This window comes from Hylemonella sp. GW821-FHT10B10 (assembly GCF_059415585.1).
Genome location: NZ_JBWKNN010000001.1, coordinates 283,326 through 336,777 on the forward strand (window position 1 = coordinate 283,326; position 53,452 = coordinate 336,777).

Annotated in this window: 58 protein-coding genes (2 of these 58 only partly in view); 28 read left to right on the forward strand and 30 right to left on the reverse strand. The window is 65.6% G+C overall.

What is annotated here, in order from left to right; genetic code table 11:
* Positions 1 to 43: the beginning of a glutathione-regulated potassium-efflux system protein KefC gene (gene kefC, locus AC07NT_RS01340; RefSeq protein WP_498598228.1), read on the reverse strand. It extends 1,790 nt beyond the left edge of the window; the window shows 43 of its 1,833 coding nt (coding positions 1-43); it begins with the start codon at positions 41 to 43; its stop codon lies off the left edge, out of view.
* A gap of 80 nt (positions 44 to 123) precedes the next feature.
* Between kefC and AC07NT_RS01345 the strand changes: the two genes are divergently transcribed.
* Positions 124 to 984, forward strand: coding sequence for a dioxygenase family protein (locus AC07NT_RS01345; RefSeq protein ID WP_498598227.1), 861 nt, complete (start codon positions 124 to 126; stop codon positions 982 to 984).
* A 1-nt stretch (position 985) separates the two neighbouring features.
* Here AC07NT_RS01345 and AC07NT_RS01350 read toward each other — a convergent pair whose 3' ends face one another.
* Together AC07NT_RS01350 and AC07NT_RS01355 are read right to left on the reverse strand one after the other, a co-directional pair.
* Complete coding sequence (locus tag AC07NT_RS01350) at positions 986 to 1,855, reverse strand: fumarylacetoacetate hydrolase family protein (RefSeq protein WP_498598226.1); 870 nt, start codon at positions 1,853 to 1,855, stop codon at positions 986 to 988.
* A 48-nt stretch (positions 1,856 to 1,903) separates the two neighbouring features.
* Positions 1,904 to 2,881: a Bug family tripartite tricarboxylate transporter substrate binding protein gene (locus AC07NT_RS01355; protein ID WP_498598225.1), complete on the reverse strand. Its 978-nt coding sequence runs from the start codon at positions 2,879 to 2,881 to the stop codon at positions 1,904 to 1,906.
* A gap of 187 nt (positions 2,882 to 3,068) precedes the next feature.
* On the opposite strand from AC07NT_RS01355, the gene AC07NT_RS01360 reads away from it, so the two are divergent.
* Together AC07NT_RS01360 and AC07NT_RS01365 are read left to right on the forward strand one after the other, a co-directional pair.
* Entirely contained in the window at positions 3,069 to 3,683 is a 615-nt protein-coding gene (locus AC07NT_RS01360) for a nucleotide-binding protein (protein WP_498598224.1), read from the forward strand.
* A gap of 58 nt (positions 3,684 to 3,741) precedes the next feature.
* A complete protein-coding gene (locus tag AC07NT_RS01365) occupies positions 3,742 to 4,197 on the forward strand; it encodes a MaoC family dehydratase (protein ID WP_498598223.1) in 456 nt (151 codons plus the stop codon).
* A 75-nt stretch (positions 4,198 to 4,272) separates the two neighbouring features.
* On the opposite strand, the gene AC07NT_RS01370 is transcribed toward AC07NT_RS01365, so the two are convergent.
* Positions 4,273 to 4,737 (reverse strand): tRNA (cytidine(34)-2'-O)-methyltransferase, encoded by a 465-nt coding sequence (locus AC07NT_RS01370; RefSeq protein ID WP_498598222.1) that lies wholly within the window; start codon positions 4,735 to 4,737, stop codon positions 4,273 to 4,275.
* Between the two features lie 86 nt (positions 4,738 to 4,823).
* On the opposite strand from AC07NT_RS01370, the gene AC07NT_RS01375 reads away from it, so the two are divergent.
* A complete protein-coding gene (locus AC07NT_RS01375) occupies positions 4,824 to 5,216 on the forward strand; it encodes a hypothetical protein (protein WP_498598221.1) in 393 nt (130 codons plus the stop codon).
* 17 nt (positions 5,217 to 5,233) lie between these two features.
* Here the strand turns inward: AC07NT_RS01375 and AC07NT_RS01380 are convergent, their stop codons facing one another.
* Complete coding sequence (locus AC07NT_RS01380) at positions 5,234 to 5,929, reverse strand: ComF family protein (RefSeq protein WP_498598220.1); 696 nt, start codon at positions 5,927 to 5,929, stop codon at positions 5,234 to 5,236.
* Positions 5,930 to 5,954: 25 nt separating this feature from the next.
* Here AC07NT_RS01380 and AC07NT_RS01385 point away from each other — a divergent pair, with 25 nt between their 5' ends.
* The 7 genes from AC07NT_RS01385 (at position 5,955) to AC07NT_RS01415 (ending at position 11,753) form a co-directional block, all read left to right on the forward strand.
* Positions 5,955 to 6,851 (forward strand): class I SAM-dependent methyltransferase, encoded by an 897-nt coding sequence (locus AC07NT_RS01385; RefSeq protein WP_498598219.1) that lies wholly within the window; start codon positions 5,955 to 5,957, stop codon positions 6,849 to 6,851.
* Positions 6,852 to 7,042: 191 nt separating this feature from the next.
* Complete coding sequence (coxB, locus tag AC07NT_RS01390) at positions 7,043 to 8,212, forward strand: cytochrome c oxidase subunit II (RefSeq protein ID WP_498598515.1); 1,170 nt, start codon at positions 7,043 to 7,045, stop codon at positions 8,210 to 8,212.
* A 40-nt stretch (positions 8,213 to 8,252) separates the two neighbouring features.
* Positions 8,253 to 9,869, forward strand: a complete 1,617-nt coding sequence (ctaD, locus tag AC07NT_RS01395) for a cytochrome c oxidase subunit I (protein ID WP_498598218.1) — start codon at positions 8,253 to 8,255, stop codon at positions 9,867 to 9,869.
* A 22-nt stretch (positions 9,870 to 9,891) separates the two neighbouring features.
* Positions 9,892 to 10,002: a cytochrome oxidase small assembly protein gene (locus AC07NT_RS01400; RefSeq protein ID WP_498598217.1), complete on the forward strand. Its 111-nt coding sequence runs from the start codon at positions 9,892 to 9,894 to the stop codon at positions 10,000 to 10,002.
* A gap of 10 nt (positions 10,003 to 10,012) precedes the next feature.
* Entirely contained in the window at positions 10,013 to 10,609 is a 597-nt protein-coding gene (locus AC07NT_RS01405; protein WP_498598216.1) for a cytochrome c oxidase assembly protein, read from the forward strand.
* Positions 10,606 to 10,812 carry a DUF2970 domain-containing protein gene (locus AC07NT_RS01410; protein WP_498598215.1) on the forward strand — a complete coding sequence of 69 codons (207 nt, stop codon included), beginning with the start codon at positions 10,606 to 10,608 and terminating at the stop codon, positions 10,810 to 10,812. Before AC07NT_RS01405 ends, AC07NT_RS01410 begins: the two co-directional genes overlap by 4 nt.
* 59 nt (positions 10,813 to 10,871) lie before the next feature.
* Positions 10,872 to 11,753: a cytochrome c oxidase subunit 3 gene (locus AC07NT_RS01415; protein WP_498598214.1), complete on the forward strand. Its 882-nt coding sequence runs from the start codon at positions 10,872 to 10,874 to the stop codon at positions 11,751 to 11,753.
* Between the two features lie 89 nt (positions 11,754 to 11,842).
* On the opposite strand, the gene AC07NT_RS01420 is transcribed toward AC07NT_RS01415, so the two are convergent.
* Positions 11,843 to 12,064 (reverse strand): twin transmembrane helix small protein, encoded by a 222-nt coding sequence (locus tag AC07NT_RS01420; protein WP_498598213.1) that lies wholly within the window; start codon positions 12,062 to 12,064, stop codon positions 11,843 to 11,845.
* A 15-nt stretch (positions 12,065 to 12,079) separates the two neighbouring features.
* Between AC07NT_RS01420 and AC07NT_RS01425 the strand changes: the two genes are divergently transcribed.
* From AC07NT_RS01425 to AC07NT_RS01445, 5 genes are read left to right on the forward strand one after another with little or no spacing between them, the layout of a single operon-like run.
* Positions 12,080 to 12,796 (forward strand): SURF1 family protein, encoded by a 717-nt coding sequence (locus AC07NT_RS01425; RefSeq protein WP_498598212.1) that lies wholly within the window; start codon positions 12,080 to 12,082, stop codon positions 12,794 to 12,796.
* Positions 12,750 to 13,469 carry an SCO family protein gene (locus AC07NT_RS01430; RefSeq protein ID WP_498598211.1) on the forward strand — a complete coding sequence of 240 codons (720 nt, stop codon included), beginning with the start codon at positions 12,750 to 12,752 and terminating at the stop codon, positions 13,467 to 13,469. Before AC07NT_RS01425 ends, AC07NT_RS01430 begins: the two co-directional genes overlap by 47 nt.
* Positions 13,470 to 13,473: 4 nt before the next feature.
* Positions 13,474 to 14,637 (forward strand): COX15/CtaA family protein, encoded by a 1,164-nt coding sequence (locus tag AC07NT_RS01435; RefSeq protein ID WP_498598210.1) that lies wholly within the window; start codon positions 13,474 to 13,476, stop codon positions 14,635 to 14,637.
* Positions 14,634 to 15,530, forward strand: a complete 897-nt coding sequence (gene cyoE, locus AC07NT_RS01440; RefSeq protein ID WP_498598209.1) for a heme o synthase — start codon at positions 14,634 to 14,636, stop codon at positions 15,528 to 15,530. The genes AC07NT_RS01435 and cyoE overlap by 4 nt, the downstream gene beginning before the upstream one ends.
* 6 nt (positions 15,531 to 15,536) lie before the next feature.
* Complete coding sequence (locus AC07NT_RS01445; protein ID WP_498598208.1) at positions 15,537 to 16,133, forward strand: SCO family protein; 597 nt, start codon at positions 15,537 to 15,539, stop codon at positions 16,131 to 16,133.
* Positions 16,134 to 16,204: 71 nt separating this feature from the next.
* Here the strand turns inward: AC07NT_RS01445 and AC07NT_RS01450 are convergent, their stop codons facing one another.
* Together AC07NT_RS01450 and rpoH are read right to left on the reverse strand one after the other, a co-directional pair.
* On the reverse strand, positions 16,205 to 17,188 hold the full coding sequence (locus tag AC07NT_RS01450) for a Bug family tripartite tricarboxylate transporter substrate binding protein (protein WP_498598207.1): 984 nt from the start codon (positions 17,186 to 17,188) through the stop codon (positions 16,205 to 16,207).
* Positions 17,189 to 17,253: 65 nt separating this feature from the next.
* Positions 17,254 to 18,195: an RNA polymerase sigma factor RpoH gene (rpoH, locus tag AC07NT_RS01455; protein WP_498598206.1), complete on the reverse strand. Its 942-nt coding sequence runs from the start codon at positions 18,193 to 18,195 to the stop codon at positions 17,254 to 17,256.
* Positions 18,196 to 18,383: 188 nt separating this feature from the next.
* On the opposite strand from rpoH, the gene AC07NT_RS01460 reads away from it, so the two are divergent.
* Positions 18,384 to 18,611, forward strand: a complete 228-nt coding sequence (locus tag AC07NT_RS01460; protein WP_498598205.1) for a (2Fe-2S)-binding protein — start codon at positions 18,384 to 18,386, stop codon at positions 18,609 to 18,611.
* A gap of 62 nt (positions 18,612 to 18,673) precedes the next feature.
* Here AC07NT_RS01460 and AC07NT_RS01465 read toward each other — a convergent pair whose 3' ends face one another.
* From AC07NT_RS01465 to AC07NT_RS01490, 6 genes are all read right to left on the reverse strand, one after another.
* The gene (locus tag AC07NT_RS01465) at positions 18,674 to 19,648 is read right to left on the reverse strand and encodes a Bug family tripartite tricarboxylate transporter substrate binding protein (RefSeq protein WP_498598204.1); all 975 of its coding nucleotides are present in this window, start codon (positions 19,646 to 19,648) and stop codon (positions 18,674 to 18,676) included.
* A 56-nt stretch (positions 19,649 to 19,704) separates the two neighbouring features.
* Positions 19,705 to 20,709, reverse strand: coding sequence for a Bug family tripartite tricarboxylate transporter substrate binding protein (locus AC07NT_RS01470; protein WP_498598203.1), 1,005 nt, complete (start codon positions 20,707 to 20,709; stop codon positions 19,705 to 19,707).
* 76 nt (positions 20,710 to 20,785) lie between these two features.
* Positions 20,786 to 21,424 (reverse strand): 2-dehydro-3-deoxy-6-phosphogalactonate aldolase, encoded by a 639-nt coding sequence (locus tag AC07NT_RS01475; RefSeq protein ID WP_498598202.1) that lies wholly within the window; start codon positions 21,422 to 21,424, stop codon positions 20,786 to 20,788.
* The gene (locus AC07NT_RS01480) at positions 21,421 to 22,341 is read right to left on the reverse strand and encodes a 2-dehydro-3-deoxygalactonokinase (protein ID WP_498598201.1); all 921 of its coding nucleotides are present in this window, start codon (positions 22,339 to 22,341) and stop codon (positions 21,421 to 21,423) included. Before AC07NT_RS01480 ends, AC07NT_RS01475 begins: the two co-directional genes overlap by 4 nt.
* Positions 22,338 to 23,522 carry a mandelate racemase/muconate lactonizing enzyme family protein gene (locus tag AC07NT_RS01485; protein ID WP_498598200.1) on the reverse strand — a complete coding sequence of 395 codons (1,185 nt, stop codon included), beginning with the start codon at positions 23,520 to 23,522 and terminating at the stop codon, positions 22,338 to 22,340. The genes AC07NT_RS01480 and AC07NT_RS01485 overlap by 4 nt, the downstream gene beginning before the upstream one ends.
* Positions 23,519 to 24,451 carry a dihydrodipicolinate synthase family protein gene (locus AC07NT_RS01490; RefSeq protein WP_498598199.1) on the reverse strand — a complete coding sequence of 311 codons (933 nt, stop codon included), beginning with the start codon at positions 24,449 to 24,451 and terminating at the stop codon, positions 23,519 to 23,521. Before AC07NT_RS01490 ends, AC07NT_RS01485 begins: the two co-directional genes overlap by 4 nt.
* A gap of 124 nt (positions 24,452 to 24,575) precedes the next feature.
* On the opposite strand from AC07NT_RS01490, the gene AC07NT_RS01495 reads away from it, so the two are divergent.
* Positions 24,576 to 26,282: an SMP-30/gluconolactonase/LRE family protein gene (locus tag AC07NT_RS01495; protein ID WP_498598198.1), complete on the forward strand. Its 1,707-nt coding sequence runs from the start codon at positions 24,576 to 24,578 to the stop codon at positions 26,280 to 26,282.
* Between the two features lie 128 nt (positions 26,283 to 26,410).
* On the opposite strand, the gene bfr is transcribed toward AC07NT_RS01495, so the two are convergent.
* On the reverse strand, positions 26,411 to 26,887 hold the full coding sequence (gene bfr / locus AC07NT_RS01500) for a bacterioferritin (protein ID WP_498598197.1): 477 nt from the start codon (positions 26,885 to 26,887) through the stop codon (positions 26,411 to 26,413).
* Between the two features lie 226 nt (positions 26,888 to 27,113).
* Between bfr and cho the strand changes: the two genes are divergently transcribed.
* From cho to AC07NT_RS01515, 3 genes are read left to right on the forward strand one after another with little or no spacing between them, the layout of a single operon-like run.
* Positions 27,114 to 27,980 (forward strand): excinuclease Cho, encoded by an 867-nt coding sequence (cho, locus tag AC07NT_RS01505; RefSeq protein ID WP_498598196.1) that lies wholly within the window; start codon positions 27,114 to 27,116, stop codon positions 27,978 to 27,980.
* Positions 27,981 to 28,000: 20 nt separating this feature from the next.
* Positions 28,001 to 28,747: a translesion DNA synthesis-associated protein ImuA gene (imuA, locus tag AC07NT_RS01510; protein WP_498598195.1), complete on the forward strand. Its 747-nt coding sequence runs from the start codon at positions 28,001 to 28,003 to the stop codon at positions 28,745 to 28,747.
* Positions 28,689 to 30,053 carry a Y-family DNA polymerase gene (locus tag AC07NT_RS01515; protein ID WP_498598194.1) on the forward strand — a complete coding sequence of 455 codons (1,365 nt, stop codon included), beginning with the start codon at positions 28,689 to 28,691 and terminating at the stop codon, positions 30,051 to 30,053. The genes imuA and AC07NT_RS01515 overlap by 59 nt, the downstream gene beginning before the upstream one ends.
* Here the strand turns inward: AC07NT_RS01515 and AC07NT_RS01520 are convergent.
* Both AC07NT_RS01520 and AC07NT_RS01525 read right to left on the reverse strand, forming a co-directional pair.
* A complete protein-coding gene (locus AC07NT_RS01520) occupies positions 30,044 to 30,460 on the reverse strand; it encodes a hypothetical protein (protein ID WP_498598193.1) in 417 nt (138 codons plus the stop codon). The genes AC07NT_RS01515 and AC07NT_RS01520 overlap by 10 nt on opposite strands.
* A complete protein-coding gene (locus AC07NT_RS01525) occupies positions 30,457 to 31,893 on the reverse strand; it encodes a 1-acyl-sn-glycerol-3-phosphate acyltransferase (protein ID WP_498598192.1) in 1,437 nt (478 codons plus the stop codon). Before AC07NT_RS01525 ends, AC07NT_RS01520 begins: the two co-directional genes overlap by 4 nt.
* Before the next feature lie 87 nt (positions 31,894 to 31,980).
* Between AC07NT_RS01525 and AC07NT_RS01530 the strand changes: the two genes are divergently transcribed.
* Entirely contained in the window at positions 31,981 to 33,240 is a 1,260-nt protein-coding gene (locus AC07NT_RS01530) for an amidohydrolase family protein (protein WP_498598191.1), read from the forward strand.
* An 88-nt stretch (positions 33,241 to 33,328) separates the two neighbouring features.
* Here AC07NT_RS01530 and AC07NT_RS01535 read toward each other — a convergent pair whose 3' ends face one another.
* From AC07NT_RS01535 to AC07NT_RS01545, 3 genes are all read right to left on the reverse strand, one after another.
* Entirely contained in the window at positions 33,329 to 34,111 is a 783-nt protein-coding gene (locus AC07NT_RS01535) for a competence protein CoiA (RefSeq protein WP_498598190.1), read from the reverse strand.
* Between the two features lie 241 nt (positions 34,112 to 34,352).
* The gene (locus AC07NT_RS01540; protein WP_498598189.1) at positions 34,353 to 35,081 is read right to left on the reverse strand and encodes a hypothetical protein; all 729 of its coding nucleotides are present in this window, start codon (positions 35,079 to 35,081) and stop codon (positions 34,353 to 34,355) included.
* Between the two features lie 144 nt (positions 35,082 to 35,225).
* A complete protein-coding gene (locus AC07NT_RS01545; protein WP_498598188.1) occupies positions 35,226 to 35,630 on the reverse strand; it encodes a hypothetical protein in 405 nt (134 codons plus the stop codon).
* A 283-nt stretch (positions 35,631 to 35,913) separates the two neighbouring features.
* On the opposite strand from AC07NT_RS01545, the gene AC07NT_RS01550 reads away from it, so the two are divergent.
* Genes AC07NT_RS01550 through AC07NT_RS01565 form a run of 4 tightly spaced genes read left to right on the forward strand, consistent with a single transcriptional unit; the run spans position 35,914 to position 40,267 of the window.
* Complete coding sequence (locus AC07NT_RS01550; protein ID WP_498598187.1) at positions 35,914 to 39,093, forward strand: error-prone DNA polymerase; 3,180 nt, start codon at positions 35,914 to 35,916, stop codon at positions 39,091 to 39,093.
* 51 nt (positions 39,094 to 39,144) lie between these two features.
* Positions 39,145 to 39,630 carry a helix-turn-helix domain-containing protein gene (locus AC07NT_RS01555; protein WP_498598186.1) on the forward strand — a complete coding sequence of 162 codons (486 nt, stop codon included), beginning with the start codon at positions 39,145 to 39,147 and terminating at the stop codon, positions 39,628 to 39,630.
* Positions 39,631 to 39,632: 2 nt separating this feature from the next.
* A complete protein-coding gene (locus tag AC07NT_RS01560) occupies positions 39,633 to 40,061 on the forward strand; it encodes a VOC family protein (protein ID WP_498598185.1) in 429 nt (142 codons plus the stop codon).
* A complete protein-coding gene (locus tag AC07NT_RS01565; protein WP_498598184.1) occupies positions 40,058 to 40,267 on the forward strand; it encodes a hypothetical protein in 210 nt (69 codons plus the stop codon). Before AC07NT_RS01560 ends, AC07NT_RS01565 begins: the two co-directional genes overlap by 4 nt.
* A 5-nt stretch (positions 40,268 to 40,272) precedes the next feature.
* On the opposite strand, the gene prmC is transcribed toward AC07NT_RS01565, so the two are convergent.
* From prmC to hemA, 3 genes are all read right to left on the reverse strand, one after another.
* The gene (prmC, locus tag AC07NT_RS01570) at positions 40,273 to 41,094 is read right to left on the reverse strand and encodes a peptide chain release factor N(5)-glutamine methyltransferase (protein WP_498598183.1); all 822 of its coding nucleotides are present in this window, start codon (positions 41,092 to 41,094) and stop codon (positions 40,273 to 40,275) included.
* 103 nt (positions 41,095 to 41,197) lie between these two features.
* A complete protein-coding gene (gene prfA / locus AC07NT_RS01575) occupies positions 41,198 to 42,283 on the reverse strand; it encodes a peptide chain release factor 1 (RefSeq protein WP_498598182.1) in 1,086 nt (361 codons plus the stop codon).
* Positions 42,284 to 42,354: 71 nt separating this feature from the next.
* Positions 42,355 to 43,614 (reverse strand): glutamyl-tRNA reductase, encoded by a 1,260-nt coding sequence (gene hemA, locus AC07NT_RS01580; RefSeq protein WP_498598181.1) that lies wholly within the window; start codon positions 43,612 to 43,614, stop codon positions 42,355 to 42,357.
* 67 nt (positions 43,615 to 43,681) lie between these two features.
* Here hemA and AC07NT_RS01585 point away from each other — a divergent pair, with 67 nt between their 5' ends.
* Complete coding sequence (locus AC07NT_RS01585; RefSeq protein ID WP_498598180.1) at positions 43,682 to 43,960, forward strand: hypothetical protein; 279 nt, start codon at positions 43,682 to 43,684, stop codon at positions 43,958 to 43,960.
* 45 nt (positions 43,961 to 44,005) lie between these two features.
* On the opposite strand, the gene AC07NT_RS01590 is transcribed toward AC07NT_RS01585, so the two are convergent.
* From AC07NT_RS01590 to ugpB, 7 genes are all read right to left on the reverse strand, one after another.
* Positions 44,006 to 44,527: a porin family protein gene (locus tag AC07NT_RS01590; RefSeq protein ID WP_498598179.1), complete on the reverse strand. Its 522-nt coding sequence runs from the start codon at positions 44,525 to 44,527 to the stop codon at positions 44,006 to 44,008.
* Between the two features lie 166 nt (positions 44,528 to 44,693).
* Positions 44,694 to 45,245, reverse strand: a complete 552-nt coding sequence (locus tag AC07NT_RS01595) for an outer membrane beta-barrel protein (RefSeq protein WP_498598178.1) — start codon at positions 45,243 to 45,245, stop codon at positions 44,694 to 44,696.
* 126 nt (positions 45,246 to 45,371) lie between these two features.
* The gene (ugpQ, locus tag AC07NT_RS01600; RefSeq protein ID WP_498598177.1) at positions 45,372 to 46,121 is read right to left on the reverse strand and encodes a glycerophosphodiester phosphodiesterase; all 750 of its coding nucleotides are present in this window, start codon (positions 46,119 to 46,121) and stop codon (positions 45,372 to 45,374) included.
* The gene (locus AC07NT_RS01605; protein WP_498598176.1) at positions 46,118 to 47,137 is read right to left on the reverse strand and encodes a sn-glycerol-3-phosphate import ATP-binding protein UgpC; all 1,020 of its coding nucleotides are present in this window, start codon (positions 47,135 to 47,137) and stop codon (positions 46,118 to 46,120) included. The genes ugpQ and AC07NT_RS01605 overlap by 4 nt, the downstream gene beginning before the upstream one ends.
* A 12-nt stretch (positions 47,138 to 47,149) precedes the next feature.
* Positions 47,150 to 48,004, reverse strand: a complete 855-nt coding sequence (ugpE, locus tag AC07NT_RS01610; protein WP_498598175.1) for a sn-glycerol-3-phosphate ABC transporter permease UgpE — start codon at positions 48,002 to 48,004, stop codon at positions 47,150 to 47,152.
* Position 48,005: 1 nt separating this feature from the next.
* Positions 48,006 to 48,887 carry a sn-glycerol-3-phosphate ABC transporter permease UgpA gene (gene ugpA / locus AC07NT_RS01615; RefSeq protein ID WP_498598174.1) on the reverse strand — a complete coding sequence of 294 codons (882 nt, stop codon included), beginning with the start codon at positions 48,885 to 48,887 and terminating at the stop codon, positions 48,006 to 48,008.
* 97 nt (positions 48,888 to 48,984) lie between these two features.
* Positions 48,985 to 50,298 (reverse strand): sn-glycerol-3-phosphate ABC transporter substrate-binding protein UgpB, encoded by a 1,314-nt coding sequence (gene ugpB / locus AC07NT_RS01620; RefSeq protein WP_498598173.1) that lies wholly within the window; start codon positions 50,296 to 50,298, stop codon positions 48,985 to 48,987.
* A 201-nt stretch (positions 50,299 to 50,499) separates the two neighbouring features.
* On the opposite strand from ugpB, the gene AC07NT_RS01625 reads away from it, so the two are divergent.
* A protein-coding gene (locus tag AC07NT_RS01625) for a DUF3683 domain-containing protein (RefSeq protein WP_498598172.1) crosses the window boundary here: on the forward strand, positions 50,500 to 53,452 show its 5' portion. Its footprint extends 929 nt past the window's final position; 2,953 of the gene's 3,882 nt are visible here — the first part of the coding sequence; its start codon is at positions 50,500 to 50,502; its stop codon lies beyond the right edge, outside the window.

The window sequence follows — 53,452 nt, forward strand, 5'->3', positions numbered from 1 at the left end:
GGTAGACGAAGGTGTGGCTGAGCCAGCTGGAGGTGTGTTCCATGAGGTCGGTGTCTGGTGCTGAGCGGAAGGTGTGGACAGACTTTACGCTAGCATGAAAACATAACGAAGGAGACAGGACCCATGCGCAATATCAGCCGGCAGAACGTGACCGAGGCCGTCAGCCAGAGTTTCAGCAGGATCGAGGACCCGCGCCTGCGCTTTCTGGTGGCCAAGCTGGTCAGCCATCTGCACAGCTACGCGACCGAGACACAACTTACCCATGCCGAGTGGCAGGCCGGCCTGGCCTTCCTGCACCGGGCGGCCGAGATCAGCAGCGCCTCACGCAGCGAGTTCACGCTGATGTCCGATGTGCTGGGTCTGTCCTCACTGGTGGACCTGCTGGCCTCGACACCAGGCGCGACCGAAGGCAGCGTGCTCGGGCCTTTCCATACCCGGGGTTCGCCCTGGGTGGAGAGTGGCACCGACCTGAAGCGCGACAACACCGGCGAACCCGTCGTGCTGCGCGGCCGGGTGAGCGACATCAGGGGCCAGTCCATCACGGGCGCTACCGTCGACTTCTGGCAGAACGCCGACAACGGCCTGTACTGGCAGATGGACAACTCGCAGCCGCAGGACAATCTGCGCTGCCAGATGAAGGTCCTGCCCGATGGGCGCTTTGAACTGCTGACCATCCGGCCCCGACCCTATATGGTGCCCACGGACGGCCCGATCGGCGAGCTGCTGCGTGTGGCGCAGCGGGACGCATGGCGGCCGGCGCACTACCACCTCATCGTGGAGGCGCCCGGCTACCGCAGCCTGGTGACCGAACTGTTCGACGCCGAAGATCCCTATGTCGCGAATGACGCGGTGTTCGGCGTGCGTGAGTCCCTGGTGGCGGAGTTCAAGCAGGAAAACGACCCGGCTGTGAGGGCACGCTACCAGCTCCAGGGCAGCTATCTCGCGGTGGACTTTCCCGTGGTGCTGGCGCCCGCGAGCAGCTAGCCTACTCGTCGGCGATCGGATTCGACAGGATGCCGATGCCTTCGACCTCGATCTCGCAGATGTCGCCCGGCGCCATCCAGACCGGCGGCGTACGCGCATAACCCACGCCGGCGGGGGTGCCGGTGATGATCACGTCGCCCGGCTCCAGGGTCATGCACTCGGTGATGATGCACAGCGACTCGACCACGTCCCAGAGGAAGTCCCTGGTGTTGGCGTCCTGCATGACCTTGCCGTTCAGGCGCGACTGGATGCGCAGGCCCGCGGCGCCGGGAGGCAACTCATCGGGTGTCACCAGCCAGGGGCCGAAGGGGCCGCTGTGGTCGAAATTCTTGCCTATGGTCCACTGGTTGGTCTTGCGCTGGTAGTCGCGGATGCTGCCGTCGTTGAAGCAGGAATATCCGGCCACGCATTCCAGTGCGTTCGCCTTGGTCAGGTGACGTGCCTTCTTGCCGATGACGACAGCGAGTTCGGCCTCGTAGTCCAGCTTGGTGGAGGCCTTGGGCCGGATGATGGGCTGCTGGTGCCCGGTCATGGAGCTGGCGCCGCGCATGAAGAAGCTGGGATATTCGGGGCGGGCATGACCGCCTTCCTTGGCGTGGTCTGCGTAGTTGAGTCCCAGGCAAACGATCTTGCCGGGGCGCGGCACCAGGGGCAGGAAGCGCACACCCGCCAGCGGCTTGACGGCCGCTGCAGGTGCCTGGGCCGCAGCCTGTCGGGCCGCCTCCAGGCCGCCGGACCGGGCGATCAGTGCGCCCATATCGCCCGGCAGCTGGGGCGCAGCCAGTGACAGGTCGACGTATTCCTGGGCCTGGGCACTCTTGAGCACGCCGATGCGGGCCTGGCCCTGCACCTCGAAACTGAACAATCTCATGTCGGTCTTTCTCGGGAAACGAAACGGAATAACCTCGGGCGCCGATTTTTACTCGACCTTGGCACCCGTGCTCTTGACCACGGCCGCCCATTTGTCGACTTCGGTGCGCAGGAAGTTGCCGAACTCGGCCGAGCTGTTGCGGGTCGACTCCATGCCCAGGCTCACGAATTTCTCCTTCGAGTCCGGCAATTCCATGGCTCTGTTGACCTCTGCGTTGATGCGGTCCACCAGGGCCTGGGGCGTGCCGGCCGGCAGGAAGAAGCCGACCCAGGTGTAGTCGTCGAAATCGGTGTAGCCGAACTCGGTGACCGAGGGGACCTCGGGCAACAGGGCGGAGCGTTTGGCGCTGGTGACGGCGATGGCCCGCACCTTGCCGGCCTTGATCTGCGGTACGGCCGGTGGCATGGAGGTGGAGGACATGGGGGCGTGGCCGGCCACCACGGCGGCGATGGCCTGGGCCGGCTGGTAGGGTACGTGGGTGATGTCCACCTTGGCGGCGTTCTTCAGCCGCTCGATCGAGAGGTGGGTGGTGGTGCCGATGCCAGAGGAGGCGTAGCTCAGCTTTTCCTTGCGCGCCAGCTCGATCAGCTCTTTCAGGTCCTGGGCAGGTGTGGCTGGGTTGACGGTGATGATGTTGGGGGTGCGCGGGCCCAGCGCCAGCGGTGCGAAGTCCTTGAGGGCGTCGTAGCCGGCGTTGGGGTAGAGCGAAGGGTTGACGGCGTAGGCCACGCTGTGCACGAGGATGGTGTAGCCATCCGGCGCGGCGCGCTTGACCTGGCCCGTGGCGATGTTGCCGCCGGCGCCGGGCTTGTTTTCCACGGTGAAGCTGCCGCCGGTGCTCTCGCCGAGTTTCTGCGCCACCACGCGCGCAATGACATCGGTGAAGGCCCCGGGGCCGAAACCGACCACGATGGTGACGGGCCTGGCCTTGGGCCAGTCGGCCTGGGCCCAGGCCGTGCCGGTACCGAGCAGACCGAGGGCGGCCAGCATCAGACCCATGCCCTTGCGTGCGAACTTGCTTTCCATGGTGGTCTCCGGTGAGGCGGCAGGGTCCACGCCCGGCCTGTGTTTGCGGGTCATCTTATCGGCAGGAGCCTGCGTGCGGGTGGGGCCTAGGGTTAGTCCTGAGCCTTTGGCCACGGCCTGCCTGCAGGTGGCTGGCCGGCATTCATGGGCTAATATGGCGAAAGGTCGGGTCTCCAAGGAGCACGTGATGCCGGTTGTCGTGGTTGCCAATCCCAAGGGGGGCGTCGGAAAGTCCACCCTGTCCACCAATGTGGCGGGTTACTTTGCCAGTCAGGGGCACAAGGTCATGCTGGGCGATGCCGATCGCCAGCAGTCCTCACGCCTGTGGCTCGGCCTGCGGCCGGCCACGGCGCGACCCATCGTGAGCTGGGACGTGGGCGAGGACAAGCTGGCCAAGCTGCCCAAGGGCACCACCCACGTGGTGCTCGACACCCCGGCAGGGCTGGACGGCGCACGCATGAAGGACGTGCTGCGCCATGCCGACAAGGTCATCGTGCCGCTGCAGCCCAGCGTGTTCGACATCTTCGCCACCCGCGCTTTCCTGGACCAGATCAAGGCCAACTACCACCCCGGCATGCAGGTCGGCATCGTGGGTATGCGGGTGGACGGTCGCACCATCTCGGCCGACAAGCTGCGCGCCTTCGTGGACGCGCTGGGCGTGCCGGTGCTGGCCTATCTGCGTGACACGCAGAACTACATCCACCTTGCCGCCCACGGCCTGACGCTTTTTGACGTGGCGCCCAGCCGCGTGGAAAAGGATCTGGAGCAGTGGCAGGGGCTGTGCCGCTGGCTGGATCAATAAGGTTCTGCGTCGCGCGCATGACAGCTGGCGTACGGGCCTGGCCGCTACAGTGGGCGGCATGAAAACCTTCCAGTCCCTCAAGGAGTTTCCCGCGCTGGTGGGCCAGGAAGTCGCGGTCAGCGACTGGCTCACCATCACGCAGGAGCAGGTCAACCAGTTCGCCCAGGCCACGGGCGATCACCAGTGGATTCATGTCGACGTGGAAAAAGCCAAGGCGGGTCCTTTTGGCGGGCCCATCGCGCACGGCTTCCTCACGCTCTCGCTGTTGCCCCGGTTCTTCGAAAGCACCATGGAAATCGTCGAGTCGCGCATGGGGGTGAACTACGGCCTCAACCGCGTGCGCTTCATGGCCCCGGTGCCCGTGGGCAGTCGCCTGCGCGCGCGCATGAAGCTGCTGGCCTGCGAGCCCATCGACAACAGCGGCGTGCAGATGACCTGGGAAGTGACGATCGAGCGCGAGGGCGCGGCCAAGCCGGTCTGTGTGGCCGAGTCGATCGCGCGGCGTTATCCCTGACCGGCGCACGGTCGCCCGGAGTCGCGAGGGCCCCTTTGGGGGGCAGCGAGAACCCGCTCTTGTCGAGCGTGGGGGCTAGGTCCCGAACCCGTTCTGTCGCCAGGCTTCGAAGACCGTCACCGCGACGGCGTTGGAGAGGTTGAGACTGCGTTGTCCCGCGCGCATGGGCAGCTTGAGTAGCTGCGCCGGAGCAAATGCAGCGCGTACGGCTTCGCTCAAACCTCGCGTCTCGGCACCAAAGACCAGCCAGTCGCCCGGTTCGAAGGCCACGTCATGCACCTGGCGCGTACCGCGCGTGGTCAGCGCAAACATGCGCTCGGGCATGGGCCGGGCTTCGGCCAGGAAGGCGTCCCAGCTTGCATGACGGCGCAGTTCGGCGTACTCGTGGTAGTCCAGGCCCGCGCGCCGCATGTGCTTGTCGTCCATGGAAAACCCCAGCGGCTCGACCAGATGCAGGGTGCAGCCGGTGTTGGCGCTCAGGCGTATGACGTTGCCCGTGTTGGGCGGGATTTCGGGCTCGACCAGGACGATGTGGAACATAGGCGGCCTCCATTGTCGCCGTACGCCGGACTGGTAATTTGGCGACGCCTTCCTAGAATGAAATACCTACATACTGGGGGCAAACCATGAAATCCTTGGACAAGCTGCACACGGACTTTGGTGCTTTCTTCCCGACGGGGCATATGGTGGTGGCGTTTCGGCAAGCCGACGATGCGCACCAGGTTGTGCACGAGCTTGAAGAGCTGGTGCATCAGCCGCTGGACGCGCTGGAGCTGACACCGCAGCAGATGGCGGAGTTCGCCGAGAAGAACCTGCACCAGGCGGGCTTCATCGCCAACATGGGGACCAGCATGCGGACCGTGCAGGCTTTCCTGGACGCCGCCAGGGCCGGGGCGACCTTCCTGATCCTGCCCATCCCCGACAACAGTGCCGCCGAGCGGGTGTCGCAGGCCATCCACCACGTGCCCTTTGTCCTGGCCGAGCGTTATCACCGCATGGTCATCGAAACCGTGCACTAGCCGGTTCACTACGCCGGCTATTCGGTCCTGGCCAGCACAAGCCCCGTGATGTGCGCGGCCCCGGCCTCGCGCAGGGCCTGCGCTGCCGTGTAGAGCGAAGCCCCGCTGGTCATGACGTCGTCCACCAGCACCAGTCGCTGTCCCTGGATCTCCTGCTCCCGGCCCGGCGCCACCCCGAAGGCGCCGCGCACATTGCGCAGCCGTGCGGGCCGTGGCAGGCTGCTTTGCGCCGCTGTGTCGCGCAGCCGCAGCAACAGGGTGGCGTCCGCCTTGCCCGGTGCCAGCTGGCGTGCCAGCTCCAGGGCCTGGTTGAAACCCCGTTCACGCAGCCGCTCGCGTGACAGGGGCATGGGCAGCACCCGGTCGGCGGTTTCCAATGCCGGTTCGGCCCAGGGCGTGCTGCGCATCAGCAGGGCCAAGGCCGAGGACCAGCCCGGACTGGCGCCGAACTTGTAACGCGCGACCAGTCCGCTCCAGGGGTATTCATAAGCCACAGCAGCCAGACAGAGGTCCAGGGGTGGCGCTTCCTTGATGCATGCGCCGCAACGTTCGACGCCAGCAGGAACCGGCAGGGCACAGGTGTGGCAACGCGGGTGCGGCTGGGCAAAACGCGCCACACAGGCTTCACAGAGGGTCCGGGCCGGCCAGGCATGGCAGACCGCGCACTGGCTGGGCAGGGCGGTGCTCAGGCGGTCGAGCAGGGCGCGCAACATGGGGAATCAATATACTCGCCGGTCCATGTCCGATCACCGCCCCCCCACCATCGATCCCGTCGCGGCCGCGCGCTGGGCGCAACGCCCGCAGACGGCCTCCGCCTGGCTGCATGAAGAGGTGGCGCGGCGCATGGAGCAAAGGCTGGACTGGATCGTGCGCCAGCCCAAGACCGTGCTGCATTGGGAGCCCGTGCGCGGTGGCCTGCAGGCGCAGGCCCTGCTGGCGCAGCGTTATCCCAAGGCGCGAGCCACGGTCAGCGCGGCTCTGGTCGATGAGCAGCGGCGCGCGCTGCAGGCCGGGGCACGGCCCTGGTGGCATCCGGCGCGCTGGCGCGCGGCCCTGGGCGCGACGCCCGCGCCGGTGCCGGCCGAACTGCTCTGGGCCAATATGTCCCTGCACATGGCCGCCGATCCGCAGGCCCTGATCCAGCGCTGGCACGAGGCACTGGCGGTCGATGGCTTCCTGATGTTCTCCTGCTTCGGCCCCGACACCCTGCGTGAGCTGCGCACGCTGTACCAGGCCCTGGGCTGGCCGGCTCCGGCCCATGAATACACCGACATGCACGACTGGGGCGACATGCTGGTAGCCGCCGGTTTTGCCGAGCCCGTGATGGACATGGAGCGCATCGAACTGACTTTTGAAACACCGCAGCGCCTGTTGCAGGAACTGCGCGAGCTCGGACGCAACCTGCACCCGGCGCGCGGCGCCGGTTTGCGCGGACGCGACTGGTTGCAGCGCTTGCATACCGCGCTGCAAGGGCTGGCCGATCCGGCGCAGGACGGACGGCTCAAATTGAGTTTCGAGGTCATCTATGGCCATGCCTTCAAGCCGCAGCGCCGCCTGACCCTGGCCGCCGAAACCACCTTGAGCCTGGACGAGATGCGTGCGTCGCTGCGCCGACCGCAGGAGCCCCGCGTCTAGCGTGCAGGACCGTCCCATCAGCCGGGGTGGGGCCCAAAAGTGCTGGGCTACAATAAGCGGTTGCTGAATTTTGAAATTCAACGGCAGCTCGCTGCCTGCCCTCAAGTGGGGTGGGCGCATCGGTCACAAGCCGCGTGTCGGGCCAGCCTGGGCAGTCCTGGATTATTTAAGACCTTGAAGAAGTGAACATGATGAAGAGCATTTCTAATAAATTGGCTTCACTGCTGCTCATGGCTGGCGCTTGGGCCGGTACGGCGGCCTTCACCGCAGCCCAGGCTGTCAACGACCTGCCCGGTGGTCCGGCGGTCAACCAGCTCAATCTGGGGGGCGCGGCCACCAAGATCGCCGCCGAACAACAGTGGCTGCACTGGTTCATGCTGATCATCTGTACCGTCATCTTCGTGGCGGTGTTCGGCGTGATGTTCTATTCCATCCTCAAGCACCGCAAGTCGGTGGGCCACAAATCGGCCGACTTCCATGAGTCCGTGGCCGTGGAAATCGCGTGGACCGTGATCCCCTTCGTCATCGTGATCCTGATGGCCCTGCCGGCCACCAAGGCCGTCGTGGCCATGAAGGACACCAGCAACGCCGACCTGACCATCAAGGCCACCGGTTACCAGTGGAAGTGGGGTTACGACTACATCAAGGGCGAAGGCGAAGGCATCGGCTTCATCTCCACCCTGGACAACAACCACCGTGTGATGTCCGAGTCCGGCAAGCCGGCGCCCACCGATGACTACCTGCTCAAGGTCGACAATCCCCTGGTGGTGCCGGTGGACAAGAAGGTCCGCATCATCACCACCGCCAACGACGTGATCCATGCCTTCATGGTGCCGGCTTTCGGCATCAAGCAGGACGCCATCCCCGGTTTCGTGCGCGACACCTGGTTCCGTGCCGAGCGCACCGGCGACTTCTACGGCCAGTGTGCCGAGCTGTGCGGCAAGGAACACGCTTACATGCCCATCCACGTGAAGGTGCTGTCGGCTGAAGACTATTCCAAGTGGGTCGACGGCCAGAAGAAGGCCATGGCCGCCAAGGCCGACGACCCGAACAAGGTCTGGGTGCTGGACGATCTGGCCAAGCGCGGCGAGAAGGTCTATGCCGCCAACTGCGCGGCCTGCCACCAGGCCAACGGCAAGGGCGCCGGCCCGATCAAGGCGCTGGATGGCTCGGCCATTGTGCTGGATGCCGACAAGGGCAAGCAGATCGCCACGTTGCTCAACGGCAAGGGCGCCATGCCCTCCTGGAAGCAGCTGAGCGACACCGAGATTGCCGCCGTCATCACCTACACCAAGAACAACTGGTCGAACAAGACCGGCCAGCTGGTGCAGCCGGCCGACATCAAGACCGCCCGCAAATAAACAGTCGTCAGACGCCTAGAGTATTGAGAAGGAAATCAGGATGAGTGCCGTTCTAGACCATCACGATCACCACGCCCATGACGACCATCACGCCCCCACGGGCTGGCGGCGCTGGGTCTACGCGACCAACCACAAGGACATCGGTACCCTGTACCTGCTGTTCGCCTTCACCATGCTGATGATCGGCGGCGTTCTGGCCCTGCTGATCCGCGCCGAGCTGTTCCAGCCCGGCCTGCAGATCGTGAACCCCGAGCTGTTCAACCAGCTGACCACCATGCACGGCCTGATCATGGTGTTCGGCGCCATCATGCCGGCCTTCGTGGGCTTCGCCAACTGGATGGTGCCGCTGCAGATCGGCGCGGCCGACATGGCCTTCGCCCGCATGAACAACTTCAGCTTCTGGCTGATGATCCCGGCAGCCCTGATGCTGGTGGGTTCCTTCTTCATGCCCGGCGGCGCTCCCGCAGCCGGCTGGACGCTGTACGCCCCGCTGACCCTGCAGATGGGCCCCTCGATGGACGCCGGCATCTTCGCGATGCACATCCTGGGCGCTTCCTCCATCATGGGCTCGATCAACATCATCGTGACCATCCTGAACATGCGCGCTCCCGGCATGACGCTGATGAAGATGCCGCTGTTCTGCTGGACCTGGCTGATCACCGCCTACCTGCTGATCGCCGTGATGCCCGTGCTGGCCGGCGCCATCACCATGACGCTGACCGACCGCCACTTCGGCACCACCTTCTTCAATCCCGCTGGCGGCGGCGACCCGGTGATGTACCAGCACATCTTCTGGTTCTTCGGCCACCCCGAGGTGTACATCATGATCTTGCCGGCCTTCGGCATCGTCAGCGCCATCGTGCCGGCCTTCGCCCGCAAGCGCCTGTTCGGCTACGCCTCCATGGTGTACGCCACGGCCTCCATCGCCATCCTGTCCTTCATCGTGTGGGCGCACCACATGTACACCACCGGCATGCCGGTGACCGGTCAGCTGTTCTTCATGTACGCCACCATGCTGATCTCCGTGCCCACCGGCGTGAAGATCTTCAACTGGCTGGCCACCATGTGGAAGGGCTCGATGACCTTCGAGGCCCCGATGCTGTGGGCCGTGGGTTTCATCTTCGTGTTCACCATGGGCGGTTTCACCGGTCTGATCCTCTCCATGGCCCCGATCGACATCCAGCTGCAGGACACCTACTACGTCGTGGCCCACTTCCACTACGTGTTGGTGGCCGGCTCCCTGTTCGCCATGTTCGCCGGCATCTACTACTGGCTGCCCAAGTGGACCGGCCGCATGTACAAGGAAAGCCGCGGCAAGCTGCACTTCTGGTGGTCGATGATTGCCTTCAACATCACCTTCTTCCCCATGCACTTCCTGGGTCTGGCCGGCATGCCCCGTCGTTACGCCGACTACCCCATGCAGTTCGCTGACTTCAACGCCATCGCCACCGTCGGTGCCTTCGGCTTCGGTCTGGCCCAGGTCTACTTCTTCTTCGCCGTCGTGCTGCCCGCCATGCGCGGCCAGGGCGAAAAGGCCCCGCAGAAGCCCTGGGAAGGCGCCGAAGGCCTGGAGTGGGAAGTGCCTTCGCCGGCACCCTTCCACACCTTCGAAACCCCCCCGAAGCTGGACGCCACGGCGACCAAGGTCATCGGCTGAACCTGAAGCACAAGCCTGAGCCATGACACCTGAACAGAAAAAAGCCAATCTGCGCATGGGGCTGGTCCTGGCCTCTGTCGCCCTGGTCTTTTTCCTGGGCTTCGTGGCCAAGTTTGTTTTCTTCGGCAAGTGACAGAGCGGCCATGAACCTGCGACGCGAAAACGTCCAAATGGTGGGCAAGCTGGCCATCGTGGTGGCCGGTATGTTCGGCTTCGGTTATGCCCTGGTGCCCATCTACAAGGCCATCTGCGAGTTCACCGGGGTCAATATCTTGGCCATCGGCGAACGCGACGTGCCTGGCCGCAGCACGGTGGTGCCTGGCAACACGCAGGTCGACAGCAGCCGCACCATCACGGTCGAGTTCGACGCCAATGTCCGAGGCCCCTGGAGTTTCAAACCCGCGCAGCGTTCGCTGCAGGTGCATCCGGGCGAAATGACCACCGTGATGTACGAGTTCGAGAACGTACAGGACCGCCGCATGTCGGCCCAAGCCATCCCGAGCTACGCCCCGCGCCAGGCGGCAGCGCACTTCAACAAGCTGGAGTGCTTCTGCTTCAACGAGTACACGCTGGCGCCGGGCGAAAAGAAAAGCTGGCCGGTGGTCTTTGTGATCGACCCCAAGCTGTCCAAAGACGTGAACACCATCACCCTGTCCTACACCTTCTTCGAGGTGGGCAGCAAGACGCCGCCGGCGCCGGGCTCGACAGCCGCGGGCAAGGGCACGGAGGCCGGGGCATGAGCGAGACCCAGGCCGCCAAGAGCACGCTGTGGGCGACCGTCAAGGCCGTGGCCTGGTCGTTCCTGGGCGTGCGCAAGAACAGTGGTTTCCAGGATGACATCGGACGCCTCAAGCCTTACCACATCATCGCGGTGGGGCTGGTCGGGGGCATCCTGTTTGTATTGAGTTTGATTGCCTTGGTGAACTGGATCGTGGCCACATAAGGTCCGAACCAGACATCTGAAAATTTGAGAGAAGCAGAACCGGAAGGAATGGAGCAAACATGAGTTCGACTACCCACGGCGGCACCCCGTACTACTACGTGCCCGGACCGTCTCGCCACCCCGTGATGGCGGCGATCGGCCTGTTCTTCGTCATCCTGGGTGCCGGCCAGTGGGTCAACGGCGCCGGTTGGGGCAAGTATTCCCTGCTGTTCGGTCTGGTCTGGTGGCTGGTGGTGCTGTTCCAGTGGTTCCGCGAGGCCATCGCCGAGAGCGAAGGCGGCCAGTATGGCCACAAGATCGACATCTCCTTCCGTTGGAGCATGACCTGGTTCATCTTCTCCGAAGTGATGTTCTTCGGTGCCTTCTTCACGGCCTTGTGGTGGACCCGCGTGCACTCTGTGCCGGCGCTGGGCAGCCTGGACAACGCCCTGCTGTGGCCTGATTTCAAGGCCGTCTGGCCCAGCGTCGCAGCGGGTGTCACCGCTTCGCCGGCCGGCATCATCGAGCCCTTCCAGACCATGGGCCCCTTCTGGCTGCCCACGATCAACACGGCCCTGCTGCTGAGCTCGGGCGTCACGCTGACCATCGCCCACCACGCCTTGCGTGATGGCAACCGCAGCAAGACGCTCGGTTTCATGTGGGTCACCGTGCTGTTGGGCCTGACCTTCCTGTTCGTGCAAGGCTACGAATATGCACACGCCTACAGCGACCTGAACCTCAAGCTCAGCTCCGGCGTCTACGGCTCCACCTTCTTCATGCTGACCGGCTTCCACGGTTTCCACGTGTTCGTCGGCATGCTGATGCTGTTCTTCATCACCCTGCGCCTGCGCAAGGGCCACTTCACCGCAGAGCGCCACTTCGGCTTCGAAGGCGCCGCCTGGTACTGGCACTTCGTGGACGTGGTGTGGCTGGGCCTGTACATCCTTGTGTACTGGATGTGAGATCTGAGTGCTCGTGGCGTCGCAAGACGCCCGAGCCGGCAAAAACAAAAGCCGCTCGCAGCGGCTTTTGTTTTTGTTGAATGGGCCGTTTATTGACCAGCCCGTATGCCGGTAGGCTGGATGTAACCCAGCTTCCAGGCGATCAGGATGCAGACGAAGATCAGGATGGAAAAGCCCACGCGAAAGGCGAGGGCACGCACCATGTTGCTGGTCTTGGGCTTGCCGTCGCGGCCGTCGCGCATCATGAAAAACAGGGCCGAACCCAGGCTGGCGATGATGGCCAGGAAGGCCAGGGCAACGAGGTATTTCATGGACGGGATTATCGCGTGAGTCTGAAATTGCGCTTCTGGTTGGTCACGGTGGCAGCGCTGCTGGCTGTGGCGCTGACACTGGCGCTGGGGCGCTGGCAGCTTGGCCGTGCGGCCGAGAAAGAAGCCCTGCAGGCCAGCATCGACGCGCGCGCCGACCTGCCCCTGCTCGATGCCCGCAGCCTGTCGGGCGACTTCGACCATGATGCGTTGCTGCACCGTCGCATCGCCGCCGACGGCCAATGGGTGGCGGAGCGCACCGTGTTTCTGGACAACCGGCAGATGCACGGGCGTCCGGGGTTTTTTGTGCTGACGCCCTTGCGCCTGGACAACGGCCCGGTTGTGCTGGTGCAGCGGGGCTGGGTGCCGCGCGATTTCGAGGATCGCACGCGCGTGCCGCAGATCGATACGCCGAGGGGCCCGGTCCGCGTGGAGGGGCGTATCGCCCCGGCGCCTTCCAGGCTCTATGACATGGGCGAGGCCGGGACGGGAGCAATCCGGCAAAATCTTGATCTGGCCCAGTTCCGCCTTGAAAGCGGGCTGCCCCTCGTGGCCCTCTCGATCCAGCAGACCGGGGTGTCGGCCGATGGGCTGCTGCGCGACTGGCCGCAGATCAACACCGGGGTCGACAAGCATTACGGCTACGCGTTTCAATGGTTCGGGCTGAGCGCCCTGATAACACTTCTTTATGTCTGGTTCCAAATTGTCAAAAGATACAAGCGTCGCTCCGCCTGAAGGCGGCGACCACGTGCTCGGGCTCACTGTCTATGACCTGCCTGCGCCGACCCAGGCGCTGGCCGAGGAGACGCGCCGCACACGCAGCGGGCGCTGGAAGATGATCGCCGTGCTGCTGGTCAGCGCGGCGCCGGTGATCGCCTCCTACTTCACCTACTACGTCATCCGCCCCGAAGGGCGGCGCAATTTCGGCGAGCTCATCGAACCGCAACGCGCCATGCCCGAGATGCTGGGCCTGGACCTCGAAGGGCGCACGCACAAGCTGACGGAGCTCAAGGGACAGTGGCTGCTGGTCAGCGTGGGCAGCGGCAGCTGCAATGAGCTTTGTGTGCAGCAGCTCTATTTCCAGCGTCAGCTGCGGGAAAGCCTGGGCAAGGAGAAGGATCGCCTGGACCGGGTCTGGCTGGTCAACGACATGCAAGCCATCCCGGCAGAGTTGCAAGCGGGATTGCAGGACGCAACGGTGTTGCGTGTACCGGCCGAGGAACTGGCGCGCTGGCTGGCGCCGGCCACCGGCCATGAGATTGGCGAGCATCTGTACGTGGTGGACCCCATGGGCAACTGGATGATGCGCTTCCCGGCGCGACTGGATGTCGAGACGGCCGCCAAGGCCAAGCGTGACCTGGAGCGACTGCTGCGTGCTTCCAGTTCCTGGGACAAGGCCGGCCGCTGAAACCATGGACACCCTCTACGACTTCAGCCCGGTGCTGCGCCTCATGCTCATGGGCCTGGCGCTGGCCGGTGGGCCGCTGGCCTGGGTCTGGCTGCGCCAGCGCCAGGGCGGCACCGCGCGCCGCCTGCAGGCGCTGACGGTGCTCACGCTGTTCCTCACCTTCGACCTCGTGCTGTTCGGCTCCTTCACGCGCCTGACTGACTCGGGCCTGGGTTGCCCGGACTGGCCGGGCTGCTACGGCAATGCCAGCCCTGTGGGTGCGCATGCCGAAATCTCCGCCGCACAGCAGGCCCTGCCCAGCGGCCCCGTGACACATGGCAAGGCCTGGGTCGAGATGATCCACCGCTATCTGGCCACCGGCGTGGGCGTGCTCATCCTGGTGCTGGCTGCAGCCAGCTGGCGTGAGCACTTGCGCCAGCCGCGCAGTGAGGCCGGTGCGCCCAGCCCCTGGTGGGCCACGCTCACCCTGGTCTGGGTCTGCGTGCAGGGCGCCTTTGGGGCGCTCACCGTCACCATGAAACTGTTTCCTGCCATCGTCACGCTGCACCTGCTGGGGGGCTTGCTGTTGCTGGCTCTGCTGTGTCTGCAGGCTGTGCGTTATGCACAGATGCACGATGCGGCCGCTACCCGTGCCGCGCCCCCGGGTTTGCGCACCTGGCTGGGATGGAGCCTGGGCCTGTTGACGCTGCAGATCGCGTTGGGCGGCTGGGTCAGTACCAACTACGCCGTGCTGGCCTGCACTGAGTTTCCGGCCTGTCAGGGCAGCTGGTGGCCCGAGATGAATTTCGCCCAGGGCTTTGAGATCTGGCGTGAGCTGGGCCTGAGCAGCAGCGGGGAGCACATCAGTTTCGCCGCCCTCACTGCCATCCATTACGCGCACCGCCTGCTGGCCTATGGCGTGATCGCCGTGCTGGCCTGGCTGGCCTGGCGCTTGTGGACCCTGCCGCAATGGCGCGTCGTCGCGCGCTGGCTGGGCGCCCTGCTGGCCCTGCAATGTCTGACCGGCTTGAGCAACGTGGTGTTGGGCTGGCCGCTGCCGGCGGCCGTGCTGCACACGGGTGGCGCCGCCGGTCTGGTCGTGCTGCTGACCTGGGCGTTGGCCAGCAGCAGAGGCCCGGCCCACCAGCCGGGTGCTTCTTCCGTTCCTGTTTCGAGTTCTGCCGCATGAGTGCATCCACCTTCGCCTCCACGACCGCCGTGTTCAGCCAGTTCTATGCGCTGACCAAACCGCGGGTTGTCCAGCTCATCGTCTTCTGTGCCCTGATTGGCATGGTGCTGGCCGTGCCAGGCCTGCCGCGTTGGCCAGAACTACGCCTGATGCTCATCGCCTGCATTGGCATCTGGCTGGTGGCGGGCGCCGCGGCGGCCTTCAATTGCATCGTCGAGAAGGGCATCGACGCCAAGATGAAACGCACGGCCTGGCGCCCCACGGCCAAGGGCGAGCTCAGCGATGTGCAGACCCTGCTTTTCTCTGCCGTGCTGTGCGCGGCCGGCTCGGCCCTGCTGTACTTCTGGATCAACCCTCTGACCATGTGGCTGACCTTCGCCACCTTCGTCGGCTACGCGGTGATCTACACCGTCATCCTCAAGCCGCTGACGCCGCAGAACATCGTGATCGGCGGGGCCTCGGGCGCCATGCCCCCGGTGCTGGGCTGGTCGGCCATGACCAACGACGTCGGCCCCGAGGCGCTGATCCTCTTCCTCATCATCTTCCTCTGGACGCCGCCGCACTTCTGGGCGCTGGCCCTGTACCGTGTGGAGGACTACCGCAAGTCCGGCCTGCCCATGCTGCCGGTCACGCATGGCAACGAGTTCACGCGACTGCAGATCCTGCTCTACACCCTGGTCCTGTTCGCGGCCTGTCTCATGCCTTTTGCCTATGGCATGAGCTCCTGGCTCTACCTGGCCGCGGCCGTGCTCCTGAGCATCGGCTTCTTTGCCTATGCCTTCAAGCTGTGGCGCAATTACTCGGACGAACTAGCGCGCAAGACTTTCCGTTTCTCGCTGATCCATCTCAGCGTGCTGTTCGCGGCCCTGCTGCTCGACCACTATCTGTTGTGAGGTCCCATGCTTAAACGTTCTCTGCTCCTTTTCATCGCTGCCTCGACCTTGCTGCTCGCAGCCTGTTCGGATGGCGGCAAGCCCTCCTTCAGCGCCATCGACCTGACCGGCGCCGACTACGCCAAGGATTTCACGCTGACCGACCACAATGGCCAGGCACGCACGCTCAAGGACTTCCAGGGCAAGATCGTCGTGATGTTCTTCGGCTACACGCAGTGCCCCGATGTCTGTCCCACCTCCATGACCGAGCTGGCCGCGGTAAAGAAGCTGTTGGACAAGGACGGCGACAAGGTCCAGGGCCTTTTCGTCACGGTCGACCCCGAGCGCGATACGCCCGAGGTGATGAAGAGCTATATGGCCAACTTCGACCCGACCTTCCTGGCCCTGTACGCCGCCACGCCGGAGCAGCTGGCCGCAGTCGCCAAGGACTACAAGGTGTATTACAAGAAGGTCGAAGGCAAGGCGCCGGGCAGCTACACCATGGACCATTCGGCCGGCATGTACGTCTACGACACCCAGGGCAGGTTACGCCTGTATTCGCGCTATGGCACCGGGGCGGGTGCGCTGGCTGCGGACATCAAGCTGCTGCTGCAGGAAAAGTGATCCACCCGTCCAAGTAAAAAAGCCCGCTCATGGCGGGCTTTTGTTTTTCCAGGAGTGCCCGGGGCGGGTGCTTATTCCGCCTTGATCGCGCGATCCGCAATGATCTTGCCCAACACGGCCGTGTCGGACTTGATGCGCAGCGCCAGTGCCTCGGACGAGCCGCCTGCCACCTGCCAGCCCTGCTGGAACAGGCGCTGCCGCACCTCGGGGCTGCGCGCGATCTCGCTGAGCAGGGCGGACAGTTTGGCGATCACCGGCTTGGGCATGGAGGCCGGGCCGGCCACAGCGTTCCAGATCTCAAGCTGGAAGTCCTTCACGCCGGCCTCGACCAGGCTGGGCACACCCGGGGCCAGGGTGCTGCGGCCTGCGGACGTGACACCCAGCAGGCGCACCTTGCCGGCGGCGGCCTGTGCCTGCGCCAGGCCGGGCGGCAGCATGGAGAGCTGGATCTGTCCGCCCATCATGGCCGTGACCACCTGCGGGTAGCCGGGGTAGGGCACGTGCACGGGCTGGATGCCCGAGCGTGCCTTGAGCAGCTCCATGCCGATATGGCCCACGGTGCCCACGCCGGGTGAACCATAGCTCCATTTGTCACCGCTGCTGCGCGCAGCGGCCAGGAACTCGGCGCCCGTTGCCCCGGGCGCGCCGGCCGGCGCGGCCAGCACCAGCGGCGCTGTACCGACCAGGCTGATGGGGGCCAGGTCCTTGGCGGGGTCATAAGGTGTCTTGGGGTTGAGCAACCTGGCGATGGTGAGGTTGCCGTTGATCATCACGCCGATGGTGTGGCCGTCCGTGGCCTTGGCCACCTGGTCAGCGGCGATATTGCCGCCGGCACCCGGCTTGTTCTCCACAATGACAGGCTGCCCCAGCGCCTTGCTCAGCGGTTCGGCCAGCGTGCGCGCCACCAGATCGGGCGACGTGCCGGCCGGGAAGCCGACCAGGATCCGGACGGGCTTGCTCGGCCAGGCGGCCTGCTCCGCATGGGTGCCTGCGGCCAGTGCGAGCAGGCCCAGCGCCAGCAGGACGCGACGCAAGGGGGAGGGGGTCAAATGCATTCTTGTCTCCAGTGAAAAGGCCCCGGGCTCTCTCGAATCCGGGGCCTGATGGCTTATGGTGAAAGTCAGGCGTATTCTGCCAGTGCGGTCTTCATCTTTTTCATGGCGGCCACTTCGATCTGGCGGATGCGCTCGGCGCTCACGCCGTACTCGGCGGCCAGTTCGTGCAGCGTCATGCCGCCCGAGCTGTCGTCATTGACCTTGAGCCAGCGCTCTTCCACGATGCGGCGGCTGCGCGCGTCCAGCGTGTCCAGGGCAGCAGCGATGCCGTCGCTGGCCAGATGGTCGCGCTGGCGCGCCTCGATCATGGCCGTGGGCTCGTGGTTGGCGTCAGCCAGGTAGGCGATCGGGCCGAAGCTGTCCTCGCCATCGTCACCCGGGCCCGGGTCCAGCATGACGTCGCCGCCCGAGAGGCGGGTTTCCATCTCGATGACCTCTTCGCGCTTGACGTTGAGCTCCTTCGCCATGAGGTCGATCTCATGCTCGCTCAGCGTTTCGCGGTGGGTGGCGGCGTCCGCAGCGGCGGCATCGGCCTTGTAGCCCTGCTTCTTGGAGCGCAGGTTGAAGAACAGCTTGCGCTGGGCCTTGGTCGTGGCGACCTTGACCATGCGCCAGTTCTTCAGGATGTATTCATGGATCTCGGCCTTGATCCAGTGCAGCGCATAGCTGACCAAGCGCACGCCCTGATCCGGGTCGAAGCGCTTGACGGCCTTCATCAGGCCCACATTGCCTTCCTGGATCAGGTCGCCGTGCGGCAGGCCGTAACCCAGGTACTGGCGGGAAACAGAAACCACCAGACGGAGGTGAGAGAGCACCAACTTACCGGCGGCCTCAAGGTCGTTGTGGTCGCGGAACTTGCGCGCGAACTCCTGCTCTTCCTCAAGGGTGAGCATGGGCAGGCGGTTGGCGGCCGAAATATAGGCGTCCAGATTGCCCAGCGGGGGCACAAGCGCCCAAGGGTTGGCGACGGCCAAAGCCGAGGTGGGGACTGCAGAGACAGCGGTCATGCCAGAACTCCTTTCGAGATCATGTTTCTATATTAGCACTCTCTGTGATTGAGTGCTAAGCAAAAGGTTCCTGGGGTTTTAGACAGTCTTTGGGCTTCAGCCCTGTCGGTGGCAGGGGCGTCGGAAAACACTTGGCAATCGTATTGCGAACCACTATCATTCGCATAACTTTCAACCAGAGCCCAGCCATGATCGTCTGCGTCTGCCACCGCGTCTCCGACAAAACCATCGAGCGTGCCGCCCGTGCCGGCGCCGACTTCGATGAGATCCAGCTCGAACTCGGCGTGGCCACCCAGTGCGGCAAGTGCGAAGGTTGTGCCCGTGCGCTCTGGTCCGAATGCCGGCCCAGCCACAAGATGGCGCACCTGGGCCAGGAACTCGGGATCGGCCGCACCATCCAGCTGGTCGCTGCCTGATGCCTCCAGTAAAAAAAGGGCTACGCGACGCGTAGCCCTTTTTGTTTGGGAAGCGCAGCGCCTTACTCGAGCTTGATGCCCCGGCTCCTGACCAAATCGCCCCAGCGTGCGATCTCGGATGCGATGAACTCGCGTAACTGCGCTGGTGTGGCGATCTCGGGCGACACACCAAAACCCGCAAAGCGCTCACGCACGCTGTCCTGCTGCAGGGCAGCGCGCAGCTGGACACCCAGACGTTCGACACCGGCCGCGGGCACGTTGCGCGCCGCGAACAGGGCGGCCCAGCCGGTGATTACGAACTCAGACCCCAAGGTGTTGAGGGGCTTCACGCCGGGGAGCGAGGCCACAGGCCTGCTCGACGTCACGGTCAGCGCGCGCAGACGGCCATCCTGGATCAGGGGCAATGCCACCGGCAGGTTCATCACGCCGATGGAGATGGTGCCGGCCACCACGTCGGGAATCAGCTGTGCATCGCCCTTGTAGGGTACGGCCAGCAGCTTGAGGCCCAGCTTGCGGTTGAGCAGTTCGGTGGTCAGGTGCGAGAGCGTGCCCACGCCGCTGTTACCGGCCGAGAGGTCGTTGCCCCTGCCGCGTGCCACCAGGTCGTCCAGAGACTTGAGCGGTGAATTCGCAGGCACGGCAAACACCAGCGGTTGCGAGGAAATCATACCCACCGGCTGCAGGTCCCGCTGCACGTCGTAGCCCAGGTCGTTGCGCAGCGCGGGCAGTATGGTCATGGTCGTGCTGCCCATCAACAGCAAGTGATCGTCGCTGCTGCTGGTCACGGCCTGCGTGCCCGGGATGCCGCCCCCGCCGGCGCGGTTTTCCACCACCAGCGGCTGGCCCAGCGCGGGGCCGATGATCTCCGCGAGGATCCGCACCGAGCCGTTGCCCGCACCACCAGGCGCAAACGGCACGATGACGGTGACGGGCTTGGCGGGCCAGGTGCCTTGCGCGCGGACGCCGGGCAGCACGCCCGAAGCGGCCATGGCGGCCGACGCCGCGAGCAGCGTGCGGCGGTTGATTCGTTGGTTCATCGGTTGTGTCTCCTGGTCAAATATCCTCGGAGGAGCGGCCGGGCCGCTCAATGGCCCTACTCCGCCTTGACATTGGCGTCCTTCACCACCTTCGTGTACAGCTCGAAATCGTTCTGCATTGCCTGCGCAAAGTCCTTCGCCGACGAGCCCACGCGCACCACGCCGGCATCGCGCAGCTTGGCCTCCGCCTCGGGCTGACGCAGGAACGCCTGGATCTCGGCCGAGAGCTTGTCGACGATGGCCTGCGGGGTGCCTGCGGGTGCAACCACGCCATGCCATGGGCTCACATCGAACCCGGGCACCGTGTCGGCAATGGGCGGCAGGTCGGGCGCAAAGAAGGCGCGGTCTTTGGTCGACACGGCCAGCGCGCGCAGCTTGCCGGCCTTGACGTGTGGCAGAGAGGTCGTGGCCGCGTCGATGGAAGCCTCGATCTGGCCCCCGAGGAGTTCCGTGACCATGGGCGCCGAGCCTTTGTAGGGCACGTGAAGCATGGCGGTGCCGGTGCGCATCAGGAAAAGCTCCATCGCCAGATGCAGCGATGAGCCCACGCCCGAGGAACCATAGCTCAGCTTGCCGGGATTGGCCTTGAGGTGTGCGACGAAGGCCGCCAGACTGGTGGCGGGCACCTTGTCGGCATTGACCACGAAGATCAGCGGCGTGACACCGACCATGGAGATCGCGGCGAAGTCTTTCACCGGCTGGTACGGAAAGGCACCGGGCTTGACGGCCGGGTTGATGGCGTTGGCTGCGACGTTGCCCATGCCTATGGTGTAGCCATCGGGTGCGGCCTTGGCAACCACGTCCATGCCCAGGCTGGAGCCGGCGCCCGGCCGGTTCTCGACCACGAAGGGCTGCCCCAGCTTGGCCTGCAGGTGGCTGGCGATCAGGCGGGACATCATGTCGGCCGCGCCGCCCGCAGGCACGGGCACGACGAACCTCACCGCGCGCGCGGGGTAGTTCTGTGCAGCGTTGGAGGCCTGAGCGTGAACAGTTCCGGCACCGACGGTGCTTGCCAGGGCGAGGGCCGCCACCAGGGCGCGCCGGGTCAACGAGGTTGTCATGGTATGTCTCCTTTTGTCTGTCGTCTTGCTTGGAAAACCCAACCGAAAAACACCTTTGAGCGGTACCCGCAAACGCTCACGCCTGCCAGCGGTCAACGAACGCCCGGGCGCGGCGCGCGACCTCCTCGGGTGGCGTGCCAGGCGCATAGAGTGCCGAGCCTATGCCCGCACCACTCGCCCCAGCGGCCCTGAAGGCGGGCAGGTTGTCGAGGTTGACGCCGCCGACGCTGAACATCGGGGTCGTGTGCGGGAACACCGCACGCCAGGCCTTGATCACCGGGGGGCCAAGCTGCTCGCCCGGAAACAGCTTGAGCGCGTCGGCTCCCTCGTCGAGTGCGTTGAAGCCTTCACTTGCGGTCGCCACGCCGGGCATCGCATACAGGCCAAGGGCCTTGGTGCGACGCACCACCGCCGCATTGAAGTTGGGCGAGAGCACAAGCACCGCACCGGCTGCCGCCACTGCGTCCACATCGTGCGCCCGCAGCACAGTGCCGGCGCCGATGACGGCCTGGCCCGCGAGTGCGTCGGCTAGCAGGCGAATGCTTTGCAGCGGTTGGGGAGAGTTCAGCGGCACTTCGATCACGCCGATGCCAGCCTCCAGCAGGGCACGCCCCACGGCCACCGCCTCGTCCGGCGTGATGCCCCGCAGGATGGCCACCAGCGGGCAGGCCGTCAGGGCCTGCGCCACGCGTTCGCCCGGGCGTGGCGCGCTCACGCCGCGTCCTTCAGCAGACCCGCCTGCTGCGCGACGCGCCACTGGCCGCGTGTGGTGGCGCCATCGGCCGCACGTGTGCTGGTGATGCCGGCCAGCGACAGCGCCCTGGCATAGCGGGTGCACAGGCCGTCGTCGCCCAGCAGCACGACCTCGTGTGGGCGCGCAACGCGCGTGGCACTGCCGATCTCGACACCCATGAGAATGCCGGAGAGGTAGTCGGGCAGGCCCTCGGCCGCCACACGCCCCATCAGGCCAGCGGTGCGGGTGGCAAAGATCACGTGCGTCGCGTTGTCGCTCTGTTCCAGCCCCAGTGTCACCCCGGCCTCGAAGGCCTCGGGCACGCTGTGGCCGAACTGCATGAGCCGCCCCAGGATGCCGTGCTGGGTCAACAGGCCGTACAGCTCACCCGTCATGTAGGTGGCGAAGCGCGTCACCTGGCCGGTGTCGCCGATCCAGGCCCACTTGGCGTGTGTGCCGGGCAGCACGCAGATGCTGCCGGTGGGCAGGTCGGCGCCCCACATCTGTGTCTCTTCGCCGCGCATCACGTCGTCTTCGCCGTCGGGGCTGCGGCAGGTCAGGCCGGGCACGATGTGCAGCGTCACGCCCGGTTTCACCTCCACGCGCGTGAGCTGCGCAGCGGCCTCGCCCAGGCCAGCGGGGCAGTCCAGGTAGGCGGCTTCCTTCCAGCCCTGGCGGCTGCCGACCATGCCACTGGCGATCAGCGTACCCGCGCGGCGCGCTATCCAGTCGCCGCACAGCGACAGCAGCGCCTCGGCAAAACGGCCGTCCTTCACGGCCATGACGCCACCGGGCGCGGCGCGCGTCTCGATCATCTGGCCGCTCGCATCGAGCAGGCTGGCGCGCAGATTGGAGGTACCCCAGTCGATGGCGATCAGGGCAGAGGGAACAGTGGTCATGACAGGTCGGCTTTGTCGCGCAGGAAGGACCAGAGCGATGCGTTGGGCGCTATGCCCAGGCCCGGTCCGTCGGGAAGGATGAAGGCGCCGCTTTCGCAGCGCATGGTGGTGTCGACGAAACGCAGGTTGCGGTCGAACACCGAGTGCTGGTACTCGTGCATCGGAACGTTGGGCAGCGAGGCCGCCGCGTGCAGGCTCGCTGCCTGGAAGATGCCCACGCCGATGCTGGCGTGCGGAACCACGCGCATGTGAAAGGCGTTCGCCATGCGGCCGATCTGCATGAACTGGCTGATGCCGGTGTGGCCCATCTCGGGTTGCACGATGGACATCGCGCGGCGCTCGAAGCGGGGCAGCGCCTCGTGCACCGAATGCCACTCCTCACCCAGCGCTACTGGCACACGCGCGGCGGCGGCCACGCGCGCCTGGCCTTCGAGGTCTTCGGCGGCACACGGCGCCTCGACGAAATACGGGTTGTACGGCGCGAGCCTGTCGATCAGCTGGATCGCCTCGCCCGCGTCGAACTTCCAGTGCAGGTCCACCATCAGCTTCACACGCGGACCCAGCGCCTCGCGCAGCGCGCGCATCTCGTCAACGATGCCATCGAACGACACGGCCGCCGCGTATTTGATGGCATCGAAACCGCGCGCTGCGAAATCGCGCGCGAGCTTCACCTTGTCGTCAAGCGTCTGGCCCGGCAGGCCCGACACATAGGCGGGCACGCGCGTGGTGCGCTGCCCACCCAGCAGCTTGGCCACCGGCAGGCCCGTGAGCTTGCCCGCCAGGTCCCACAGCGCGATGTCGATGCCGGCGATCGCATCGCCCCAGAAGCCGCCCGAGGCCCCGCGCACGCGCATGAGGTCGTACAGGTCTTCGTGGATGGCGGTGGCGTCGCGCGTGTCGCGCCCGACGATCACCGGGCCGAGCACGTCGTCGATGATGGCGGTCACCGCCTCGGGGGCGACAATACCGTAGGTCTCGCCCCAGCCATGCGTGCCGTCCTCGGCTGTCACCTTGATCAGCACCGACATGTCGGTGCTCGGGTAGATCGTGCGGTTGCCCTGCCGCACCAGGTAGCCACGCGCACTCACCCGCTCGCCCTCGCCCAGCGGGCCCAGGTAGGGCGTTTCACGCGGCAGCGAGACGATGAAGGTCTCGATGGCGGCGATGCGCGCGGGGGTCATTTCGCGCTCCTGCGCAGCGGGTGCGTCGGCAACAGGAGGTCCTGCAGGTCGCCGAGAAAACCGTCCACATCGGCCTTGTCCAGCGTATCCAGCCGCGGACCGGCTGCGCGCTGGTTCTCGCTGCTGAGCAGGCCACGTGCTCTCAGTACGTACTTGGTGAGGGACCAGCGGAACACCGCCTGCACGTTCAGGATGGGCAGCATGCGAGTGAAGAGTTCACGCACGCGTGCGACGTCGCCCGCCCGGTGGGCCTTGAACAGCGCCACATGCACCTCGGCCAGTTCGATGGCGGGCATGGTGCCGGCCGCGCCACGGCGCAGCTCGTCGGTGATGTAACGCCCGCCGGCGCCTCCGAATACACCCGCCAGCGTGACCGGGCCGCGCTCGCGCAACACCGTCAGGCGCTGGCCGCTGGGCAGCGTCTCTTCCTTCACGTAGCGGATCGCCGGGACGGCTTTCGCTACCTCGACGATGGCTTCGGGGTCCAGGCCGGCGCCCACCGGCAAAGGGACGTTCTGCAGCACGATGGCCGCACCCGGCACCGCGGCCGCCACCTCGCTGAAGTAGCCGATCTGTTGCGCAGCGGTCGGGCGGTCGGGCGGCACGGCCACCATCAGACCTGCCGCGCCCTGCGCGATCGCGGCACGTGCCAGCTCGATCGTCGTCTCGGCCTGACCACTGGACACCCCCGCCACCACCGGCACCCGGCCCGCCACCTCATGGAGCACGGCGGCCGTCAGCGAGAGGCGCTCGGGCACGGTGAGCTGCCCCACCTCGCTGGCCACGCCCGGGTAGGTGATGCCATCGACACCCGCCTCCAGCAGGTAGCGCACCAGGCCACGCAGCGCCTTTTCATCGGGTGCGCCAGCGGCATCGAACGGGGTGGGCAGGACAGGGAAGACCCCTGAAAGGGCAGTAGGAGATGTCACGTCGTCTATCCAATTAGTTCCGATGAATGGAACCTTATTGTAGTCATCACATGCATTCAATGGGTGAGTTCCATTCATTGGTACTTACCCGGAGGGGCCCTGACCTAGAATTCCGGCCTACGCCATGTCAGAAAACACCGCATCCACCGCTGCTGTCACCGCCCCCGGCCTGGGGGTTCTGGAAAAAGCCATGGCCGTGCTGAACCTGGTATCGGCAGCCCGCGCCCCCATGACTTTCACGCAGCTGCAGCGCGCCTCGGCCCTGCCAAAGTCGACCCTGCACCGCATGCTGGGCACCCTGGTGCGCGAAGGCCTGCTGCGCCACGACAGCTACAACAAGACCTTCCAGCTCGGGTTCCGGTTGCTGGAACTGGCGCACGAGGTCTGGAGCGATTTCGACCTGCGCGTGGCGGCCCAGGACGAGCTGGTCCGCCTGCGCAACGCGTTCGACGAAAGTGTGCAGCTGGTGGTGTTGAGCGGCCAGCAGATGGTGGTGGTCGCCAACGAAGATGCGGGCCGTGAACCGCAGGCGACCTCCAAGGTCGGGTTGCGCCTGCCCCTGCATGCCAGCGCCGCCGGCAAGGCGATCGCGGCCTGCCTGCCGCCCGCCCAGCAGAGCGATCTGCTGGCGGCTTCGCCGCTGGTGCGCTTCACCGAACGCACCCTCGTCGACGAACCGGCGTTGCGCGCCGAACTGGACCTCACCCGCGCACGCGGCTACGCGCTGGAAGTGAGCGAATACGACGCCACACGTGTGAGCGTGGCGGCACCGGTGTTCGACTACGAAGGACGGGTCATCGGCGCGGTGGCCGTCACGGCCAGTACGGCCCAGCTGGATGCGCGGCGCGCGCACAGCCTGTCGGCCGAGTTGATCGGCGCGGCCCGCACCATCACGCACAGCGCGGCGGGTCAGCCCATGTCGCTGCTGGAGCATACCGAACCGCCCGAGGCCCCCACACCGGCCGTGCATGCCGTGGGCGAGGCACGTGCGCTGCTCGGCGAGGGCCCGATCTGGTCACCGCGCGACAACGCCCTGTACTGGGTGGACATCCTCGCTCCCGCCCTTCACCAGCTGGATGCAACAAGCGGCCAGCAGCGGGAAACCCCTCTGGGCTCGATGGTGAGCATGGTGGTGCCCATGGCGTCGGGGGGGCTGCTGCTGGCCACGCCGGCGGGCCTGATGGCCATGGCGCCCGACTCGGGCCGCATGACGCTGTTCGCCCACCCAGAATCCACCCGCCCGGGCAACCGCTACAACGACGGCAAATGTGACCGGCGTGGCCGCCTGTGGGTCAGTTCGATGGATATGGGTGCCATGCCCAACCGGGGCAACCTTTTCCGCGTCGATCCGGACGGCAGCTGGGAGAAGGTCGACAGCGGCTTCACCGTACCCAACGGGCTGGGTTTCAGTCCGGACAACACGCGGATGTATTTCACCGACACCTTCCGCAAGACCATCTACGAATACGACTTCGACCTCGCGGCAGGCCGCATCGCCCACCGCCGCCCGCTGGTGGTGTTTGGTACGGCTGAGGGCAAGCCCGATGGCCTGACCGTGGACGCCGATGGCTGCCTGTGGGTGGCCGTCTGGGACGGCTGGGAACTGGTGCGTTTCGCGCCCGACGGCCGCGAGCTCATGCGCGTGCGCCTGCCGGTGCCCAGGCCCACCAGTTGCTGCTTCGGTGGTGCAGACCTCGGCACCCTCTATGTCACCAGCGCATCCGTGCGGCTGGGCACACAGGCACTGGCCAGTGCCCCCCTGTCAGGCGCGCTGTTCGCTCTGGACGTGCCAGGCGTGCGCGGCCTGCCAGAAACCCCCTTCGCGGGCTGAACAGGGCACGCGCCGCGCCGCGCACCGTGGCCAACCAGGCGCAAGTGAAGGCCGCCGCCTGAGCCTTGCGCCGAAAACAACAAAGCCGCTCGATGAGCGGCTTTGTTGTTTTCGGCGCCGCCCAGGCTTCAGGAAATCTCGCCCATCTGGCTTTGCAGGTAGTTCTGCAGGCCCACCTTGTCCAGCAGCTCGATCTGGGTCTCGAGAAAGTCGATGTGCTCTTCGGTGTCGTCCAGGATCTCCTGCAGCAGGTCACGCGAGACATAGTCGCGCACCTTCTCGCAGTGGGCGATGCCGTCCTTGATGGTGGCCTGCGCGCCTGTCTCCAGCGCCAGGTCGCTGCGCAGGATCTCGGGCACGTTCTCGCCGATGTGGAGCTTGCCCAGGTCCTGCAGATTGGGCAGGCCGTCCAGCGTGAAGATGCGGTCCATGAGCTTGTCGGCGTGTTTCATCTCGCCGATCGACTCCTCGTATTCCTTCTTGGCCAGCTTGTCCAGGCCCCAGTGTTTGAGCATGCGGTAGTGCACGAAGTACTGGTTGATGGCGGTCAACTCGTTCTTGAGCTGGGCCTGCAGGTGGGCAATGGCTTGCGGGTCGCCTTTCATGGGCCTTCCTTTTCCTTGTTGTGGGAGACAGCCTGCATTGTCATGCAAAGCGCACAGCTTTCAAGCCCCCTGACACTGGGGAATGGGACTGAGAACCAGACGCAGTAAGGCTTGCGGCATTGTACTGGTTTTAAAAACAGTAGTGTGGCAAGATGCAGGCATGGCGTGCCCCGGCCGCCCATCACCCAGACCGAAACCGAAGCCCCACGCGTGTAGCGCCCCCGCCATGCACATCCCCTCCCGCCGCCGCCTCGAGTTCGACGAGGCCCGCATTTACGAATACCCCGAGCACCTGCGCGAGTGCGTGGAGGCGCTGCCGCACATGCCCGGCGTCTACACCTTCCACGGTGAGCCGGGCGACGCGCTGCCGCTTTATATCGGCAAGAGCGTGAACCTGCGCGCGCGCGTGCTCTCGCACCTGCGCAACCCCGATGAAGCGCGCCTGCTGCGTCAGACCCGCCTCATCACCCACCGCCGCACCGCGGGTGAAGTGGGCGCCCTGCTGCTCGAAGCCAGCCTCATCAAGCAGCAGCAACCGCTCTACAACCAGAAGCTGCGCCGCAGCCGCCAGCTCTGCGCCCTGCGCCTGGACGCCGCGGGCCGCCCCGAGGTGGTGGACGCGCGCACCCACAACTTCGCCACCACACCCGACCTCTTCGGCCTCTACGGCAGCCGCCACGCCGCGCTCGACGGCCTGCGCAATCTGGCCGACCTGCACAAGCTCTGCTACGGCGCGCTGGGGCTGGAACGGCTCGCGTCCGGCCGCGCCTGTTTTCGCGCCGCGTTGCACCAGTGCGCGGGGGTATGCCGTGGTGACGAAACCCCGGCCGTTCATCAAGAGCGCCTGATCGCCGCACTCGAAACCCTGCGCGTGGCCTGCTGGCCGCATGCCGGTGCCATCGGCCTGCGCGAGCGCGACGAGGAAGGCCTGGAGCAGATCCACGTCGTGCGCAACTGGTGCTACCTCGGTAGCGCGGACTCCATGGCCGCCGCTCGTACGCTGGACCAGCCTGCAGCGGGTTTCGATGCCGACGGTTACAAGATCCTCTGCCGCCCCCTGCTCTCGGGCACGGCGGATCTGATCCCCCTCTGATCACGCTTTGAGAGATCGCCATGTCTGCTGTTCTGCGTCTTGTGCCCTCTGTGTCATCACCCGACGACGTCGCAGGTGTCTGGCGTGCGGATCAGCTGCACCAGACCGCGCAGGCCGTGCTGACCAGCGGCCACCCGGAGCTCGACGCCGAACTGCCCGGCGGCGGCTGGCCTCTGGGGCAGTTGACCGAAGTGCTGCAGGTGCGGAGCGGTCAGCACGAATGGCGCCTGCTCTTGCCCGCGCTCAAGGCCGCCGTGGTCCATGGGCCGCTCGTGCTCATCGGCGCACCACTGTTGCCGCACCTGCCCGCGCTGGTGGCCGCGGGCATCCCGGCCGCGCAGCTGCTGCGCATCGACGCCCATACCCCGGCTGAACGCCTCTGGGCTGCCGAGCAGGTCTTGCGTTGTCGTGATCTTGGCGCGCTCATGACCTGGGTGCCGCAGGCGCGGCCCGAGCAGCTGCGCCGCCTGCAGCTGGCCAGCACAGCCACGCAGGCGCTGGTCTTCGCCTTCAGGCCCGAAGCCGCGCGGCACGAGTCCTCGCCCGCGCCGCTGCGCCTCACACTGCGCAGCGCAGCAGACGCGCAGGGCCTGAGCGTCGAGCTGCTCAAGCGCCGCGGTCCTGTGAATGACCACCCTCTCACCCTTGCTGCACCGTTGCCCGTGATGGCCGCGCTGCGCAAGCGACGTCACCTCAAGGACCCCGGTCATGCTGTGGATCGCCCTGCGCCCACCCGCACCGCCCGACGCCAGCTCCAGAGCGCATGAGCCCGCGCAGCCCAGTCCTGAACAGCAAGCCCTTGCCTGGTGGGCCCTGTCGTTCAGCCCCCGGGTCTGCGTGCTGGAAGAGGCGGTGCTGCTGGAGGCCGGAGCCAGCCTGCGCCTCTTCGGCGGCCAGCGCGCGCTGCTGCAGCGCCTGCGTGACGAACTGGCCTTAGCCGGCGGCACGGGCCTGGCCGTGGCCTCCACGGCCTTGGCCGCGCTGGCCCTGCTGCGGACGTTGCCGCCGGGGGTTGAGACCACGCCTGTACCCGCCGTGTCCTGCACCGTGCGCCGCCTCGGTGCCATGCTCGATGCGCTGCCCCTTGCGCATCTGAGTGCCGCGCATGCACAGGAAGACGTGCTTGCACGCCTGGGCTGCCGTACGCTGGGTGATGTGCGTGCGCTGCCGCGTGGCGGTGTCTCGCGCCGCTTCGGCGCTGCACTCTTGGAGGCGCTGGACCGTGCCTACGCCCAGCGGCCCGAGGCCTTCGAGTGGATCGAATTGCCCCAGCAATTCAGCGTACGCCTGGAATTCAACGGCCGCATCGAAGTGGCCGAGGGCATGCTCTTTGGCGCACGCCGCCTATTGGGCCAGCTGGCCAGCTGGCTGCTGGCACGGCAGCGCGGTGTGCTCGCCATCACCCTGCATTGGGAACACGACCTCGTGCGCCGCGGTGAACTGCACAACGGGCACCTGGATGTGCGCACCGCCGAGGCCACGCGCGACATCACGCATCTGGCCCGCCTGCTCAGTGAACACCTGGCGCGTTTGACCCTGCCCGCGCCGGTGCAGGCCATCCGCCTGGACGCCACCGAGACCGAGGCCCTGCAAACCACGAGCGCCAGCCTCTTGCCCGAAGAAGTGCGAAAGGGTGAGCCGTTGCAACAACTCATCGAGCGCCTGTCCGTGCGCCTGGGCGCAGACCGTGTCTTGCGCGGCCAGCTGCTGGCCGACCATCGGCCCCAGCACATGCAAGCCTGGGCGCCGGCGGGAGAGGGTGCGGTGAACAGCAAAGCACCCGTACTGCCCAAGCATCTGCAACTGCAACCGCCCTGGATCCTGCGCGAGCCGCTGCGCCTGGCCATGCAGGGTGAGCGCCCGCTCTACCAGGGCCAGCTGCACATGCTGGCCGGCCCCGAGCGGCTGGAGTCTGGCTGGTGGAGTCTGTTGTCGAGTGCGGAAGCGGAGGGCGAAGAACTGGCCCTGCGCGACTATTTTGTGGCCCGCAGCCCGCAGGCGGGTCTGCTCTGGGTGTACCGGCGCCGCAGCGCGGGCGAGCCGGCGTGGTACTTGCAGGGGGTCTATGGCTGAGACCGCAGCCAGCTCACGAGCAGCGGCGCCACGCAGAGGAAGAGCAGGCCGTAGAGCAGGTAGTTGCCTGTGGCGGGGTTGAAGTCGGGCCAGAGCTTGTGCCAGGCCTTGCGCATCACGAAGCGGCCGACGGCCAGATCGAAGGCCGCCATGAAAGCCGCCATGAAAGCCGCGAGGGTGAGACCCAGCAGCCCGTGTGCCAGCGCGCCTTGCAGCTGCATGGGCGGCACCAGCAGCCAGCAGATCACGAAGGCCAGTACCGAGCCCGTGAGCGCGCTGAGTTTGATCGCGCGTTCCTTGCCGATGCGCGGCACCACCCACACCGTGCGGGCTATGCCGTGCAGCATTTCCGCCCCCGCGAGCACGACGCAGAGCGAGGCGATGCGCAGCAGGGTGTCGAAGCTCATGGGGTCTGGGCCGCTGTTTCGCCTACATGGGCGATCGAGTTGGCGTAGTAGTCCAGCAGTGCACGGTTCTCTGCCATGGCGCGGAACAGGCCCTCTTCTACTTCCTCCACGATGTGCCGCAGCAGCAGCATGCGCAGGCCCACCTCGATGGCGTAGTCGCGGTCCGTGCGGGGGATGTAGACATGGGCGCCGCGCTGTTCCCAGTCTTCCATTAGCGCAAACGCTGCCGACTTGATCTCCAGCATCGAGCGTGCCTGTTCCGGCGCGGCGCGCAGCACCCGTGCCACCAGCGCCACCGGCACCACGGGGATGACCTGGCCTATGGCTTCCATCAGGCGCTGGCCCAGCGCGGCCACGGCCGGCTTGCGGGCCTCGTCGTCGAGCTTCGCGAAATCCACGCCCTGCGCCTGGATCTCGCGGCGCAGCGAGACCGGGCTGCCGAAGTTCACACAGGCGTAGCCCAGGCGGTACCAGCGGCGCGTCAGCACCAGCCACAGGTTGTGCAGCGCAAAGCGCAGCGTCGTGCCCAGGGCGCGGGTCAGGCCGGTGCGGCGGCGCTCGGGCTCGGGCTTGAGCTTGAGCAGCTGGGTACGGTCTTCCAGCACGCGGTCGTAGTTGATGCCCACGGGGATGAACACGATGTCGCCCTCACCCTGCGCATCGAAGCCCTTCACCATGTAGTCCAGCAGGCCGAACTTCGGCGGCCGCAGCGCGCCGTCGATGGTGAGCCCGCCTTCGGGAAAAAGCGCCTGCGGCACGCCGGCCTCGGTGGCCATCTGCACGTAGCGCGACAGCACCGCCCGGTACAGCGGGTCGCCCGAATTGCGCCGCACGAAATAGGCGCCCAGCGAACGCACCAGCGCCTGCAGCGGCCACACCCGCGCCCACTCGCCCACCGCGTAAGACAGCGCGGTGCGCTCGGCCGCCATGAAGGCGACCAGGATGTAGTCGAAGTTGCTGCGGTGGTTCATCACGAACACCACCGAAGAGCGCGAGTCCACCGCCGCCAGGCCCGCCTCGTCCAGGTAACCCAGGCGCACGCGGTAGAGGGCACGCGCCACGAGCTTGGAGAGCCAGTAGCCCACGCGAAAATAGAGGTAGGGGTTGAAGGCCGGCACGATCTCGCGCGCGTAGCCGTTCACGCGTCGGCGCAGCGCCATCAGGGGTTCGCCCGTGCGGGCCGACTCGCGCTCGATCAGCGCCTGCACCCGCGGGTCGTGGAACAGGCGGTCCACCAGCACCTCGCGCCGTGTCAGCTTGAAGCGCGGCAGCTGCAGCTGCAGCCGGGTGTTGACGTCCTGGATGAGGCGGTTGATGCGGCGCCGGAAGAACCAGCGCATGCTGGGTGCCAGCAGCAGCACACCCGCAGCCCACACCGCCAGGGCCAGCAGGATGAGAAACAGCCACAGCGGCAGCGTGATCGTCGCGCTCATTGGGTAACCTCCGTGCTGCGCACTGCGGTGCAAGCGCCCGCGCACGCAAGGTCTCCATGGGGGATGGTCTCGGGCATGATATCAGCCATGTCTTCCACCAGACGCCGTTTCGCTCTCACCAGCGCCGCGCTCGCGGGCCTGGCGGGCCTGGCCGCCTGGCGGCTGTGGCCGGAGGAGGGGCTGCTCAATCCCTGCGCCGGGCCGCTGCCGCCCGAGCTGGCCCAGCACGCGCTGGTGCGTGCCGCCTGGGACGGGCTGGACGCAACGCAGGTGTGGGACATGCACGCGCATGTCTTCGGCACTGGCGATGGCGGTGGTGACGTCGGCTTCAATGACGACCAGGGCCCTTACACCCAACAGCTCTTCGCCCGCGCGCAGGAATTTTTCATGCGCGACGCCGCCTGTTTGGCCGGCAGCGGCGCCGGCCCCACCGACGACGCGCTGCTCGCGCACCTGCTGCAACTCGTGGAGGCCATGCCCGCCGGCCACAAGCTCATGCTGCTGGCGCTTGACGCCTGGCACGACGGCGAAGGCCGGCGTGTGCTGGACCGCAGCCACTTCTGGGTGGGCAACGACTATTGCGCGCAGATCGCCCGCCGCTGGCCGCAGCGCTTCGAGTGGGTGGCGTCGGTGCACCCCTACCGGTCGGATGCGGCAGAGGCCATCGCGCAGGCCGTGGCCAACGGCGCGCGCGCCATGAAATGGATCCCTGCCGCGCAGGGCATAGACCCGGCCTCACCCCGCTGCGACCGTGCTTTTGAGGCCCTGGCGCGCCACCAGCTGCCGCTCATCACCCACGCCGGCCAGGAACGCGCCGCCCCCGGTGACGACAGCCTGGGCAACCCCCTGCGCCTGCGCCGCGCGCTGGAACACGGCGTCACCGTCATCATGGCGCACTGCGCGTCGATGGGCGAAGACCGCGACCTGGACAAGGCGGTCGGCCACCCCGATGGCGGCCCCTGGGTAGACAGCTTCTCGCTCTTCGAACGCCTGATGGACGAGCCCGCCCACGTGGGCAGGCTCTACGGCGACCTCTCCGCCATCACCCAGACCGCCCGCGCCGGCCGGCCGCTGCGCCGCGTGCTGGAGCGCGCGCACGAGGGCGGTGATTGGGCAGGGCGTCTGCTCAACGGTTCCGACTACCCGCTGCCGGCCTTCATGCCGCTGTATGTCACGCGCGGCTTTGCCGAGGCGGGCCTGCTCGATCCGGCCGCAGTGCCGGTGCTGGTGGCCATACGCCGGCACAACCCGCTGCTGTATGACTTCGTGCTCAAGCGCAGCTTGAGGCTCAATGGCAAGCCTCTTGCAAGAAGCGTGTTTGAGACACGGTGGGTTTTCGTGCGATAGCGCTGAAGTTTGCTGCGACTATCTTTGCGGTGGTAAGCGGTGGGGTTTTAAGCTTTGAAACTCGTACGCATGCGTCCGCTAACCGAATTTAGAACCGCCTACGCCGCCGGCTTTGGAGAGCCAAATACCTCTGAAAGCCTGGAAGAGGTTGTGGAGTTGGCTTTGGTGCTTGACTCAGAAGTGATTCGTGCAGTTCAACCAATGTGTCGAGGCTCTTGATCAACTGATCGAAATTATTGGCCAATGCGTCTGTCTCATCGCAATGAACTTTGATGAAATCGGCGCGGGGGTAGATCGCAACATATGCCTGACTGCTGAAAGGGTTGGGCAATAGCCACAAAAGCACTTCGTCGCCAAAATCAAAAAGGACAGGTACACGACTGCCTACCCATTCCTCAATCAATGCACAGCCATCCGGCGTAATTTTCCGAATCAGCGGGTTAACCGGGGTGCCCGCATTCCACGCTTTCACAAGTTGCGTCTTGTCTCTTTTCCGTCGCATTCCATCCACCACCCAGACCAGCTTCGAATAGAACGCATCGCGAGATCGGCGCTCGTCGGGCTTTATGTGCGAATGCTGAAACTCTAGTACCCAATCTTGAGCGGTTTTCACATCGGCAATGTGCTTCTCACCACTTCCCGCGTAGTGAATAACCTCTTGCCAGGCCAAGGGAAACAGCCCCTTCCAGGCGCGATGCCATTCGGTTTCGTTTTCCCACCAGGGGTCACAGGCATTGCGTGCCTGGTGAGCCCAGTGCCAGATCCTGCGTTCTCCGCACTTGGCAACCATAGGACGGCCGCACGCCTGACAGACACCTGAGAGATTCGGCTGAGCTTCCTGGCGAAGCTTATCGACAAGAGCAAATTTCATAATCGCACCTCACATTCGACGAAATGCTGTGCGACCGTAGCACGACCAAAAAGTCTTGTGTGAAGAGCTGACCTGCGTTGGTAACTGTGCCAACTGACAGCTACGAAGGGAAAACACCTAGGAAAGACGTGGGGTTTATGCAGCTTCCAAGCGTTAACGCTGAGTGTTCAACCGGCTCACGGGCAGCAGCGCCGTAGTGAGAAGGAATCAGCGGTATCTGCGCTGCGAGTATGTGCCAATGTTAGACAGCAGCGCTTCTCTGTGCATCAGTGTTCTGCCGAACCACGTTATATGCAACGATTTCTTTCCAGTAGTCGTGACCATTTCCCATGTCCACCTTTTCCGCGTAGTAGAGGCGCTCGTAAGGTTCGCCGTTATTTGCGAAATGACAGTAGATATGGGGAAGGTAGTAGTACTCGTCACCATCGACGTTCATTGTTTCGATAAAGTCGTAGGGAATTTCGCCCATCAACATCAACGTGACGGTTCCGCGTTCGTCTTTCTTGTAGTCGGGTTTCCGTAGGCCGATTGGTGACTCGATTAATCCTTCCCACCCCAAGCCAACTTTTATTCCTGCGTGATAGGTGTCCAGCAGTCCGGCTTTGAACCAAGGCGAAATACCAGAGTGTTCGCCTGCGTCTGGATAGGCGTCGAGTCGATTGACGTGCCTAACGATGACGTCTTTCCGCAAGTCATGCGCCCTACAGCGATTGATTTCCTCGCGAAATAGGATGCGCAGTCTTTCGTGATGCTGCACACGTTCCGACGGGCTACGTTCTACGCCCTCGACCTTAAAGAGCCGTCCCTCGTACCTGCGAAACGCCTCTGTGGCGACGAAGGCGAGACCCGTAACCACGAGGTAGGGTTCGTATGGACCAGATGGTTCTTTGATCCAGAGTGCTCCAAGCACAAGTGAAACCAGCCCGGCCGCGAATTCGATCGCGACAATTAGATGCGTGCGAATCGGCAAGTGGCGCATTCTTTGATGTCTAGCGTGAGTCAAAGAAACGTCACGATTTTGCGGCGTCCCGTTTGAGTACTGGGCTTGGTGTTTCTTGGACTGGCTGGCACGTTCTAGTCATCGGAGTTTCTTCTCCGTAGGCCAAACAAGCCATCATTTCGTTGCAACCAGTTGAGCAATGATGGCCCCCACAGATAGAGCCAATGCAACCAAGGAAACGCCTAGTGACCAAGCAAACTTGGAGTGTTCTTGGTCTTGGCCAGCAAGAATGGCGGCCAGATAGGGCAGATTGATGGCATGGCGCAATTCACCTGCCTTGGGCGCGAAAAGGTGGACATAACTGTTTTCTCCAGTTGCGTACCGATACTTGTGATCAAGATGGTAGTAGAGGTAGCCGAATAGAACGTGCTTGTCGCAACCAAGTTTGTCCGCAAGCTCTGCAATATTGAGCGCAACAAAGACCGTTCCAGCGTTCGCTCCCTCAATTGGAAAAGATGGTTCATACGCATCGTAGATACAGCGTAGAACTTGCCTCTCAGTGGGAATGCGCTTTGACATGATGGCTAACGCGATGTAGATCGCAAATTCTGCGACCCAAAGCGGCGACTGAGAAACAAACCGGTCATTCCATCCTCCCGTCCATGGCTTGCCCGCGGTGCTTGCGGCAATTATACTGTATAAAAATACAGTTATTGGTTTTGACCCAACAACCACGCGACTTGTAGACCGCTACCCCGTGACAGCAGGGCAGCCGGCCGGCGTGGCCACAGCGTCACCAATATAGCCCGCAAGACCGCGCCTGACTAGAGCAGCTTTCCCTATCTGCACCGGCTGACATGCCATGAACTCCAGCCACTCCGCCCAGCCCACGGCCACGCTGCCGGCCTACGCCGAGCTGCATGCCCTGAGCAACTTCAGCTTCCAGCGCGGGGCCTCGAGCCCGGAGGAGCTGGTGGCGCGGGCGCATGAGTTGGGCTACAGCGCGCTAGCCATCACGGACGAATGTTCCATGGCCGGGGTGGTGCGCGCGCATGGGGCGGCCAAAGAGCTGGGCCTACCGCTGCTGATCGGCACCGAGCTGCGGGTGGAGGCCGAGGGCGCGGAGGAGTGCTTCACCCTGCTGCTGCTGGCGCGTTGCCGCACGGGCTATGGCGAGCTGTGCGAACTCATCACGAAGCTGCGCGCAAAGCCGGACAAGAAAAGCGACCGCCGCTACCGCGTGCAGGCGCAAGACTGGGACGCGCTGGGCCTGGACAGCCGTGACGTACTGGCCCTGCTGGTGCCGAACCGCGAAGCGCTGCGCCCCGAGGACGCGGCCTTTGCACCCGCGCTGGCCGCGCGCCTGGCCTGGCTGCGGTTGCGCTTTGCAGCGTGCTGGCTGGCCGTGGAGCTGTTGCATCGGCTGGACGACGCGCTGTGGCTGGAGTGTTTGAGCGCGGCGGCGCAGGGCGCGGGTGTGCCGCTGGTGGCCGCAGGCGGCGTGCACATGCATGTGCGTTCGCGCAAGCCGCTGCAGGACGTGATGACGGCCATACGCCTGGGCCGGCCCGTGGCCGAGTGCGGCTTTGCCTTGGAGCCCAATGCCGAGGCGCATCTGCGCTCGCGCCAGCGCCTGGCCGCGCTCTACCCGCCGGAGCTGCTGGCCGAGACGGTGCGCGTGGCGCAGCTCTGCAGCTTCAGCTTGGACGAGCTGAAGTACGAATACCCGGAAGAGGTGGTGCCTGCGGGCGAGACGCCGGCCTCTTATCTGCGCCGCGCCACGCTGGAAGGCGCGCAGTTGCGTTACCCGCAGGGCGTGCCGATGGCGGTGCAGGAGCAGGCGGAGCGCGAGCTGGCGCTCATCAGCGAGCTGCGCTACGAGAAATACTTCCTCACGGTTTACGACATCGTGCGTTTTGCGCGCAGCCAAAGCATCCTCTGCCAGGGGCGTGGCTCGGCGGCCAACTCGGTCGTGTGCTACTGCCTGGGCGTGACCGAGGTGGACCCGGCACGCACCAGCGTGCTGTTTGAGCGCTTCATCAGCCGCGAGCGCGCGGAGCCGCCAGACATCGACGTGGATTTCGAGCACCAGCGGCGTGAGGAGGTGATCCAGTACCTCTACGGTAAGTACGGGCGCGACCGAGCCGCGCTCACCGCGGCCGTGCACACCTACCACGCGCGTGGCGCGATACGCGATGTGGGCAAGGCGCTGGGCATGGACGGAGAGATCGTCGATGCGCTGGCCAAGGCACACCAGTGGTGGGACGGCGGCGAGGTGAACCACGAGCGCCTGCAGGCGCTGGGGCTGGATGCGCAGAACCGGCAGATCCGCCTGCTGATCGAGCTCACGCGGCCGCTGCTGGGGTTTCCGCGCCACCTCTCGCAGCACAGCGGGGGCTTCGTGCTCACGGGTGACAAGCTCACGCGCACGGTGCCCGTGGTGCCCGCAGCCATGGAGGGGCGCACCACCATCGAGTGGGACAAGGACGACATCGACGCGCTGGGCCTGCTGAAGGTGGACGTGCTGGCCCTGGGCATGCTCAGCGCCATCCGACGCACGCTGGACTTCGTGGGCCAGTGGCGCGGGCGGGAATTCCGCCTGCAGGACATTCCTGATGGCGATGCGGCCACCTACGAGATGATCTGCCGCGCCGACACGGTGGGTGTGTTCCAGATCGAGAGCCGCGCACAGATGAGCATGCTGCCGCGCTTGCAGCCGCGCTGTTTCTACGACCTGGTGATCGAGGTGGCCATCGTGCGGCCCGGGCCCATCCAGGGCGGCATGGTGCACCCCTTCCTGGAACAGCGCGAGCGCCAGCGCCGCGGCGAGACCTTCACCCTGCCCCAGGAGGCGCTGCGCCCCGCGCTGGAGCGCACGCTGGGTGTGCCCATCTTCCAGGAGCAGGTGATGCAGATCGCCATCATCGCCGCGGGGTTCACACCGGGGGAAGCGGATCAATTGCGCCGCGCCATGGCGGCGTGGAAGCGCCGGGGCGGGGTGGACAAGTTCCAGCGCCGCCTGATCGACGGCATGACGGCGCGCGGTTACGCGCAGGAATTTGCCGAGGCCATCTTCCGGCAGATCGAAGGCTTTGGCGAATACGGTTTCCCCGAAAGCCACGCGGCCAGTTTTGCGCTGCTGGTCTACGACAGCGCCTGGCTCAAATGCCACGAACCTGCGGCCTTCCTCGCCGGCCTGCTCAACTCATTGCCCATGGGTTTCTACGGCCCCTCGCAACTGGTGCAGGACGCGCAGCGCCACGGCGTGACGGTGCGGCCGGCGGACGTGGGGCACAGCGACTGGGACTGCACGCTGGAGCCCGATGAAGAGGGAAGGCCCGCCGTGCGCCTGGGGCTGCGCCTGGTGGCGGGGCTCAAGGAGGCGAGTGCGAAGCGCATCGTGGCTGCCCGCGCACCCGGGCCCTGCCGCAGCACCGAAGACCTGGCCCTGCGCGCCGGGCTGGACGCGCTGGACCTCAAGGCCCTGGCCAGTGCCGATGCCTTGCTCAGTCTCAGCGGCCACCGCCGCCAGCAGGTCTGGGACGCGGCGGGCCTGCAAGCTGCGCCGGCCCTGCTGAAGGGCGCGCCGGTGCGCGAAGAACTGCTGGAGCTGCCGGAGGCGCCCGAGGGCGAGGAGATCGTCTTCGACTATGCGGCCACGGGCCTGACGCTGCGCCGCCACCCGCTGGCGCTGCTGCGAGAGCGGCTGCGTGCCCAACGGCTGCTGACCTCCGAGGAACTGCAGCAGCTGCCCGATGGCCGGCCCACACGGGCCTGTGGCCTGGTGGTGGCGCGGCAGCAGCCGGGCACGGCCAAGGGCGTGGTCTTTGTGACGCTGGAGGACGAGACGGGCACGGTGCAGGTCATCGTGTGGAAGGCGCTGCGCGACAAACAGCGTGAGACCTTGCTGGCGGCCCGCCTGATGGCCGTGCACGGTACCTGGCAGCGCCAGGGTGCGGTGTGCCACCTGATTGCGGGGCATCTGGAAGACCTGACGCCGCTGCTCGGACGGCTGGCGACGCAGAGCCGGGATTTTCATTAGGGGCAGGGGCGCAGCCCTTACATTACATGGCCACCCTCACCCGACACCGGCATGAGCGCAAGTCCAGTCAACCAGAACCCCCAGCTGCTGCGGCGCCTGCTCCGTGCGAAAGACCGCATGGATGCGATGCCCCAGGAGGATTGGCCCGTGCGCCGGCTGGCGCAGATCAGCCATGTGTCGGAGGCGCATTTCGCGCGCTCCTTCAATGAAGCCTTTGGCCTGCCACCGCACCGTTATCTGCTCACGCGGCGCATCGAGCGGGCGCTGACCCTGCTGCGCGACACCGAACTGTCCATCACGGACATCGCGTTCCAGACCGGCTGGCGCAGCCTGGGCACGTTCGGCCGCGTGTTCCGGGAGATCACAGGCAACACCCCCGGCGCGATGCGGCAGCAGGCCCGGTCCGAGGGGCGGGGCCTGCAGGTCGTGCCCGCCTGCATCCAGGGTGCCGCGGAACGCCCCAACCTCAAGACCTCAGTTTTGGAGAAGCGGCGCCATGCGGCCGATGCTACAAAACGGGCTCAACAACAGGAGTGACCATGAGTGTGGGTGTACAGGTGGTGGGGGTGTATGTGCGCGATCAGGAGGAAGCGCTGGCCTTTTATGTGGAGAAGCTGGGCTTTCGGGTGCACACGGATGTGCGCAATGGCAGCTACCGCTGGCTGACCGTGCAGAGCCCGGAGCAGCCGTTGTTCCAGCTGGGCCTGTTCATGCCGGGGCCGCCGGTGCATGACGCGGCCACGGCACAGACCCTGCAGGCCATGGTGGCCAAGGGCGCGATGCCGCCGCTGGTGCTGACGGTGGGCGATTGCCGTGCCGCCTATGAGCGCATGCGCGCCAAGGGTGTGGAGTTCACGCAGGAGCCGATGGACCGTTACGGCACGGTGGACGCGGGTTTCCGTGATCCCTCGGGCAATGGCTGGAAGATGATCGAGCTGAAGGCTCCCGCAAAGGGAGGCCGCTCATGAAGACGCCGGGTTTGTGGATCAGGCAGGTGCATCGCTGGCTGTCCGTCCTCTTTACGCTCACGGTCATCGCCAACTTCGCGGTCAGGGCGCGAGGCGAGCCACCCGACTGGGTGACGTATTCGCCTCTGTTGCCGCTGGCCTTGCTGATGCTCACGGGCCTGTGGCTCTTTGTGGCGCCCTATGTGAGCCGGGGACGCACTGGCTGAGGCCCTCAGCCCTTGGGCCACTGGCCGCCGCTGCAGCGTTCGATGCCGGCCAGGTCGCGGCGCGATTGCACCTGTGCAAAACCGGCCTGCGTGAGCAGGGCGCGCACGGCCTCGGCCTGCTGCCAGCCGTGTTCCAGCAGCAGCCAGCCGCCCGGTTGCAGCCGGGCCGGGGCTTGCGTGACGATGGCGCGGATGGCGTCCAGGCCGTCGGCACCCGAGCTCAGGGCCAGGCGCGGTTCATGGCCGAGTTTTTCCAGGTGCGGATCGTCTTCGGCGATGTAGGGCGGGTTGGAGACGATGAGGTCGAACTTCCCTTGCAGGCCCGCCAGCCAGTTGCCGGCGTGGAAAGCGACATCGAGTGCGAGGCGCTGTGCATTGGCCTGGGCCACGGCCAGGGCCTCGGGGCTGCTGTCCACGGCTTCGACGCGGGCCGCAGGGCGCTGGCTCTTGAGCGCCAGGGCGATGGCACCACTGCCCGTGCCGAGGTCGATGGCCGAGCCCCGTTCTGTCAGCAGTTCGAGCGCCCAGTCCACCAGGGTCTCGGTGTCGGGGCGCGGGTCCAGCACGCGGCTGTCCACCTGCAGGGTCAGGCCGTAGAACTCGCGCTGGCCGGTCAGGTAGGCCAGGGGGGTGCCGGCGGCGCGGCGGCGGGTGAGGTTGATGTAGCGCATCTCGGCCTCAGAGGCCAGGACATCGCTGTCGTGGGCGAGCAGCCAGGCCCGGTCGTTCTGCGGGCGGCCCAGCGTGTGCAGCAGCAGCAATTGCGCGTCCAGCCGCTCCAGCCCAAGGGCGGAGCAGGCCGCATTCAGGGCTTGCTGGATCTGCATGAGGTTCCCAACGACGTCGTGTGCTACTGAAAATGTAGCTGCATTCTAGGACTGCAAGCCGGATTGCGGGGGATTTGTGCAGGCCTGGGGCGCTTCCCGGCCCTCAGCTGTTGCCTACTTCCAACTCCGCCAGCTGTTCGGCCTCGCGCGCATGGCGCAGGGCAGCCACCACCTCGTCGAGCTCGCCCTCCATGATGCGGTCGAGCTTGTAGAGCGTGAGGTTGATGCGGTGGTCGGTCAGGCGGCCCTGCGGGAAGTTGTAGGTGCGGATGCGGTCGCTGCGGTCACCGCTGCCGATGAGCCCTTTGCGCATGGCCGCGTCTTTGGCGGCGCGTTCGCTGCGCTCCTTTTCCTGGATGCGGGCCGAGAGCACCTGCAGGGCCTTGGCCTTGTTACGGTGCTGGCTGCGGTCGTCCTGGCATTCGGCCACGATGCCGGTGGGGATGTGCGTGATGCGCACGGCCGAGTCGGTCTTGTTGATGTGCTGGCCGCCGGCGCCGCTGGCGCGGAAGGTGTCGATGCGCAGGTCGGCCGGATTGATCTGCACGGCCTGGGCTTCGTCGGGCTCGGGCAGCACGGCCACGGTGCAGGCGCTGGTGTGGATGCGGCCCTGGGTCTCGGTGGCGGGCACGCGCTGCACGCGGTGGCCGCCGGATTCGAAGCGCAGGTCGCCGTAGACGTGGTCGCCGGCGATGCGCAGCACCACTTCCTTGTAGCCGCCGAGTTCGCTGGGGGATTCGCTGATGAGCTCGGTCTTCCAGCCGCGCTTTTCGCAGTACCGGCTGTACATGCGCAAGAGGTCGCCTGCGAACAGGGCCGATTCGTCACCGCCGGTGCCGGCACGGATTTCCAGGAAGGCGGGGCGCTCGTCGTCCGGGTCCTTGGGCAGCAGCAGGCGTTGCAGCTCCTCTTCGAGCTGCACCAGATCTGCGCTGGCCGCGGTGACTTCTTCCTGTGCCATGTCTGCCATGTCGGGGTCCGCCAGCATGCTCTGGGCACCGGCCAGGTCGGCTTCCCGCTGCTGGTAGCGCGCGTAGCGGCCGGCCATCTGCGTGACTTCGTTGTGCTCGCGCGAGAGCACGAGGAACTGGCCCATGTCGGACATGATGTCCTCGCGCGAGAGCAGGAAGTTCAGCTCTTCCAGTCGCTGGGCGTAGCGTTCGAGTTGTTGCCGGAGAAACGGTTTCATGACAAAGATGCAAGAGGTGAGCGGCCCGGCGCCCATGGGGCGCGCGGGGCATGGCGGCAAAGCGAAGGCCGCTAACGCTCTTTGCGCAGGAAGAAATGCTGGATGGCCGCGCTGGCGCGTTCGCGCGCAGCGGCGTCGCCGGCATGCAGTTCGGCCAGGGCGCCGTGCAGCATCTTCTGCGTGAGCCCCTTGGACAGGGCTTCGAGCACGGTGTCCACGTCCTCGCCCCGGGCCAGCAGCTTGCGCGCGCGGGCGATCTCGGCCCCGCGCCACTCGTCAGCCTGGGCATTGAGCTGCTGGATCAGGGGCACGCTGCCACGCTGGTCCATCCAGTGCATGAAACTCTGCACGCCGGCATCGATGATGACCTCGGCCTGGGCCACGGCGGCCTGGCGGTTGGCCTGGCCGGTCTGCACCACGGCGGCCAGGTCGTCCACCGTGTAGAGGTAGACGTCGCCCAGTCCCTTGACCTCGGGTTCGATGTCACGCGGCACGGCCAGGTCCACCATGAACATGGGGCGGTGCTTGCGTTGCTTGAGCGCGCGTTCCACGGCACCCAGGCCGATCAGCGGCAGGGTGCTGGCGGTGCAGCTGATGACGGCGTCGAACTCGTGCAGGCGCTCGGGCAGTTCGGCCAGGCGCATGGTTTCGGCGCCGAAGCGACTGGCCAGCTTCTCGCCGCGGTCCAGCGTGCGGTTGGCAATGACCATGGCCTTCGGCGTCTTGGCCGCGAAGTGGGTGGCCGCCAGCTCGATCATCTCGCCGGCCCCGACAAAGAGGATGCGCACCTGGTGCAGGTCTTCGAACAGGTTGCTGGCCAGGCGCACGGCGGCGGCGGCCATGCTGATGGAGTGCGCGCCGATCTCGGTGGAGCTGCGCACCTCCTTGGCCACGGCAAAGGAGCGCTGGAACAGCTGGTTGAGTGTGGTGCCCAGGGCGCCGGCTTCTTCGGCCACGCGCACGGCGTCCTTCATCTGGCCCAGGATCTGCGGTTCGCCCAGCACCATGGAGTCCAGGCCGCTGGCGACGCGGAAGGCATGGCGTGCAGCCTGGTTGCCTTCGAGTGTGTAAGTGTGCGAACGCAGCTCTTCGGCCGAGACACCGCCGCTCTTGGCCAGCCAGTCCAGTGTGGGGGCCAGTTCCATCTGCTCGCTGGCGCAATAGATCTCGGTGCGGTTGCAGGTGGAGAGGATGGCGGCCTCGGGCGGGCGGGGAAGCGCACCGCGCAGGCCCTGCAGCGTGGGGGGCAATTGGTCGAGCGCAAAGGCAAAACGGCCGCGCAAATCGAGCGGCGCGGTCGTGTGATTGATGCCCAAAGCCCAGACTGCCATGGCGAGATTATAAAATTGTCAGGCGCATCAATGGTTTAGGCCATTTTTCAGGTGCCCGAACGCCCTCATGACCCTGCAAGACATCCTGCTCCACCTGCTCAATTTCGCGGCCCCGGCCTTCGCGCTGGCTGTGCTGCTGCCCCTGCTGGCCCGCCCCTTTTTCAGGAAGCAGGCCTGGCTGCTGCCCTGGTGGGGGCAGGTGCTGGTGAATTTTGTCGTGGGTCTGCTGACCCTGCTGGCCAGCCTGTGGTGGCTGGAGCGTGACGGCAAGATGATGGCCTATGCCGCGCTGGTGCTGGTCGTGGCCAGCACGCAGTGGTTGCTGGCCCGGGGCTGGCGCCGCTGAAATGAAAAAGCCGGGCTGACCCGGCTTTTTTTGTCTGCGCTGCGCTCAGAAGTTGTAGATGACGCCGACGGACAGGCGTGTCACGTCCGCCTTGCTGTCGGAGGACGGGACCTTGACCTTGCCCAGGCTCTCGTACTGCACGCGCATGCTGAACTCCCGGTCGAAGCGGATCTGGCCACCAAAGCCGTAGATCAGGTCATCGGGCAGGCCATTGAGTCCACCGTCGTGCACGCCCACGCCGGCCTTGCCGAAGAGATGGAACTTGCTGTTGAGCGGCACCTTGCCGATGGCCACGGCGCTCAGGATATTCTGGTTGATGCTCACGCGACCGGGGCCGGGCACATCGGCCGTGGCGCTGCCGATCATGGTCAGGCCGGCTTCCAGGTCGAGGTTGTCGAGGTAGTGGTAGCCACCGGAGAGCGTCAGGGCGCCGGGGCTGGAGTAGGAGCCCGGTCCGCTGAGGCTGACGATGCCGTAGTCGGCAGCGGCGTAGTAGCGCGCATTCTGGGCCAGGGCAGGGCTGAGAGCAGCGCAGCAGAACAGGAAGGCGGCAAGCAGTTTTTTCATGGCGATGGTCCTCAGGTTGCATTGGATGACACGCCCATGCCGGGCGTGAGGCCCGAATTATCGAAGCGCCATCATCAGGCCTTGTAACCAGGTGTTATGTCCCTGACAGCTGTGGGCATGAAAAAAGCCGGGCTCTGCCCGGCTTGATCGTGAGTCTGGTGCGGCTTCAGAAGTTGAGCACACCGCCGAAGGTGACGCGGCTGATATCGGCGCCCGGATCGCTGGGGCTGCTCTTGGCCTTGCCCAGGGACTCGTACTGCAGACGCAGAGCGAAGCGCTGGTTGATGTTGAACTGGCCGCCGATACCGATGATGCCGTTGGCCGTGGTTTCCTTGCTGTAGGTGTTGGAGTAGGCGCCGGTGCCCGTGACCTTGGCGGTGTGGAAGCCGATGCCGGCCTTGGCGAACAGCTCGAAGCTCTGCGACAGGGGCAGGATGCCGACAGCCAGGAAGCGGGCATCACCCTGCTGGGCGGTGGTGGTGCCGTTGTTGTAGACCAGGGTGGAGTCACCGTAGCCGGTCAGGCCGCCTTCGAGCGCGAAGTTGGGGCTGAAGCGATAACCACCCGAGACCGTCAGCGAGCCCGGGTTGGGGTAATCGGTGTTCTTCATCTGCAGCGTACCTGCATCCAGCGCCAGGTACCAGTGATTGGCTTTCTGGGCCAGGGCGGGGGTGGTGATGGCGGCGCACAGCAGGGCGGTCGCGAGGATTTTTTTCATGGGAACTCCCGATCAGGTCATGGTCAACGAAAGAAATGCGCCTGCAAAAAGGCGCGGGCGTGATTCTAGACGTCCATAAGACGTTTCAGGCGCCGGTTTGGTTGACGACCAGTGGGTGTAAAGGCCTCAAGCGGGAGCGAACAAATCGACCCGGTCGGTGATGATGCCGTCCAGTCCCAGACCCAGCAGGCGCTGGGCCGCGGCCTCGTCGTTGACCGTGTAGCACAGGCAGCGCAGGCCGGCCTGGCGTGCCTGTGCGAGGCTGCTTGCATCCCACAGCGTGTGGTTGCAGACCACAGCCACGCAGCCCAGCGCGACGGCGGTGTCCAGCCAGCCGGGACGCAGCGTATCGAGCAAGAGCCCGCGTGGCAGCTCCGGCGCCGTGCTACGTGCGCCCTCCAGTGCTTCTGGCTGGAAGGAGGTCAGCAGCGGCGGGATGGCCTGGCCCTGCCACAGCTGTGCGGCTGCCAGGGCCACGACCTCGCCGGTGCGGCGGTCGCTGCCCGGCGTGGGCTTGATCTCGATGTTGAGGTGATGCCCATTGCGCAGGCAGTAGTGGGCGACGGCCTGCAGCGTGGGCAGGGGCTCGCCAGCGTAGGCGCGGCTGTGCCAGTTGCCAGCGTCGAGCTGCGAAAGGTTCTGCCAGGGTTGTTCGCCAGCCGTGCCTTTGCCGTTGCTGGTGCGCTCCAAAGTGGCGTCGTGCAGCAGGAAGGGCACGCCGTCGGCGCTGAGCTTCACATCGCATTCGAACATGCGGTAACCGTGCGTGGCGCCCAGGCGGAAGGCGGCCAGCGTGTTCTCGGGTGCCAGCTTGCCAGCTCCCCGATGGGCGATCCAGCGCGGGTAGGGCCAGCGTTGTGCGTCCACCCCGCTCATAGGCGCTTGCCGCTCACTGCATCGAAGCTGTGCAGGCGGTCGGCCTGCGGCACCACATGCAGGGTGCTGCCGATGCTGGGCGCTGCCCCTGTTTTTTCGTCCGTGCGCACGATCAGCTGCTCGCTGCCCAGGCGGGTGTAGAGCAGGCGCTCGGCACCCAGCATTTCGATGGCTTCCACCTGCACGCTCCAGCCATCTGACGCGGCAGTCGGCACGACGTGCAGGTGCTCGGGGCGGATACCCAGCACGGTGCCGACCTTCACATGGGGCGCGCTGCTCAGCAGGTTCATGGGCGGCGCGCCGATGAAGCTGGCGACGAAGGTGGAGGCTGGCCGGTGGTAGACCTCTTCGGGGGTGCCGAACTGCTCCATGCGCCCGGCGTTCATGACGATCATGCGCTGCGCCAGGGTCATGGCCTCGACCTGGTCATGCGTGACGAAGAGCGAGGTGATGCCGAGTTCGCGGTGCAGCTTCTGGATCTCCAGGCGGGTCTGCGCGCGTAGCTTGGCGTCGAGGTTGGACAGCGGTTCGTCGAAGAGGAAAACCTGGGGCTGGCGCACGATGGCGCGACCCATGGCCACGCGCTGGCGCTGGCCACCGGAGAGTTCACGCGGCTTGCGCGCCAGGAAAGGCGCCAGCTCGAGGATGCCGGCCGCCTTGTCGACCCGGGCGCGGATCTCGTCCTTGGGTACCTTGGCGATCTTCAGGCCATAGGCCATGTTGTCGAAGACGCTCATGTGCGGATAAAGCGCGTAATTCTGGAACACCATGGCGATGTCGCGCGCGGCGGGCTCCAGCTCGTTGACCACGCGCTCACCGATACAGATCTCGCCGCCGCTGATTTCCTCCAGCCCGGCCACCATGCGCAGCAGAGTGGATTTGCCGCAGCCCGAGGGGCCGACGATGACGATGAATTCGCCGTCCGCGATGGACGCGTTGACGCCGTGGATGACCTGGTTGGCCTTGGGGCCATGACCGTAGCGCTTGATGACGTTGGAGAGGGTGAGTGAGGCCATAGTCGTTCTGCTTTATTTTTCCGTGTCCACGAGGCCCTTGACGAACCATTTCTGCATGAGGATGACCACCAGGGCCGGCGGGATCATGGCCAGGATGGCCGTGGCCATGACCACGTTCCATTCCACATAGACCTCACCAAAGATGGCGCGCTTGATGCCCAGCACCACCGGGTACATGTTTTCGTTGGTGGTGACCAGCAGTGGCCAGAGGTACTGGTTCCAGCCGTAGATGAACTGGATCATAAAGAGCGCGGCGATCGAGGTCTTGGACAGGGGCAGCAGCACGTCCCAGAAGAAGCGCATGGGGCCGGCGCCATCCATGCGCGCGGCTTCCACCAGTTCGTCGGGCACGGTGAGGAAAAACTGGCGGAACAGGAAGGTGGCGGTGGCTGAGGCGATCAGAGGGATGGTCAGGCCGGCATAGGTGTTGAGCATGCCCAGATCGGAGGCCACCTGGTAGGTCGGGCCGATGCGCACCTCCACCGGCAGCATCAGCGTGACAAAGATCATCCAGAACACCAGGCCGCGTGCCGGGAAGCGGAAGTAGACGATGGCGAAGGCCGACAGCAGGGATATGGCGATCTTGCCCAGCGCGATCACCATGGCGCTGACGAAGCTGACCCAGAGCATGGGGGCTACCGGCGCGATGGTGGAGCCCCCCGAGGTCTTGCCGCCGAAGAGGGCCAGGCGATAACTCTCGATGAAATTGCCGCCCGGCCACAGGGACAGCGGGTTGCTCGTGGAAATCTGTTCCGCCGTCTGGGTCGAACCGATGAAGGTGACCAGCACAGGAAACACCACCACCAGCACGCCGACGATGAGGATGGCGTGGGACAGGAAAGTCAGCCAGGGGCGTCGTTCGATCATTTCAGTATTGAACCTTTTTCTCGACGAAGCGGAACTGGAGCACGGTCAGTGCGACCACGATGAGCATCAGGATCACCGACTGGGCGGCCGAGCCGCCCATGTCCAGGGCCTTGAAGCCGTCGTAGTAGACCTTGTAGACCAGGATGGCGGTGTCCTTGCCCGGGCCGCCGTGGGTGGCCGCATCAACGATGGCGAAGGTGTCGAAGAAGGCGTAGACGACGTTGATCACCAGCAGGAAGAAAGTGGTGGGCGACAGCAGGGGAAAGACGATGGTCCAGAAGCGGTGCCAGGGCGAGGCACCGTCGATGGTGGAGGCTTCGATCAAGGATTGCGGGATGGATTGCAGCCCGGCCAGGAAGAAGAGGAAGTTGTAGGAGATCTGCTTCCACACCGCAGCCATCACGATGAGTGCCATGGCGTGGTCGGGATTGAGCAGGTGGTCCCATTCCATGCCCATGGCCTTGAGCGCATAGGCCACCACCCCGTAGGGTGAGGCGAACATCAGCAGCCACAGCACACCGGCAACCACCGGCGCGACCGCGTAAGGCCAGATCAGCAGCGTCTTGTAGACCGTGGCACCGCGGATCACACGGTTGGCCATCACGGCCAGCAACAGGGCGATGACCAGGCCACAGCCGGCCACGAGGACCGAGAACAGGGCCGTGGTCTTGAAGGACGCCAGGTAGCTCGCGTCGTTGAAGAGGCGCTCAAAGTTTTCCAGGCCCACGAATTCGGTCGAGGTGCCAAAGGCATCCTGGCTCAGCACGCTCTGGTAGAGCGCCTGGGCGGCCGGCCAGAAGAAGAAGACCAGCACCACCACCATCTGCGGTGCCACCAGCAGCCAGGGCAGCCACCAGGATTTGAAACGGACGCGTTTTTCCATATCGCGATTGTGCCCTTGCTAAAAGAAACACCCTCCCCGCTGGGCGGGGAGGGCTGGGGAGGGGGCCGTCAATGCAACTTGCGAAGCAAATAAGGGCTCAGCCCTTATTTGCTTTCTGGAAGCGTTCGAGCTGCTCGTTGCCGCGCTTGATGGCGGCGTCCAGGGCTTCCTTGGCGCCCTTCTTGCCCGACCAGACGCCTTCGAGTTCCTCGTCAACGATGGTGCGGATCTGCACGAAGTTGCCCAGGCGCACGCCGCGCGACTTGTCGGTGGTCTTGCGGATCATCTGCGTGACCGAGACGTCGGTGCCGGGGTTCTTCTTGTAGAAACCGGACTTGTCCGTCAGTTCGAACGAGGCCTTGGTCACGGGCAGGTAACCGGTGCGCTGGTGGCTGGCGGCGGCCACTTCAGGCTTGGACAGGTGGGCGAAGAACTGGGCCACGCCCTTGTACTCCTCGGCCTTCTTGCCGGACATGACCCAGAGGCTGGCGCCGCCGATCACGGTGTTCTGCGGTGCACCCGGAACGTCCGGGTAATAGGGCAGGGTGCCGATGCCGTAGCCGAACTTGCCGTTGCGCACCACGTTGCCATACAGGGCCGAGGAGCCGGTCATCATGGCGCATTCACCCGAGACAAAGGTGGCGTCGGGCGCGTTGCCACGGCCTTTGTAGACGAACAGGCCCTGCTTGGCCATGTTGGCCAGGTTTTCGATGTGGCGCACGTGCAGCGGCGTGTCGAAGGCCAGGCGCGTGTCCAGGCCGCCGAAACCGTTGTTCTTGGTCGCGAACAGCACGTTGTGCCAGGCCGAGAAGCTCTCGAGCTGGGTCCAGCTGGCCCAGCTGGTGGTGAAGGGGCACTTGTGGCCGGAAGCCTTGAGCTTGGCGGCGGCCAGGGCCACTTCGGGCCAGGTGGTCGGCGGCTTGTCGGCGTCCAGGCCGGCAGCCTTGAAAGCGTCCTTGTTGTAGTGGAAGACCGGGGTCGAGCTGTTGAAGGGGAAGCTCAGCATCTGGCCGTTGGGGGCGGTGTAATAACCAGCGACGGCAGGCACGTAGGCGTTGGGGTCGAAGCTCACGCCGGCCTTTTTCATGACTTCTGCCACGGGCACGATGGCGCCCTTGCTGGCCATCATGGTGGCGGTGCCCACTTCAAAGACCTGCAGGATGTGCGGTGCATTGCCGGCGCGGAAGGCGGCGATGGCCGCCGTCATGGATTCGTCATAGCTGCCCTTGAAGGTGGGGACGATCTTGTAGTCCTTCTGGCTGGCGTTGTAGTCCTTGGCCAGGTCGTTGACCCATTCGCCCAGGGCGCCGCCCATGGAATGCCACCATTGGATCTCGGTCTGGGCCTGGGCGGCGGGGGACAGCAGCAGGGCCGACAGGGCGACGGCGCTCAGTTGCACGGGAAATTTCATGAAATGCTCCTTGTGGACAAGCCTGCCAGACTAGGCGGCAAATGTGACAAGCAGATTAAGCCTCGGTTACGGTCATCTTCGGATGCGGGGTTTCCATGATGCGGACAGGGCCCCGATGCGCTTGTTATCCGCCCTTTGTTGCACTGCGGTAACATCTCGCCTCAGCCGGTTGTACCGTTCTGGCTGATATTCCAGATTGCCATGAACGCACCGACTCCGCTAGCACAATTCGTGGACACAGCCGGCCACGCGCCGCATGGGCACGAGCGCATCCGCGAAATCCCCTACAACTACACCTCCTTCTCCGACCGAGAGATCGTCATCCGTCTGCTCGGCTCCCGGGCCTGGGACGTGTTGAACCAGCTGCGCGAGGAGCGCCGTACTGGCCGTTCGGCCCGCATGCTCTACGAAGTGCTGGGCGACATCTGGGTGGTGCAGCGCAACCCCTATCTGCAGGACGACCTGCTGGACAACCCCAAGCGCCGTCAGCTGCTGGTGGATGCCTTGCAGCATCGCCTGGGCGAGGTACAGAAGCGCCGCACCCCGCAGGCCGATCCGCAGCGCGACGCGCTGGTGGGCGAACTGCTGGAAGCGGCCAGCCGCGCGGTCCAGGCCTTTGACGCTTCTTTCCAGAAAATTGCCGCGCTGCGCCGCAAGGCCCAGCGCACGCTCAGCCGCCTGACCGCCAAGGACAACGTCAAGTTCGACGGCCTGAGCCGTGTCTCGCATGTGACCGACGCCACCGATTGGCGCGTGGAGTACCCCTTCGTGGTGCTCACGCCCGACAGCGAGGCCGAGATGGCGCGCCTGGTCAAGGGCTGTATCGAGCTGGGCCTGACCATCATCCCGCGCGGGGGCGGCACCGGTTACACCGGCGGCGCCGTGCCGCTGACCTGGAAGAGCGCGGTGATCAACACCGAGAAGCTCGAGGCCATGACCGAGGTCGAGATGGTGCAGCTGCCGGGGCTGGACAAGCCCGTGCCCACCATCTGGACCGAAGCCGGCGTGGTCACGCAACGTGTGGCCGATGCCGCCGAGCGCGGCGGGTTTGTCTTCGCCGTGGATCCGACTTCGGCCGAGGCATCCTGCGTGGGCGGCAACATCGCGATGAACGCGGGCGGCAAGAAGGCCGTGCTCTGGGGCACGGCGCTGGACAACCTGGCCAGCTGGCGCATGGTCACGCCCGACGCGGGCTGGCTGGAAGTCACGCGCCTGAACCACAACCTGGGCAAGATCCACGACGCCGAGGTCGCCAGCTTCGAGCTCAAGTACTTCGAAGCCGACGGCAAGAAGCTGGTGAAGACCGAGCGCCTGGACATTCCAGGCCCGAGCTTCCGCAAGGAAGGGCTGGGCAAGGACGTGACGGATAAGTTCCTGGCGGGCCTGCCCGGCATCCAGAAAGAAGGCTGCGACGGCCTGATCACCAGCAGCCGCTGGGTGGTGCACCGCATGCCGGCCCACACCCGCACGGTCTGCCTGGAGTTCTTCGGCCACGCGCGCAACGCGGTGCCCAGCATTGTCGAGATCAAGGACTTCATGTTCGCCGAGCAGAAACGCAGCGGCGTGCTGCTGGCCGGCCTGGAGCACCTGGACGACCGTTATCTGAAGGCCGTGGGTTACGCCACCAAGAGCAAGCGCGGTGGCCTGCCCAAGATGGTGCTGATCGGCGACATCGTGGGCGACGATACCGACGCCGTGGCGCGCGCCACCAGCGAGGTGGTGCGCATCGCCAATTCACGTAGCGGTGAGGGTTTCATCGCCATCAGCGCCGAGGCGCGCAAGAAGTTCTGGCTGGACCGCAAGCGCACGGCCGCCATCAGCAAGCACACCAACGCCTTCAAGATCAACGAGGACGTGGTGATCCCGCTGCCGCGCATGGCCGAGTACACGGACGGCATCGAGCGCATCAACATCGAGCTCTCGCTGCGCAACAAGATCCAGCTGGCCGACGAGCTGGAGTATTTCTTCACGGAAGGCAATTTGCCCCTGGGCAAGCTCGACGACGCCAGCGAGATCGCTTCGGCCGAGCTGCTGGAAGACCGTGTGGCGCAGGCCCTGGCCCTGGTACGCGAGGTGCGCACCCAATGGCAGGGCTGGCTGAAGGACGTGGACGCGCTGTTCCCGCAGCTGCAGGACCACAGCCTGCGGGCCAGCTGGAAGACGCAGATCCGCGCGCCCCTGCAGGACATCTTCACCGGCGGTGCCTTCGCGCCCATCCTGGCCGAATGCCAGGCCATCCACCAGCGTGTGCTCAAGGGACGGGTCTGGGTGGCGCTGCACATGCATGCCGGTGACGGCAATGTGCACACCAACATCCCCGTCAACAGCGACGATTACGAGATGCTGCAGGCCGCGCATGGTGCGGTCAAGCGCATCATGGCGCTGGCGCGCTCGCTCGACGGTGTGATTTCCGGCGAGCACGGCATCGGCATCACCAAGCTCGAGTTCCTGAGTGATGCGGAGCTCAAACCCTTTGCCGATTACAAGCAGCGCATCGACCCCGAAGGCCACTTCAACCGCGGCAAGCTGCTGCGCGAAGCCGCCCATCCGGCCGACCTGACCAACGCCTACACGCCCAGCTTCGGTCTCATGGGCCATGAGTCGCTGATCATGCAGCAGAGCGACATCGGCGCCATCGCCGACAGCGTCAAGGACTGCCTGCGCTGCGGCAAGTGCAAGCCCGTGTGCTCGACCCACGTGCCGCGCGCCAACCTGCTCTACAGCCCGCGCAACAAGATCCTGGCGACCTCGTTGCTGGTCGAGGCCTTCCTTTACGAAGAACAGACCCGCCGTGGCGTGAGCATCAAGCACTGGCAGGAGTTCGAGGATGTGGCCGACCACTGCACGGTCTGCCACAAATGCCTCTCGCCCTGCCCGGTCAAGATCGACTTTGGCGACGTGTCGATGAACATGCGCAACCTGTTGCGCAAGATGGGACAGAAGTCCTTCCGTCCCGGCAATGCGGCGGCGATGTTCTTCCTCAACGCCACCAACCCCGAGACCATCAAGCTGATGCGCTCGGCCATGGTGAACGTGGGTTTCAAGGCCCAGCGCCTGGCCAACCAGCTGCTGCGCACCCTGGCGCGTCGCCAGACGGCCAGGCCGCCGGCGACCGTGGGCACCGCGCCTATCAAGCAGCAGGTCATCCATTTCA

Excerpts from the sequence above, each read along its gene's own strand:
- AC07NT_RS01415 (WP_498598214.1), top strand. The coding sequence starts at position 10,872 with ATGAGTTCGACTACCCACGGCGGCACCCCGTACTACTACGTGCCCGGA.
- AC07NT_RS01385 (WP_498598219.1), top strand. The coding sequence starts at position 5,955 with ATGTCCGATCACCGCCCCCCCACCATCGATCCCGTCGCGGCCGCGCGC.
- cyoE (WP_498598209.1), top strand. The coding sequence starts at position 14,634 with ATGAGTGCATCCACCTTCGCCTCCACGACCGCCGTGTTCAGCCAGTTC.
- ctaD (WP_498598218.1), top strand. The coding sequence starts at position 8,253 with ATGAGTGCCGTTCTAGACCATCACGATCACCACGCCCATGACGACCAT.
- AC07NT_RS01400 (WP_498598217.1), top strand. The coding sequence starts at position 9,892 with ATGACACCTGAACAGAAAAAAGCCAATCTGCGCATGGGGCTGGTCCTG.
- AC07NT_RS01370 (WP_498598222.1), bottom strand. The coding sequence starts at position 4,737 with ATGTTCCACATCGTCCTGGTCGAGCCCGAAATCCCGCCCAACACGGGC.
- AC07NT_RS01380 (WP_498598220.1), bottom strand. The coding sequence starts at position 5,929 with ATGTTGCGCGCCCTGCTCGACCGCCTGAGCACCGCCCTGCCCAGCCAG.
- AC07NT_RS01465 (WP_498598204.1), bottom strand. The coding sequence starts at position 19,648 with ATGAACCAACGAATCAACCGCCGCACGCTGCTCGCGGCGTCGGCCGCC.
- AC07NT_RS01495 (WP_498598198.1), top strand. The coding sequence starts at position 24,576 with ATGTCAGAAAACACCGCATCCACCGCTGCTGTCACCGCCCCCGGCCTG.
- ugpB (WP_498598173.1), bottom strand. The coding sequence starts at position 50,298 with ATGAAATTTCCCGTGCAACTGAGCGCCGTCGCCCTGTCGGCCCTGCTG.
- AC07NT_RS01375 (WP_498598221.1), top strand. The coding sequence starts at position 4,824 with ATGAAATCCTTGGACAAGCTGCACACGGACTTTGGTGCTTTCTTCCCG.
- prmC (WP_498598183.1), bottom strand. The coding sequence starts at position 41,094 with ATGCAGATCCAGCAAGCCCTGAATGCGGCCTGCTCCGCCCTTGGGCTG.
- AC07NT_RS01550 (WP_498598187.1), top strand. The coding sequence starts at position 35,914 with ATGAACTCCAGCCACTCCGCCCAGCCCACGGCCACGCTGCCGGCCTAC.
- AC07NT_RS01525 (WP_498598192.1), bottom strand. The coding sequence starts at position 31,893 with ATGAGCGCGACGATCACGCTGCCGCTGTGGCTGTTTCTCATCCTGCTG.
- ugpA (WP_498598174.1), bottom strand. The coding sequence starts at position 48,887 with ATGGAAAAACGCGTCCGTTTCAAATCCTGGTGGCTGCCCTGGCTGCTG.
- AC07NT_RS01445 (WP_498598208.1), top strand. The coding sequence starts at position 15,537 with ATGCTTAAACGTTCTCTGCTCCTTTTCATCGCTGCCTCGACCTTGCTG.
- AC07NT_RS01450 (WP_498598207.1), bottom strand. The coding sequence starts at position 17,188 with ATGCATTTGACCCCCTCCCCCTTGCGTCGCGTCCTGCTGGCGCTGGGC.
- AC07NT_RS01410 (WP_498598215.1), top strand. The coding sequence starts at position 10,606 with ATGAGCGAGACCCAGGCCGCCAAGAGCACGCTGTGGGCGACCGTCAAG.
- ugpQ (WP_498598177.1), bottom strand. The coding sequence starts at position 46,121 with ATGAGCGGGGTGGACGCACAACGCTGGCCCTACCCGCGCTGGATCGCC.
- AC07NT_RS01480 (WP_498598201.1), bottom strand. The coding sequence starts at position 22,341 with ATGACCACTGTTCCCTCTGCCCTGATCGCCATCGACTGGGGTACCTCC.
- AC07NT_RS01460 (WP_498598205.1), top strand. The coding sequence starts at position 18,384 with ATGATCGTCTGCGTCTGCCACCGCGTCTCCGACAAAACCATCGAGCGT.
- AC07NT_RS01485 (WP_498598200.1), bottom strand. The coding sequence starts at position 23,522 with ATGACCCCCGCGCGCATCGCCGCCATCGAGACCTTCATCGTCTCGCTG.
- AC07NT_RS01590 (WP_498598179.1), bottom strand. The coding sequence starts at position 44,527 with ATGAAAAAACTGCTTGCCGCCTTCCTGTTCTGCTGCGCTGCTCTCAGC.
- AC07NT_RS01345 (WP_498598227.1), top strand. The coding sequence starts at position 124 with ATGCGCAATATCAGCCGGCAGAACGTGACCGAGGCCGTCAGCCAGAGT.
- AC07NT_RS01605 (WP_498598176.1), bottom strand. The coding sequence starts at position 47,137 with ATGGCCTCACTCACCCTCTCCAACGTCATCAAGCGCTACGGTCATGGC.
- AC07NT_RS01350 (WP_498598226.1), bottom strand. The coding sequence starts at position 1,855 with ATGAGATTGTTCAGTTTCGAGGTGCAGGGCCAGGCCCGCATCGGCGTG.
- imuA (WP_498598195.1), top strand. The coding sequence starts at position 28,001 with ATGTCTGCTGTTCTGCGTCTTGTGCCCTCTGTGTCATCACCCGACGAC.
- hemA (WP_498598181.1), bottom strand. The coding sequence starts at position 43,614 with ATGGCAGTCTGGGCTTTGGGCATCAATCACACGACCGCGCCGCTCGAT.
- prfA (WP_498598182.1), bottom strand. The coding sequence starts at position 42,283 with ATGAAACCGTTTCTCCGGCAACAACTCGAACGCTACGCCCAGCGACTG.
- coxB (WP_498598515.1), top strand. The coding sequence starts at position 7,043 with ATGAAGAGCATTTCTAATAAATTGGCTTCACTGCTGCTCATGGCTGGC.
- AC07NT_RS01555 (WP_498598186.1), top strand. The coding sequence starts at position 39,145 with ATGAGCGCAAGTCCAGTCAACCAGAACCCCCAGCTGCTGCGGCGCCTG.
- AC07NT_RS01535 (WP_498598190.1), bottom strand. The coding sequence starts at position 34,111 with ATGAAATTTGCTCTTGTCGATAAGCTTCGCCAGGAAGCTCAGCCGAAT.
- bfr (WP_498598197.1), bottom strand. The coding sequence starts at position 26,887 with ATGAAAGGCGACCCGCAAGCCATTGCCCACCTGCAGGCCCAGCTCAAG.
- AC07NT_RS01365 (WP_498598223.1), top strand. The coding sequence starts at position 3,742 with ATGAAAACCTTCCAGTCCCTCAAGGAGTTTCCCGCGCTGGTGGGCCAG.
- rpoH (WP_498598206.1), bottom strand. The coding sequence starts at position 18,195 with ATGACCGCTGTCTCTGCAGTCCCCACCTCGGCTTTGGCCGTCGCCAAC.
- AC07NT_RS01565 (WP_498598184.1), top strand. The coding sequence starts at position 40,058 with ATGAAGACGCCGGGTTTGTGGATCAGGCAGGTGCATCGCTGGCTGTCC.
- AC07NT_RS01420 (WP_498598213.1), bottom strand. The coding sequence starts at position 12,064 with ATGAAATACCTCGTTGCCCTGGCCTTCCTGGCCATCATCGCCAGCCTG.
- AC07NT_RS01430 (WP_498598211.1), top strand. The coding sequence starts at position 12,750 with ATGTCTGGTTCCAAATTGTCAAAAGATACAAGCGTCGCTCCGCCTGAA.
- cho (WP_498598196.1), top strand. The coding sequence starts at position 27,114 with ATGCACATCCCCTCCCGCCGCCGCCTCGAGTTCGACGAGGCCCGCATT.
- AC07NT_RS01405 (WP_498598216.1), top strand. The coding sequence starts at position 10,013 with ATGAACCTGCGACGCGAAAACGTCCAAATGGTGGGCAAGCTGGCCATC.
- AC07NT_RS01530 (WP_498598191.1), top strand. The coding sequence starts at position 31,981 with ATGTCTTCCACCAGACGCCGTTTCGCTCTCACCAGCGCCGCGCTCGCG.
- AC07NT_RS01520 (WP_498598193.1), bottom strand. The coding sequence starts at position 30,460 with ATGAGCTTCGACACCCTGCTGCGCATCGCCTCGCTCTGCGTCGTGCTC.
- AC07NT_RS01585 (WP_498598180.1), top strand. The coding sequence starts at position 43,682 with ATGACCCTGCAAGACATCCTGCTCCACCTGCTCAATTTCGCGGCCCCG.
- AC07NT_RS01515 (WP_498598194.1), top strand. The coding sequence starts at position 28,689 with ATGCTGTGGATCGCCCTGCGCCCACCCGCACCGCCCGACGCCAGCTCC.
- AC07NT_RS01435 (WP_498598210.1), top strand. The coding sequence starts at position 13,474 with ATGGACACCCTCTACGACTTCAGCCCGGTGCTGCGCCTCATGCTCATG.
- AC07NT_RS01360 (WP_498598224.1), top strand. The coding sequence starts at position 3,069 with ATGCCGGTTGTCGTGGTTGCCAATCCCAAGGGGGGCGTCGGAAAGTCC.
- ugpE (WP_498598175.1), bottom strand. The coding sequence starts at position 48,004 with ATGATCGAACGACGCCCCTGGCTGACTTTCCTGTCCCACGCCATCCTC.
- AC07NT_RS01470 (WP_498598203.1), bottom strand. The coding sequence starts at position 20,709 with ATGACAACCTCGTTGACCCGGCGCGCCCTGGTGGCGGCCCTCGCCCTG.
- AC07NT_RS01545 (WP_498598188.1), bottom strand. The coding sequence starts at position 35,630 with ATGTCAAAGCGCATTCCCACTGAGAGGCAAGTTCTACGCTGTATCTAC.
- AC07NT_RS01595 (WP_498598178.1), bottom strand. The coding sequence starts at position 45,245 with ATGAAAAAAATCCTCGCGACCGCCCTGCTGTGCGCCGCCATCACCACC.
- AC07NT_RS01355 (WP_498598225.1), bottom strand. The coding sequence starts at position 2,881 with ATGGAAAGCAAGTTCGCACGCAAGGGCATGGGTCTGATGCTGGCCGCC.
- AC07NT_RS01560 (WP_498598185.1), top strand. The coding sequence starts at position 39,633 with ATGAGTGTGGGTGTACAGGTGGTGGGGGTGTATGTGCGCGATCAGGAG.